Source organism: Pseudomonas aylmerensis (assembly GCF_001702265.1).
Classification (GTDB): domain Bacteria; phylum Pseudomonadota; class Gammaproteobacteria; order Pseudomonadales; family Pseudomonadaceae; genus Aquipseudomonas; species Aquipseudomonas aylmerensis.
In genome coordinates, this window is record NZ_MAUE01000017.1 from 115,344 (window position 1) to 170,155 (window position 54,812).

The window sequence follows — 54,812 nt, forward strand, 5'->3', positions numbered from 1 at the left end:
AGAAACCCCAGTACATCGAGCACGCCGAGCATCGCCTGAACATCGGTATGGTGTTCCAGAGCTTCAACCTGTTCCCGCATTTGAGCGTGCTCGACAACCTGCTGATGGCGCCCAAATACCACCGCCTGGGCGCGACCTCCGAACTCAAGCAGCAGGCCTACGCGCTGCTGCACAAGGTCGGCATGCTCGATCACGCCTGGAAGTACCCGCACCAGTTGTCCGGTGGCCAGCAGCAGCGCGTGGCCATCGCCCGCGCCTTGATGATGCGCCCGCAGATCATGCTGTTCGACGAGCCCACCTCGGCGCTCGACCCGGAAAAAGTCAACGAAGTGCTGCAGGTCATCGAGGCCTTGGCCGAGGAGGGCATCACCATGATGATCGTCACCCACGAGATGAATTTCGCCTTCAAGGTCTCCGACCGCATCGTGTTCATGGAGAAGGGGCGCGTGGTCTGCGACGACACGCCCGATGCCTTGCGCAGCGGCCATAACCCACGCGTGGAGGCGTTCCTCAAGGACGTCTCGCTGGCGTGATCTCTTTAACGTTCAGGAAACACTAAAATGATCGAGCAAGCACACATCGAACAATTCCAGCGCGACGGCTTCCTGGTGGTAGAAGGCGTGCTGTCGGCGGACGAAGTGGCCGCGCTGCAGCATGACTTCGACCAGTGGGTAGAAGAGAGCCGCAGCCATGACCAGGGCTGGGGCGCCACCGTGGATGGCCGCGCGCGGTTCGACCTGGAGGGCGACCACCGCGCGGATCATCCCTCGCTGCGCCGGGTGAGTTCGCCTACCGAGATTTCCCCGGTGTACGAGCGCGTGGCGTTGCACTCGCGGATGGCAGCGATTTCCGCGCAGCTGGTCGGCGCCAGTGGTGCACGGTTTCACCACAGCAAGATCAACTCGAAACTGCCGCACACCGCGACCCAGGTGAAGTGGCACCAGGACTTTCTGTTCACGCCGCACAGCAATGACGACATCGTCACGGCCTTGCTGATGGTCAGCGAAGTGACCCCGCAGAACGGCCCGTTGAATGTGATCCCCGGCAGCCACAAAGGCCCGCTGTGGTCGCACTGGCAGAACCAGCGTTTCACCGGTTCGGTGGACGACGCGGTGGTTGAAGAGCACTGCCAGCAACCGGTCGCCTGCTACGGCCCGGCCGGTTCCGTGTGCTTTATGCACACGCGGCTGTTGCATGCGTCCAGCCCTAACGAGACCGAACTGCCGCGCACGCTGTTCATCAGTGTCTACGCCGCTGAAGACGCGCTGCCATTCGGCGAAAACCCGTTGCCCAGCGTTCATGCCGGCCTGCTCGTGGCCGGTGCCGAAAGTGGCCTGGTGCGCTCCACCAGCAACCACATGCGCTTGCCGCAGAAGCCTCGCGGCGCGTCGTTCTTCGTGCAACAGGCCGGACAAGATACCGCCACTGCCTAACCACCCCCCAAGACCTTGCAGGTAATGACCATGACAGCGTTTCGTAAAAGTGTTCGCCCCCTTGCCGTGTGCCTGTTGGGTGCTGCGGTTGCGATGACTTCGTTGGCGGCTTCGGCCTTCCAGAAAGACGGCACGATTGTCGCCGGCTCCGACGTCACGTTCTTTCCCTATGAATACATGGACAACAACAAGCCGGCGGGCTTCGATATCGAGTTCATGGACGGCCTGGGCAAGGTCATGGGCCGCAAGGTCGAGACCCTCGACACACGCTTTCCCAACTTGATCACCGGCCTGCAGGCCGGGCGTTTCGATGTGACCAACTCGTCGATGTACATCACGGCGGAGCGGGTCAAGGTCATCGACATGATCCCTTACCTGAAGAGCGGCGAGTCAATCCTGACCCTCAAGGACAGCGCCTTCCAGCCCAAGACCCCGGAAGAGTTCTGCGGCCACAAGATCGGCTCCATGGGCGCCACCTCGTGGCTGGCGCAGATGAACAAGTTGTCGACGGAGTACTGCGTGGCCAAGGGCTTGAAGCCGATCCAGATCAGCGAATACAGCACCGACCCGCAGACCACCCAGGCCCTGCTGGCGCACGCGGTTGAAGCGCAGATCACCGACGCCGCCGTGGCCCGTGGGGTGATCGACAAGTTGGGTAACCGCGTGGTGATTTCGTCCGACACGTTGATCTACCCGGTGCTCAACGGCTTTGGCGTGAAGAAGGGCAATGACACGGTCAAGCAGGCCTTGCTCGACGGCCTGGCAAAATACCGCGCCACACCTGAGTACGCGGCCTTGCTGAAGAAGTACAACTTCGAAGCACCGACCGATGCCGACCTCGCGGCGCTGATGCCCAAGTAACCCAATCACGCGGCCGCCGCTGTGCGGCCGCGTCCTGCGGAGACCGATTCATGGCGTTATCCCACGAAGAACAGACGCGCATCGACCTGGCGGCGACCTTTCGCATCATCGCCCACCTGGGCATGCACGAGGCGGTGGCCAACCATTTCAGCGCTGCCGTGTCGGCCGATGGCAAACAGTTTTTGCTCAACCCGAAGTGGAAGCACTTCTCGCGTATCCGTGCCAGTGACCTGTTGCTGCTGAACGCCGATGACAGCGCCTGCGCCGATCACCCGAACGTGGACGCCACCGCCTGGTCGATCCACGGGCAGATCCACCGGCTGTTGCCACAAACCCGCGCGGTGCTGCATTTGCACCCGGTGTACACCACGGCCGTGGCGTGCCTGGCCACGCCGCACATCCCGCCGATCGACCAGAACACCGCGCGTTATTTCAACCGCGTGGCGGTGGATGAGCTCTACGGCGGCATGGCCGACACCGAGGCCGAAGGCGCACGCCTGGCCGGGCTGCTCGACGGCAAGCGCCGCCTGCTGATGGGCAACCACGGCGTGATGGTGACGGCGACGTCCATCGGCGAGGCCTTCGATGATATCTGGACCCTGGAGCGTGCCTGCCAGATCCTCGTGACGGCCTGGTCCACCGGGCAGCCGCTGCGTGTGCTTTCCGATGACGTGGCGGAGAAAACCGCGCGCGGTTGGGAAGGGATTGTGGATTTCTCGGTCCGGCATTTTGAAGAAATGAAGCAGTTGATGATCGACACCGACCCTTCGGTACTCGATTGAGGAGCACGCCATGACTTTTTCCGTTGTCGCTCGGTGTGCCGAGACCGGCCAGCTGGGTATTGCGATCAGCTCTTCGAGCATTGCCGTGGGCGCCCGTTGCCCCTGGCTGCGTCCAGGCGTTGGCGCGGTGGCGTCGCAGAACATCACGCTGCCGAGCCTGGGGCCGCAACTGCTGGATTTGCTCGAGCAGGGCCTGGCGCCGAGTGAGGCGCTGGCGACCTTGGTGGAACAGGATCACAGCCACTATCGTCAGGTCACCGTGATTGATAGCCAGGGGCGCACCGCGCATTTCAGCGGGGCGCAGACCCTCGGGATTCATCACGCGTTGAGCGGCGAACAGTGCGTAGCGGCGGGCAATATGTTGGCCGACGCCGGGGTGATTGCGGCGATGGTGCGCGCGTTCGAGATGGCCACGGGGCCGCTCGCCGAGCGTTTGCTGGCGGCGATGCAGGCCGGCCAGGCCGAAGGCGGCGAAGCGGGGCCAGTGCATTCGGCGGCGTTGGTGGTGGTCGACGACTTGCTGTGGCCGATCGTCAACCTGCGCGTCGACTGGGCCGATGAGGACCCGATCGGCGCGCTCGATCAACTCTGGCAAGCCTATCGCCCGCAACTGCAGGCCTACATCGACCGTGCCCTCAACCCGCAGATCGCACCGGGCTATGCCGTGCCGGGAGATGAGCGTTGAACACAAGCCGCGACCTGCTGGCGCAACTGGTGCGCTTTGATACCACCAGCCGCGAATCCAACCTGGCGTTGATCGACTTTGTGCGCACCTATCTGCAGGACCACGGCGTGGCTTGCGAGCTGGTCTACAACGCGCACAAGAGCAAGGCCAACCTGCTGGCGACCATCGGTCCGGCCGAGGTGCCTGGCGTGGTGTTGTCCGGGCATACCGACGTGGTGCCGGTGGACGGGCAGCGCTGGACGGTGGCGCCGTTTGAACTGACGGAAAAACACGGCCGGTTGTACGGGCGCGGCACTGCCGATATGAAGGGCTATATCGCTTGCGTACTGGCCTGTGTGCCGGCGCTGGTGAAGGCGCCGTTGCGCATGCCGGTGCATATCGCACTGTCGTACGACGAAGAGGTGGGCTGCCTGGGTGTGCGCGCGTTGATCGAGCGGTTCCATGGGCAGGCGGTCAAGCCGTTGCTGTGCGTGATCGGCGAACCTACCGAGCTCAAGCCGGTGCTCGGCCACAAAGGCAAGCTGGCAGTGCGCTGCGAAGTGCACGGCGTGGCCTGCCATTCGGCGTATGCACCGTCGGGTGTGAATGCCATCGAATATGCCGCGCAACTGATCAGCGAGCTGGTGCGACTCGGTGAAACGCTCAAGGCGCCGACGTTGCTCGACGAGCGTTTTGATCCGCCGTTTTCCACGGTGCAGACCGGCGTGATCGGCGGCGGCAAGGCGCTGAATATCGTCCCGCAAAACTGCACGTTCGACTTTGAAGTGCGCTCGCTGCCGGTCCAGGATCCCCGGCAGGTGGCGCAGCAACTGCGTGATTACGCCGAGCACACCTTGCTGCCGGCGATGCAGGCAGTGAGCGCGCACTGCGCGATTGAGTTCAGTGAATTGTCCAGCTACCCAGGGTTGGCCACCTCGCCGCAAAGCCAGGCAGCGGAGTGGGTCGCGCAGTTTTGCGGCTCCCGGGATTACGGCACCGTGGCCTTCGGGACTGAAGGCGGGCTGTTTGACCAAGCCGGCATCCCGACAGTGGTATGCGGCCCCGGCAGCATGGAGCAGGGGCATAAGCCGGATGAATTCATCAGCCTGGAACAGCTGAATGCCTGCGACCGAATGCTGGAACGGGTGCTCGCGTTCGTGAGCCGATAAACCCCTCTCAAGCCATGTGCTCATCAAACTGTGGGAGCAGGCAAGCCCGCTCCCACAGAGGCCTCAGGGCATGGCTCAGGCCCCCAGGCATATGGAGCTCCCACAGAGGCCTCAAGGTATAGCTCAGGCCCCCGGGCATATGGAGATCAAATGTGGGAGCTGGCTTGCCTGCGAAGGCGGTGTGTCAGTCGACGAATTAGTTAACTGACCCACCGCCTTCGCGAGCAAGCCCGCTCCCACAGGGGGATCCTGGTATGACTCGGGATCCCGGGTGTATGGAGCTCAAATGTGGGAGCTGGCTTGCCTGCGAAAACGGTGGGTCAGTCGACGAATTGGTTAACTGACCCACCGCCTTCGCGAGCAAGCCCGCTCCCACAGGGGGATCCTGGTATGACTCGAGATCCCGGGTGTATGGAGATCAAATGTGGGAGCTGGCTTGCCTGCGAAGGCGGTGTGTCAGTCGACGGATTGGTTAACTGACCCACCGCCTTCGCGGGCAAGCCCGCTCCCACAGGGGGATCCTGGTATGACTCGGGATCCCGGGTGTATGGAGATCAAATGTGGGAGCTGGCTTGCCTGCGAAGGCGGTGTGTCAGTCGACGAATTGGTTAACTGACCCACCGCCTTCGCGAGCAAGCCCGCTCCCACAGAGGCCTCAAGGTATAGCTCAGGCCCCCGGGCATATGGAGATCAAATGTGGGAGCTGGCTGGTGATTTCATCCAGCCTTGGCCACGCCCACTCGCCACTGCGCCGGGGGCAGGGTTCCGTTTACCAGGTAATTTCCCACGATCCGTGATTTGTAGACGCGCGGGTTGTGGTTGGCCAATGTGCGCGCGTTGCGCCATAGCCGGTCCAGTGCCTTGTTGCTGGCGGTGGCGCTGGCGCCCAGGGCGTCGAATAGCGCGGTGGTCGCTGCGAGTGTGGCATCCACCACAGGGTTGACGGCCAGGCACACTTCCAGCTCGGCGAGTGCCACCTGTGGGTCGTCGTCATGCACGGGCTGGTCGTGGGCAATCACATACTGCGCGGTGTGCTCCAGGCGCTGCGCCGCCTGTTGGGCGATGGCCTGGGCGGCGTAGGCCTGGCTGGCGACTTCGCCGATCACTTGCAGCAATTGCACATCCTGGCCGGCGACATCGGCATTGCCCGTGGTGAAAGTGCGGGCGCGTTGGCTGAGTTCTTCGGCGCCACTCAAGGCCGCGCGGCGGGCGATGCCGGCGAGGGTGCTGAGGTGATAAAGCTGGAAAAACGACTGCCCATGGCCAAAGCGCTGTTGCGTGGGACGCGCCTCATTGTCCAGCACCGGCGCGCTGTCGAAGATGCAGGTGCCGCTGGCGGTGAGGCGTTGGCCGAAGCCGTTCCAGTCATCGACGACCTGCACGCCGGCAGCCTTGAGGTCGACAACCACGCTGTAGGTCGTGCCGTCTTCGCCGGTTGCAATCGTGTTGATCAAGTCACTGTAGAGCGCGCCCGTGGTGTAGAACTTGCGACCGCTGATGCGCAAGGTGCCGCTTGCGTCGCGGTGCAGACGGGTTTCGAAATCGCCACGGGTCTGGTTGCCGACTTCGGTGCTGCCGGGAGAGAGCAGCGCGCCCTCGCCGAGACGGTCGAGCCACTTGGCGCGCCAGGCGGGGTCTTTGGCGCTGAGTACATCTTCGCAAAAACCAAAATGCCCCCGCAGGGCCTGGGTGATGTTGGAGTCGGCGGCAGACAGTTCGGTGAGCACGGCGAGCAGCTCAACCAGGGTCGCGCCGTGACCGCCATGGCTTGGCGGCAGGCGCCAGCGCGGCAGGCCCAGGGCGGTGAGTTGCTGGATCACACCGGACAGGCTGGCACGCGTCTGATCGTGCTCGGCCGCCTGCGCGAGGATGTGGGCGAAGAGTGGGCGCAACGGTGCGGCCAATTGTTCGTAGCGGGCAGACGGCGGTGCGCCCCAGATAGGCAAGGCAGAATTGGACATGGGTTGACCTGGCGGTGCCTGCGCGTGGACGCGTCGGGCTGGAAAAAAAGAGTCAGAAGCACGGGGCCAGTGGTCTGGTGACGCCACCCTAACCCAGCGGTGACGAGGTTTTTAATACGAAAAATTGCTATCGAACTGCGGGCTGGTTCTATCGGCGCGACGGGAAACAAGCACTCACAGAATCGCCCGGCCCCATGTACCGGGCGTGAACTAGGATTTTTTCTTCGGGGAGCTCTGCGCAGCTTGAAAAATCACTAGCATCGGCAGGGAGTAGCCAGTAGGCTACATGTGAATCTGTGACCAACATAATCGGCAGGACGCCAGAGTTTGATACATGGCTGGATGGAATGAGGGACGTTTGTGGAAAAGTGGCGGTTCTGACTCGGTTGGATCGCGCCGAAGACAACAATTTTGGCGATTGCGAGCCTGCCGGTAACGGCCTCAGTGAAATGCGTATTTTTGTCGGGCCCGGCTACCGGATCTACTTTGTCCGCACGGGCATCACTGCCTACTTGATGCTGTGGGGCAGTGACAAACCCGACCAGCAAAGAGGCATCAAGCGCGCCAAAGAGATTCTGGATGCCCTGAGAGGTTAACCAAATGAGCAATTCGACATTCAAGCCAGAGGACATGCCGATCCTCGATCTGGATACCTCCGGTACCCAGGTCTATGAAGCTTCGCGCTTCCTCGACAGCCCTGAAATCATCAGTGCTTACCTTGCACAAAGCATGAAGTCGCAAGACCCGCAGATCCTCATGAAGGCGCTTGCCGAGGTCGCCAAGGCACAAGGTGTGAACAAGGTGGCCGCGGCGGCGGGAGTGAATCGCGAGAGTCTGTACAAGACGCTCAAGGGCGGGTCTAAAACGCGCTATGAGACCGTGCAGAAACTGATGCTGGCGTTAGGCGTGGAGCTGACGGTGCAGCCGATCAAGCGAACCCACTCGGCGAAGTGACCACGATCACCGGTGGGAGCTGGCTTGCCTGCGATGGCGATGGGGCAGGCCACCTCAGAGTTGCTATCGCAGGCAAGCCCGCTCCTGCATTGAGCGGGCGTGTGAGTGCCTAGCGCACCAGGCACGGTTGCTTGTTGTTGAAGCTCCAGCCCGGGATCAGGAACTGCATCGCCACGCTGTCATCGCGCGCGCCGAGGCCCATGCCTTTGTAGACTTCATGGGCCTTGGCCACGGCGTCCATGTCGATGTCCACGCCCAGGCCGGGCTTGGCGGGCACCTTCACGTAGCCCCCTTCGATTTTCAATGGCTCGTGGGTCAGGCGCTGGCCGTCCTGCCAGATCCAGTGGGTGTCGATGGCGGTGATGTCGCCCGGTGCGGCGGCGGCCACCTGGGTGAACATCGCCAGGGAAATATCGAAGTGGTTGTTGGAATGCGAGCCCCAGGTCAGGCCCCACTCGTTGCACATCTGCGCGACACGCACCGAGCCCTGCATGGTCCAGAAGTGCGGGTCGGCCAGCGGGATGTCCACCGATTGCAGCTGGATCGCGTGGCCCATTTCGCGCCAGTCGGTGGCGATCATGTTGGTGGCGGTCTTGAGGCCGGTGGCGCGGCGGAATTCGGCCATGACTTCGCGGCCCGAGTAACCGTTTTCGGCACCGCATGGGTCTTCGGCGTAGGCGAGCACGTGGTGCTGGTCGCGGCACAGGCGGATGGCTTCTTTCAATGACCACGCGCCATTCGGGTCGAGGGTGATGCGTGCGTCGGGGAAGCGCTCGGCCAGTGCGGTGACGGCTTCGATTTCTGCGTCACCGCTCAACACGCCGCCCTTGAGCTTGAAATCATTGAAGCCGTACTTGGCTTTGGCGGCTTCGGCCAGGCGGACTACGGCCTCCGCCGTCAGGGCTGTTTCGTGACGCAGGCGGAACCAGTCATCATCGGCCTCCGCCTCGTTGCGATATGCCAGGGTCGTTGCGTTGCGGTCGCCGATATAAAACAGGTAGCCGAGCATTTTCACCGCATCACGTTGCTGCCCTTCGCCGAGCAAGGCGGCCACCGGCACTTCCAGGAATTGACCCAGCAGGTCGAGCAGCGCCGCTTCCATCGCCGTGACCGCGTGGATGGTGATGCGCAGGTCGAACGTCTGCAGGCCGCGACCGCCCGCGTCGCGTGAGGCAAAGGTGCTGCGCATCTGGTTGAGGATGCGCTGGTACTGCCCGATCGGTTGGCCGATCACCAGGCTGCGCGCGTCCTCCAGGGTTTCGCGAATACGTTCGCCTCCGGGCACTTCGCCCACGCCGGTGCGGCCGCTGCTGTCCTTGAGGATGACGATATTGCGCGTGAAGTAAGGCCCGTGGGCGCCGCTCAGGTTGAGCAGCATGCTGTCGTGGCCGGCCACGGGGATGACTTGGAAGTGGGTGACTACTGGGGTATTCATGGCACGTTCCTGGATAAGGTCAGAGAGGTTTGCTGATGGCTGCGCCCACGTGCACAGCGCCGGGCGAGGCCAGTACGGCGGACGGTGAGGTCTTGGCAAAGAACACCAGGATTGCGGCGAGCACTGATGTGCCTGCCAGGCCATAGAGGCCGCCCTGGATCGAGCCTGTGGTCTGTTCGAGGAAGCCGAAGGTGGTCGGTGCGACGAAGCCCCCAAGGTTGCCGATGGAGTTGATCAGCGCGATCACGGCTGCAGCGATGCGCACATCCAGATAACCCTGGGGGATCGGCCAGAACAGCGAAGACGCCGACTTGAAACCGATGGCCGCAAAGCAGATCGCCACGAAGGCGAAGATCGGCCCGCCGGTGGTGGACATGAACATGCCGGCAGCGGCAATCAACAGCGCGGCCGCGACCCAGGCCTGCTGGAACTTGAACTTGCTCGACAGCGAAGCGAACGCGTACATGGCGATGATCGAGATCAGCCACGGGATCGAGTTGAAGAAGCCGACCTGCACATCGCTCAAGTCGCCCATCTTCTTGATGATGCTCGGCAGCCAGAACGTCGCGGCGTAGATGGTCAGCTGGATGCAGAAGTACAACGCGCAGAACAGCAGGATCTGGCGATCCTTGAGCAGCTTGCCGAGCGTCGGCTTGACCGTGGTCAGGGCTTCACGCTCGCGCTGTTCCTGATCGATGGCGCCGACCAGTGCGTCCTGTTCTTCGCGGGTCATCCATTTGGCGTCGTGGGGGTTGGAGTCGAGCCAGAACCACACGAAGAACCCCAGCGCCACGGAGGCCAGGCCTTCGATGGCGAACATCCATTGCCAGCCGTGGAAGCCGAACCCTTCGATCTGCAGCAGCGCGCCGGAGAGCGGGCCCGAGATCAGCGAGGCCACCGCCGAGCCGCTGAGGAAAATCGCGATGGCTTTACCGCGCTCCACACCCGGCAGCCAGCGCGTGAAGTAGTAGATCACCCCAGGAAAGAACCCGGCCTCGGCCACGCCCAGCAAAAAGCGCAGGATGTAGAACTGGGTTTCGTTCTGGATGAACGCCATCAGCGTGGCGACGATGCCCCAGGTGAACATGATGCGGGTCAGCCAGATGCGCGCGCCGACCTTCTGCAGCAGCATGTTGGAGGGCACTTCGAAGAGCGCGTAGCCGATGAAGAACAACCCGGCACCCAGGCCGTAGGCCGCAGCGCCGATGCCGAGGTCGTGCTCCATGTGCGTGCGCACGAAACCGATGTTGACCCGGTCGATGTAGTTGAGGATGAACATGATCACGAACAGTGGGAGCACGTGGCCCTTCACTTTGCTCACGGCGCGCGCGAGGACCGAATCACTTTCTGGAGCGGCAGATGCATGGCTTGAATTGTTCACAATTCAAAACTCCCCCTGATTTATTTTTATGCGGGTTTGGGTGTCTTGTTGATAGACATCATACAAGTGATTTTCCGAAGGCCGCAATGCGGTCGTGGGTGAATTTGTTCTTATAAGGCCGATGCTCGACCAGTTATTTTGGTTATGTGCCAGCATTTTCTAGGTTTTTAGAGGCCGCCGGTACCCAGGAATGATGTGGGTATCTGGTGCTGGTGGTAATGCGCAGATTAGCGGTTAAGGTTGGTTGTCATACAAGCTGGGCCAAAACAAATCAACTCCGCCGTGTCGCCGGGCGGGATGTTAAGCTCGCACCAGCCCAACCCCGTGGACCCGCAACGATGCCGATTGATAGTGGAATGCCCGTCCGTAGACGCTCCAACAACCTCGCCCAAGGCGTGGTCGACGCGCTGACCCAGCGCATCCTGCTCGGGCAGTTGAAGCCCGGTGAAAAGCTGCCGTCGGAATCCACCATCGTCCTTGAGCATGGCGTGAGCCGCACCGTGGTGCGTGAGGCCATTTCCAAGCTGCAGGCGTCGGGGCTCGTCGAGACCCGTCATGGCATCGGCACCTTTGTGCTGGCGCAACACGCCCGACAAGGCCTGCGCCTGCACGTGGACACGGTTGCCAGTGTGCGCAACATGCTCGAGTTGCGCCTGGGCCTGGAGGTGCAGGCGGTTGCGCTGGCCGCGTTACGCAGGACCGACGAACACCTGGCGCACATGCGCACTGCACTCGACGATTACCAGGCGTCGCTGGCCAACAACGACAGCTGCGTCGAAGAGGACAAGCGTTTTCACCAGTTGATCGCCGAGGCCACCGGCAATACCTTCTTCACCGAAATCATGCTGCACCTGGGCAATGCGATGATTCCGCGCACTCAGCTCAAGGGCGATGAGCGTGGCGGTGCGGACTTTGCCCAGCTGGGGCAGTTGGCGAACCTGGAGCATGAGGCGATCTTCAACGCGATCAAGCGCCAAGACCCGGACGCTGCCCGCGCCGCAATGGTGCTGCACCTGACCAACAGTCGGGATCGGTTTTCGGGTGAGTAATTTTGTGTTGATAAGGAACGGCTGTTGAACCCACATACATTGTCCATGCGCCTTGAGCGCGTGGCGGCGAACGTGCCCGCTGGCGCGCGCCTGGCCGATATCGGCTCGGACCACGCTTACCTGCCAGTCGCGTTGATGCGCCGCGAGTTGATCACCGCGGCGGTAGCGGGGGAGGTGGCGACCACGCCGTTCCATGCGGCTGTGCGCACTGTGCGTGAGAATGGCCTGGAGCAGCACATTACCGTGCGCCTGGCCGATGGACTGGCGGCGATAACGCCGGCGGACCAGATCACCGCGATCAGCCTCTGCGGCATGGGCGGCGAGACGATTCGCGACATCCTGGAAAGTGGCAAGGCACACCTGAGCGGCCGTGAGCGCCTGGTCCTGCAGCCCAATGGCGGCGAGCAGCCGTTGCGTCACTGGTTGATGGACAACGGTTACGCGATCCTCACTGAAGAGCTGCTGCGCGAAAACCGCTTCTACTACGAAATCATTGTGGCCGAGCGTGCCCCGCCGGTGAGTTATACCGCTGAGCAGCTGTATTTCGGCCCACTGCAGATGCAGGCGCGCAGCCCGGAGTTCCTGGCCAAGTGGCAGCGCATGCTGCGCCAGAAGCAGAAGACCCTGGCCAGTTTCGAGCAGGCGCGGCAGGCAGTGCCGCAGGAGAAGGTGCAGGAGGTTGCGCGGCAGGTGCGGTGGATCAGTTCGCTGCTGGCTTGATGCGTTTTGGTCGGCGCCGGGCCTGCTGTCGGTGGTGTTCTTGAGCAGGCTGGCGCCAGGCCGGGCTCCTACGCTGGCGGGGGGTATGGTTCAATGGCGGCCATCATTCACTTATCCTGGACATCCGCCATGGCAGACGCCACTGACCAAGCCTTCTATGACCGTGCAGACGCGCATATCGAATTGTCGAACGAGCAACTCAAGACCTGTGAAAACCTCGGCGAGGTCAGCGCCTCGATGATGTTCGGCACCACCCGTTTCAATGCCTGGGCGAGTGCGCGCAACTTCAAGTCCGGTGCGGAAATGGCCGAGGCGCGCGAGGCGATGTTGAAGTATTTCTGCGATCAGTACCGGATGATGCTTGAAGATAACCTCGACGATCACATCAATAATTTCAGCCAGTACATGCTGGTTAAATAGCTCACTGTTACAGGTGTGCCCAGACCTTGAGTGCTTTTGCCCCATTTTCGCGCACACCTCACCTGCCTTCGTGCGTCACACCGTCTATTTCGGGGCACGCTCCCTGCGGCCCGTATCTTGCTAGTGCCTTCCCAATCAATGACATGGCATTTTGCCGTTAGTCATTTCAAGGCTTCGCCCACCGCGGTACGCGTGGGTTGTTTTTGGGGAGTAGTCGGACATGCACAGCCTCTTGTCACCCGGTATCCGCCTGCTCGGGCGTTTCGGCTTTGCGCGCAAATTCCAGATCCTGTTTTTCCTGTTCATGCTGCCCCTGGCGGGCAGCCTGTGGATGATTGGGGCGGACTATCGCGACAAGTTAACCGTGATCTCCAGCGAGCAATCCGGCGTTCGGCAACTGCTGGCCCTCGATGCGCTGGATGCCCAACTGACCGCCCAGCGCAACCTGGCGGCCCGCTGGAAGGCTGCGGACATCCTGCACGCCCCCACCCCCGCGGCGAAGGCGGCGATGGACAAGGTCGATGCGAATTTCCCGCTGATCCTGCAAAGCCTGCAGGCCCTGGGCGAGTCGCTGAAAAGCCAGAACGCCAGCGCCGACACCCTCGCGCGCTTCGAGGCGCTGCAAGCCACAGTCAAGGGCATGGACTCGCAATCGCTGCGCACCGTGGGCTGGTGGCCGGACGGATATGACCGCTTTACGTCGGCCCTGACCGCGATGCAAACCCTGCGCGAGCAGATCACCCTGGACGCCGGCCTGATCCTCGACCCATGGCTGGAAACCTATTTGCTCATGCAGATTTCCACCCAGCACAGCCCCGACCTGATCGAGCGTATCGGCCGCATGGCCAGTGTCGGCCAGTCGTCCATCGCCTCGGGGCAGTTCACCCTGCAAAGCCGTTTGCAGATGCGCGATCTGCGCGGTCGTATCGGCGATGCGCGCGACCAGTTGGTCAAGGCCGCGGCGTCGCTCAAAGCCAAGCAATACGCCGGCCTTGAACCCTGGACAGCGCAATACGACAACAGCCTGCAACAGCTCGACAACGAGCTCAAAGTCCTCGACGACGGCGTGTTCGGCGGCACCATCAAACTCGACACCGCAGCCTTTGAGCGCAGTGTCGACGCGATGCTCGACGGCCTGGGCGCGCTGCGCAACCAGTCGCTGATGTCGCTGGACGCGCGCCTCGGTTACTACCGCGACCGCTCGCTGCAAAAATTCGTTCCGGTGGCCGCGACCTTCAGCCTGCTGGCATTGGCGGCGCTGTACCTGTTCATCTGCCTGCAGGCTTCGATCCGCCGCAGTGCCAGCGGCATCACCACGCTGGCCGAATCCCTGCGCGACGGCAACCTGTGCGTGGAAGTGGCGGTGGAAGGGCGCGACGAACTCGCCGCCATCAGCACCGCGCTCAACGTCGCGGTGGTGCAGTTGCGCACCAGCCTGCTGGGGGTCAACCATGAAACCCAGCAGCTCGGTTCGGCGGTGCTCACCCTCAATACGCAGTCGGGCAGCACCCTCACCGAGGTCGAGGACCAGCAACAGCAGATCAGCCAGATCGCCGCAGCGGCCACCCAGTTGGCCGCCACCTCGATGGGCGTCGCCAAGAGTTGCGAACAGGCCTCGGGCAGTGCCCAGCAGACGCGGCGTATCGCCGAAGACAGCAGCCGCGACAGCCAGCGCACCACGGCCAGTATCCAGCAGCTCAACCAGCGCCTCACCGACACCGCCGATGCGCTGGAGCAAGTCAGCCAGCAGGGCCAGCAGATTCAATCGGTGGTCGACACCATTCGAGGCATCGCCGAGCAGACCAACCTGCTGGCGCTCAATGCGGCGATCGAGGCCGCGCGCGCCGGCGAGCAGGGCCGCGGTTTTGCCGTGGTGGCTGATGAAGTGCGCAGCCTTTCGCAACGCACCCAGGCCTCGACCGCGCAGATCGCCGGCACGGTGGACAGTCTGCGCGCCACGGTCAGCCAGGCGGTCAACCTGATGGGCGCCGCGTGCGAACAGGCGCTGACCGATGCCGAGTCGGTCACCGGGCTGGGCACGCGCCTGGGCGAAATCGCTGGCGCAGTGCAGAACGTCACCGACACCCTGGCGCAGATCGCCACGGCGGTGGAGGAGCAAGCGGCGACGGCGGATGAAGTCAGCGGCAATATCCAGCAGGTCGACCAGGCGGCAGGCCGCTTGCTGGACGGTGCGCGCGCGGTCAATCGCGCGGCGGACACCCTGAGCAAGGGCAGCCAAGCCTTGAGCGACAACACCGCACGGTTTCGCCTGGCCTGAGCCGGTGTGGGAGCGGGCTTGCCCGCGAATGCGCCGGGTCAGCCACCGCCTCCGTCACTGACCCGCCGCGTTCGCGAGTAACCCCGCCCGCACGGCACAGCAGCGGAGTTTTCCGGCCCCGGTTATGTTCGCCACCTGAACCTTCGGTGGATACAAGGCTCACTTGTTAGGTCGCCCTGTTCCCTTGCCGAAAGGAATCCGCATGCCTGCAACCTCGCCAACGCTGCCTCCGTGCGGCCCTGTCGAACGCGAACTCAGCCTGCGCGCCGTGATCACCGGGAGCGTGCTCGGTATCCTGCTGACGCCTTCCAATGTGTACGCCGGGTTGAAGATCGGTTGGTCGTTCAACATGTCGATCATTGCCCTGCTGGTCGGTTATGCCATCTGGCAGGGCCTGGCCCGGCGCACCGCCGAGCCACTGCCGTGGACGCTGCACGAGAGCAATATCAACCAGACCGTCGCCTCGGCGGCGGCGTCGATCATCTCCGGCGGGCTGGTCGCGCCGATCCCGGCCTACACGCTGCTGACCGGTAACCAGCTGGACGCGCTGCCGATGATCGCCTGGGTGTTCTCGGTGAGCTTCCTGGGGATCTGGATCGCCTGGTACCTGCGGCCCTCGTTGCTGAATGACAAGGCGCTGAAGTTCCCCGAAGGCATGGCCACCCTCGAAACCCTCTTGCACATCTACAACCACGGGCGCGAGGCCGCGACACGCTTGAAGGTGCTGCTCGGCGCCGCGCTGTTGTCGGGGCTGGTGAAGTGGGTGGACACGTTTTGGTGGGCGATCCCGCGCTGGGCGCCGAGCGCATCGCTGGAACGCCTGACCTTCACCGCCGACCCGTCGTTACTGCTGGTGGGGTTTGGCGGCATCATCGGTATTCGCGTGGGCCTGACCCTGTTGCTGGGGGCCTTGCTCGCGTGGGGCGGCCTCGGCCCTTGGCTTTTGGCGCAGCACCTGGTGACGTTGCCGGCCGACAGCAGTGGCCCGCAGTTCGCGGCGTTGGTGGAGTGGTTGCTGTGGCCGGGCGTGAGCCTGATGGTGTGTTCCACCTTGGCGTCATTGGCGATTCGCTTGTGGGCGTTGCGCGCCGCCACCCAGGCGGCGGGCGGGCGCACCTGGAGCGTGCCCCGGCCAGGGCCGGCTGCGGGGTTCGTGTTGTCGATCGTATTGGTCGTGTGCCTGCAGGCGGTGTTGTTCGGCATCAACCTGTGGATGGCGTTGTTGACGATTCCCTTGGCGATCTGCCTGGCCGCCGTGGCCGCGCGGGTGGTGGGCGCCACCGGTATTCCACCGATCGGCGCCATCGGGCAGCTGTCTCAATTGAGCTTTGGCATCGTCGCGCCCGGCCAGGTGCCGATCAACCTGATGAGCGCCAACACCGCCGGCGGCTCGGCCGGGCAATGCACGGATCTGATGAACGACTTCAAGGTGGGCAAGGCGATTGGCGCCACGCCGCACAAGCAGGTGATCGCGCAGATCCTGGGGATTTTCATCGGCAGCATCGTCGGGGTGTTCGCCTACCTGGCACTGATTCCGGACCCGCACGCCATGCTGCTGACCGAAGAATGGCCGGCGCCGGCGGTCGCCACCTGGAAAGCCGTGGCGCAAACCCTGACCCATGGCCTGGAGTCACTGTCCACCAGCATCCGCTGGGCGATTGCCATCGCGGGCCTGGTTGGCGTACTGCTGGGCATTCTCGACAGCACACTGTCTACCCAGCGGGCGCGCTACCTGCCCAGCGCTGCTGCCCTGGGCCTGGCCTTTGTGTTGCCGGCGTCGGTGTCACTGATGATGGCGCTCGGCGCCATCCTCACCTGGCTGGTGAGCCGCCGTTGGGCGAGCCTCAGCGAACGCTTCGCCATTACCGCCGCCGCCGGGTTGATTGCGGGGGAGAGCATCACCGGTGTCGGCGCGTCGTTGTGGGCCATGGTGAATGGCTGATCACGCCTGTCTAGCGCTGTTGCAGGGCGATTTTCAGCCCCAGGCCCATGAACAGCGTGCCGATGATTTTGCCTTCCCAGCGCCGCAGCCGGGCCAGGCCTTTGATCATGCGGCTCAAGGGGCGAATCGAGAGTGAAATCAGGCTGGTGTAGACCGCGCTGAGTCCCGAGAAAATCAGGCCGAGCACCACGAACTGGAGCAGGGACGAGCCAGATTGCGGGTGGACGAACTGCGGCAGGAAGGCCAGGAAGAAAATCGCGGTTTTCGGGTTCAGCACCTCGGCGCCCACCGCCTGGAAAAACGCCTGGGTCGGCGTCACCTGCGGCAGGTCTGCGCGTGCGTAGGTGCTGGTCTTGGCCATGAACGCGCGCACGCCCAGGTAGACCAGATAACAGGCACCCGCCCACTTCACCAGATTGAACGCGGTGGCGGAGGTCATTAGGATCGCCGATAAACCCAGGGCCGCGCCGAGCGTGTGGATCAAGTCGCCCGTGGCCACCCCCAGCCCGGTCGCGATACCGGCCTGGCGTCCACCCTGGACGGTACGGGTGATCACCAGCAACACGGCAGGACCGGGGATCAGGAACAGGCCGATGACCACGGCTATGTAGGTGATGAGCGCGGTGAGTTCAAACATGGCGAGCTGTCCAGTTGAAGGCAAGGCCCTCAGTTATCCTCAGGTTTGGCATGAATGCAATACTGTTTGATTCAGGGCACTCCACGGCGACGGCGTAGTCTTGTTCTAGACACCCCTCACTCTCGTCCTGCGGAGCTTGCCATGATCACGGTCCACCACCTCAACAACTCGCGTTCACAGCGCATCCTGTGGCTGCTCGAAGAACTGGGCCTGCCTTACGAGATCAAGCGCTACCAGCGCGACCCGAAAACCAACCTGGCGCCGCCGGAACTCAAGGCCATCAACCCGCTGGGCAAATCCCCGGTGATCGAGGACGGCGCGCTGGTCCTGATCGAATCCGCCGCGATCATCGACTACCTGATCCGCCGCCACGGCGCAGGCCGCCTGCAGCCCGATCCTGCCACGGCCACCTACGACAAGTACGTGCAATGGCTGCACTTCGCCGAAGGCTCGGCGATGCTGCCGTTGATGCTCAACCTCTACGTCGGCCGCCTGGGTGAGGCGGGGGCGCCGTTGCACCCACGGATCGAGTCGGAGCTGGCCAACTACCTGGGCTATTTGAACGATGTGCTGGCGGATTCGCCTTACCTTGTCGGCGACGAGTTGAGCGGCGCGGATATCCAGATGAGCTTCATCGGTGAAATCGCCAAGGCCCAGGGCAAGCTCCAGGCCTACCCGAACCTGGCGGCGTGGGTGCAGCGCTTCCAGGCCCGACCTGCGTACCGCAAGGCTGTGGAGCAGGGCGGCGAGTACGCGTTTGCCAAATAAACTAAGCGCAGGCGAGGCCTATCCGCCTCGCCCCCAGCGTTTTACTGCGGCGCTAATGCCTGGCCTGCAAACCGCTTCAGCGAAAACGCCGACAGGTCCAGGTCGCTCGAACCGCGGATACACCACTGCGCAAATGCCTCGCCCAGTGCAGCCGAGTGCTTGAAGCCGTGCCCCGAGCACGGCGACACCACCAGGGTGTGTTGCAGTGTGGGGTGCTGGTCGATGATGAAATGGTGATCCGGCGTCACCGTGTAGGCACACACCGCCGACTTGACGACTTTGGACGTGACCCCGGCAATACGGCCTCGTACCTGCTGCGCATACATTGCCTGCTCCTCAGCGGCCGAGACCGTGCGGTCGAGTGTTTCGGGGGTGGACGCGGTGTGGTACTGCGCCGTGGCAATCTTCAACGTGCCCTCGCCGGGCAATGCCGGGAAACCGTAGTTGGTATTGCCCTCGCCCTGGCCGTGCGTAAGGATGTAGGTCGGTGATTTCCCCACCAGGTCGGCCCCCGGCTCAAGCTCGAACCAGAACAGCTGCTGCCGATACACCTTGAGCAGTTGATCAAACGGCGCGCCAAGCAGGCCGCCGGCCCAGTTGCCCGCACTCACCACCAGCTTGTCGGCCTGCAGCGTGCGCTGGTCGGTGGTCACGGTGACGCCGTGCTCATCCGCGCGGATAGCGGTCACGGTCTCGCCCTTGTACAACGTAGCGCCGTGCTGTTCAGCCAGCCGGAGCTGCACCTCGATGCAACGCTCTGGCCGCACAAAGCCGCCGCCCGGTTCGTAATAGCCGATGGCGCTGTCCGCCACGTGGGCGAATTGCGCAAAGCGCTGGCGAATCTGCGCCGCGTCCAATACTTCATGTTCGATGCCGTAGGTGTTCGCCAGGCCAATGGTGCGCAAGGTGAAGTCCGATTCATCGCTGGGGTCGAAATCATCGCGGGAGGTCAGTACCAGCAACCCGGATTGTTCGAACAATGCCTCCCCCGACGCGGCCTCAAGCTCACGCCAGATACGGTGCGAGTTGCGCACGATGGGCACGTACTGCGCGCCTTCACCCACCGACAGCCGCGTGATGCGGGTGTCGCCATGGCTGGAGCCGAAGGTATGGGGCGGATGATGACGGTCGATGCCGGCGACCTTTACCCCGGCCTTGGCCAATTGGTACACGGTGGCGGCACCCATGGCGCCCAGGCCGATGACCAGCGATTCATAACGTTCCACTGTCGATACTCGCTAGAGAGGGAGGGCGCTTAGTTGAGGGCAACGGCGGCTAAAACACAATGGGGGCGGGGTGTTTCAGGCCGGTCAATGTGCGCTTGGGCGAAACCGCGGAATGTTTTTGCGAGGTGCCGAGCTTTGCGTTGCCGGTGAAGGGCTCACCGGCAACCGATAACGCTGCCGGTCAGCGCACCACGTCCAACGCGGTAATTTCATTCACATAGTGAAATTCACTCGACGTCGATTCCAGCGTCAATGCGACGCCCAGGTCCTCGATGAAGGCGCGCGAGGTTTTGTAGTCGCCCTGGTCGCACGCAAGCCGGATGGCGTCCCCTGTCAGCGTGGCAAACACCTGGTGCGCCGGGAAACGCTCGCCGACCTTGCAGGTCAACGTCGTGTCGTGCGGTTTGTCGGTGGGCTTGGCCGGCACATTGACCATGCTCAGGTGAGCGGTCAGCGTCTGGCCCGGCGTCCAGCTGGTCGGCAGCTTCAGCTCGGCTGTGCGGGTTTGCAGGACCCGCCCGTCACCCACGCCGTTCATCTTCGATTTCAGCTGGATCAGGTCGGCCTGCATCAGGCGTTCGACGTTGAAGACCGGCCCGTAGACCTCGTTCTTCACCAGCAGGCCGCCCTCGGCCTTGAGCGTCACCGACGTCGGCGAGTCCTCGCTGCCGTCGCCCTTCTTGGACAGGTAGGTGTAGCTCAGCGTCTTGAACTTGGGTTGCAGCAACGGCGAATCGAGGCGTTGCAGCACGGCAGCCGGCACCTCGACATCGCCGAGGCTGGTTTCAACCTGAGTACGCGGGTAGTCGACCGGCGCGATGTCCGGTCGCAACATCGCCAGCAGCGCCGCGTTGACGCCGCCCTGCACCGAACAGCTGATCCGCGACTGTGTGCCTTGCTTGCCTTCCGGTTCGATGATCAGCACGCGCTCGACATTGCGCGTGCCCGGCGCCTTGCCTGGCTGGGGCTTGATCGAGCGCCAGCTGTTGCCGACCTTGAGCTCGCTGCGCGTGTATTCGTGTTCGCCTTTGAACAGGAAATTCGGTTGGTCCAGCAACGGCGCCAGGCGCTGAGCCACCTCATCGATATTGCCCTGCGCAATGAAGCCCCAGTAATAGTAGAGCCCCAGCGGGCCGAGGTCGGCGACCTCGTCGTTATAGGCCAGCAGTTTCAACCCGGCGATCGGCGGCGCGCTGACCGGCACGGCGTTGGCGTTGCGGTTGGTGCGATCTTTCACCGCGATCCAGGTGTAGTTCTTTTCCTGCTTGAGCGGCGCATAGGCCTGCCAGGCATCGCGATGGGTGTTCAAGCTGCTGAAGAAACTCGCGTCGCAACGGGCGAAGGCCTTGAGCGTGTCGGTCAGGGCGGCGTCATCGGCGTGGGCGAAGGACGGTGCCAGCAGGGCGCAGGCGAGGACGAGGGCGGACGCAGGCAACTTCATCGGGCGGGATTTCCGTATCGAGGCGGGGAGGTGGGCATTATCCAGAAATTGAGCGCCAGCGCAGTCAAAATGTAGGCGTTGTCGAGCGTGTCGCCTTTCAGCCCAGGCGTACACGCCAATCACCGCCGTGCTGCAGGCGGCATTCTTCTTCGCTGTCAACGCGTACGCAGCGGTCCAGGCGCACCGCGCCAGCTTCGGCAGCGGCCAGCGCAATGCCGGTCAGCTCACGCAGGCGCTGGTCAGTGCCGGCGGCGAGGGCCTGGTCTTTGCTGGCGCGGGTGTCGAACACCCAGATCACCCGCAGGCTTTGGGGGAAGGCGGCGTAGTCGACGGTGTGGGTCAGCCACTCGAAGCCGGGGATTTCGGCTTTGGCGGTTTCGCAGGCGTCGGTGAGGGTGGCGACGAGGCGGCGTTCCAGGCGCGTGGCTTCGCGTGGGGTCAAGGGCATGCGGGGCTCCGGGATGTCATGTGTTTTTCACGAGGAGGTCCCAGACTAATGGGCTGGTTGCATTGTGCAAATCCATTTCAAGGAAAGTGCCCCTCATGGACGACGCTGTTACCTATCGACTTGCCACGCTCGATGACGCACTGAGCCTGTGTGAACTGGGGCAAGTGCTCTGCGACGTGCACCATGCTGCGCGGCCCGATATCTATGCGGCGCCCACCGAGGATTTTTCGCGCGATCTTGCCCATTGGTCTGGCCGGTTCGAAAAGGCGGGCCAGGTTGTCTTCATCGCGCATGCGGGCCTTGAGGCCGTGGCATTTATTACCGCCAGCCTCTCAGCCAGCAGTGGGCCGCTGATGCAGCCGCAGACTGTCGCGCGTGTAGGCTCGGTGTGCGTAGCCGAAGCGTATTGGGGCCAAGGTATTGGCCGCCACCTTATGGGCCTGGTTAAACACTGGGCGCTGGACAATGACGCGCAGGATTTGCGCCTATCGGTGTGGTCGTTCAATGAACGTGCCGTGCGCATGTACACCGAGTTGGGGTTTGAGAGGCGTGCGCTGGAGATGGGAATGCGTCTGTAGCGCGGGCCGTCGACTACACCGGCGCCCTTAATGCGCTGATGATGAACGCGTGCAGGCTATTCACCGCCTTGGACCCGCGCGAGGCGCGGCTGCGCAGGATCGAGACTTCCATCGGCGCGATAGTGCCCAGACCATGCTCAGCGCTCAACACCTGCAGCGATGGCTGCACGGTGCACTGGGTGATCGCGGCAATCGCGAGGCCGCCCTCGACGGCGGCCACCTGGCCGGCGAGGCTGGAACTGTTGTAGACCACCTTGTATTGGCGCCCCTGCTGGGCCAGTGAATTCACCGCGTAACGCCGCGCCAGGCTCTCACTTTCGTAGACCGCGATAGGCAGCGGGTCTCGGCGCCACAGTTCGAACTGCGGCGAGCCCACCCACACCATCGGCTCCTTGAACAGAAAGGTGCCACTGTGGGACGAGTCGCGGGACACCAGTGCAAGATCAAGATCGCCGCTGCGTAGACGCGGGATCAGCGTGGTCGACTGTTCACAGGTGAGTTCGATTTCGACCCCTGCGTAGCGCGGCGAAAAACGCTTGAGCACCGGTGTCAGGTAACTGGCAGCGTAGTCCTCTGCAACGCCGAGGCGGATGCGTCCGGTCAATGCCTCACCGTTGAAGGCCGCCTGGGTCTCGGCGTGCAGGGCAAGCATGCGGCGCGCGTAGCCCAGCAGCGTTTGGCCGTCATCGGTGAGTTGCAGGTGCCGCGGGCCACGGTTCAACAGCGGACGTCCCAGCGCGGCCTCGAGTTTCTTCATCTGCATGCTGACGGCGGACTGCGACCGGTTAACCTCCTGGGCAGCGCCAGAGAGCGACCCCGCGTCCACCACGGCGACGAAACATTTGAGCCAATCAATCTGCAGATCGCTGGACGGCATTGCACTTACCTGTATTCGTTAATCGAATGGCTGCGACGTGAATAATGCGCTTTTCAGGGTGATTGTTCACTCGCAAGATAGGCGCTTGCCCCTTATCTGCAGGATCTGATCATGCCATTCGACACGTGGCTGCTGTACCTGGTGACCTGCTGCGGCATTGCCGTGGTGCCAGGACCCAATGCGTTACTGGTGCTGACCCATGGCGCCCTTCACGGCAGCCGCAGGACGTTGTTCACCATCAGCGGCGGCGTGCTCGGCTTTGCCCTGGTGCTGACGCTGTGCGCGCTCGGCCTGGGCGCACTGATCAAGGCCTCGGCCACCTGGTTCACGGCCTTGAAGGTGGTCGGCGGGCTGTATCTGATCTGGCTGGGGTTTGGCCTGTGGCGGTCGCCGCCGGTGAGCCTCGAGACCACTGCGACACCAAGCCTGCGCCGCTGGCCGTTGTTTCGTCAGGGGCTGGTTTCGGCCCTCTCGAACCCCAAGGCATTGCTGCTGTTCACCGCGTTTATCCCGCCATTCCTCGACCCGCACCGCAGCATCATCGCGCAGACAGCCGCCATCGCGCTGACCTACGCCGTCGTGGAGTTCGCGGTGGAATACCTGGTCGCCAGCGCCGCGCACCGAGTGCGCCCTTGGCTGGCCCGAACCGGGCGCCGCTTCAATAAAGTCTGCGGCGGTTTTTTTGTGCTGTTCGGGCTGGCTTTGCCGGCGCATAGCTGAAGGTCGTTGGCCTTAGAAGTTGTCGCCCCATTTGCACAACTTGCTGTCGCCCAGCGGTTCGAAGCTGAACGAGCGTGTGCCCACCTGCATTCTCTTGAGGATCACCGCGCAGCTACCAAGCCCGGCCGCCTGCAGTTCGTAGTCCGCGCCAGCAACAGGCACAAAAGTGAACATGTTGTAGCAACGATTGCCGATGTAATGAAACGCGATGGGCTGCCCGGCGGGCACCAGCAGCTCACTCTCCACGGTGGAGGCTAACTGCACGGCGGTGGGTTGCATGCCAAGCTTTTCACCGTTGCGATCAGCATAGCCGTCGCGCTGCGCCACCATCACCCCCGCGCCAGGCAGGCGAAAGTTGATGCAGTCCGACTTGGGCACGGCGCGGACCATGCCGTCGCTGATCACTCGCACGCGGGCAGTGTCGCCACTGGTGGGCGACGAGTAGGGAGTGGAGAAGGAGCGGACATCCGTCAGCGCTCCACACCCGCTGAGCAATGCCAGCAGGCTGATTCCGACAAGCGAGTTAAGCGCGCGCGGCGATGTGTACATGAGGCGCTCCCTGCGGATTGACGGTCAAGAACGCCCTTTTTTCAGCGCAAAAGGGCCAGCGCGAAAGTGGCTGCACACACAGCAGCCATTGTGTACCAGGCCCGGTCGGCTTATTGCCCGGCCTGGCTGACAGGGGTCACGTTGCGGGTGTGATAATCGCCCGACGCGTCCTGGATGCAGTAATTGGGGGAAATCGGCTTTTCCTCGCCGGCTTTCAACTCAACCACCTCATTGCGGCACGTTGTCTTGAATGTTTGCGACTGGAATGCCTGCCGGATTTCATAGTCGGCGCCTGCGCGTGGCACAAAACTCACGGGCGCTGAAGAGCAACTGGACCCGGACGTGACGAACGCCACAAACGCGATCAGCGGCTGCCCGGCCGGGACCACATGTTCATCGAAGTACCTGCGCGTCTCATCGATCTTCGCGCTGACCGGGGAGGGAGGCATGCCGATGACATTGTTCTGGTAGTCGGAAGGCCACATGCCGAAGATATCGCTGCTCTGACCGCTGGGCACGATACGCGAAGGATTCCATCCTTGCGGCCGCTCGCGGGCGGCCAGCGCTTTTACGTAAGTGTCGTTGAAATACTGCTCGCAGCTTTGGCCGGAGACAAAACCTGCGTAGGCCCCTTGCCCGCTGATCAGGCGGATGCGCGCCGTACTGGCGGGGTCGTACTTGGCCATCTCGGCCGGGTCCTGGACATCGGTTTTCTTGAAGGTGCAGCCCCCGACAGCCAACGGCACGATGAGCAACAGCCCCAGGCGTGCGATGACAGTGCCCAAGCCGGTATGAATTGATGAGCGCTTGCTGGCGTCCTGCTTCATTATTTTCTCCCTGTTAGTGGCGCAACCTTGGTGATGACGGGGTTTGGGCAGGCGTTTGCCTTCAAAGTTCGCGGGCTCGTATTGGATTGGGCAAAGAAAGCGAGGCGGCTGCCTTTTCTCTGGGCCGATGTGTCGCGCGTACAGTCCGCCCTGTTATTCTGATTCAGCAATCCGGGGTGTAGATAAGATGCCATACGGCATTAAGCGACAGGAATGTCGGCTAATTGATAGTTAGGGAAAACTGAGTATGCGTCGCTTAATAGCCCATGGGTTTGTGTTTGTCAGCATTGCGATACTCTGTTCCGGCTGCACATCTTATTCGTCCCAGCCGACAATCAACGCACCCGCTGCACCCGAAACAAAAGAAATCATCCCCAGCTTCAGTTACGCAATAAACTCCCCCTGGAAAGCCAGTCGCTTCGGCAAGGACGCCTACGCAGCGACACTCAAGGTTATTCCTGATGCACAGGATACGAGCTCCAGCCTTGCCGCTCCGACCCTGCCGGCATTGGAAATAAAGATCTCGGAGTTTTCATCTGGCGGCGCGTGCGGACAAGAGTACTTGACGGGCCTGAGCCTGGGCTTGATCCCCAGTTGGTGTACGCGGACAAACCTTTTCAAGTTTGATTTTATATTGAATAAGGATCAGCGCTTTTGCAGGCAGAAAACCTACTCGATCAACTCCACGTCGTTTTCACATCTCACCATGATTCCGTTTGCACTCTTCAATACGGACAATCAGCCATTGACGCTCTATCAGGCGGCGCTTAAAGATTTCCTTCGGACAGGTCAATGTGCGACGCCTTGAGCGGCTGCGGCTGCGAGAGGGGCTCATACCAAGCGTTGGGGCGTTCGAAATCAGGTGATCGGCAGCTTCTGGCCGATGCGCCCGGCTAGCCACCAGGGGCATTGATGAAGTCAGGTCAGGCATATCCCGGCGGAAGGCGGGTTGCCACTTGCTCCCAGCATCTTCTGATTTCTTTGATAATGCTGCTGTCACCCTGTTTTTTCGTAGAGACCTCACACACCGACAAATGCTCTAACAGCCACTCATCTGTCCAGCCCGCCCATTCACCTGCAATGGATTTGAGGTTTGCTTCAAGTGCCGGGAAAACTTCACCCCATAGGATGCTGTGAATTTCCTGGGGCGAATAGCCTGTTTCCACGACTACGCGAGCGACGTAGTCAAACGTCGAGTCGGTGATCTCAGTATCGAGGAAAAATTCTGAAAGTGCCTGCCAGATCTTCAGGCGGTTTGTGTCGACAGTTTCCATGCAATATCCCGAAGCTGGATGGCGCCCGGAGGCCAGTGGGTAGGGTAGTCGAAAAAGCGGTCAGTCAGATATTGGGTGTCAGGACGGGCTGCTTTAGACACAAAGCGGCTTGTCGTGAAGGGTAGCAATCGGCCAGAAGCGGACCTTCATTTTAGACGCATTCATTAGCCTATAGCGGCCTGTAGTAGAATGCGGATTTGAACAAAAGAAGCTTCATCATGGATGTTCACGCACTTGAAGAAAGCAGTGTCTTATCGATCACAATGGACCAAGCCCATCGCTATTTCGAGATGGTTGTCAGACTGGATGACGGGTCCAGAAACAAGCTGATGGCGTGGAACGCGGACGGCACTCAGCTAGCTATCAGGCTTGGCGCTCTTAAACTTCAAAACATCAGCGAACTCGGAGAGCTTGAAGGGATAAATATCGTTGATAATGTTCTATCCCTTGAAGGCGATTTTGGAGATATAACGATCACAGCCACCTCGATTTTGATTGAAAAGCTGATGTAACTACCGTGCGGGAGGCTACTTCGAGCTGAATGCTAACCGTCACGGATGTCTGATTGTGGCCGATAACTGACTTTCTGATTGGAAAGGCCGAGCTGGAAGGGCTGATAGGCAGCTAGTACGCTTGAGTATCTCTAATGATAGGAACCTGACATGGGACATGATTCCTCGTTGCAGATCGAACGCGCCGCTTATGAGGAGTTCGTTCGGCTGTGGAGTCAAGGAAGCTTCGAGCATCAGCGACTGGGCCAAGCGTTTTACAACCACTTCAATCTACACAAACTCACCGATCAGGCCGGATTACACGGTCTATATGAGACCGACGGTGATAAAGCCTCACGCTTGATCTTGAGGCTTTTCCACCTTCACTGAGTGGCAGCTATCGACCCTAAGCTGCCCTTCGCGAAAGGCGGCAATCGGCCAGAAACAGACGTCCATAAACGACTGTTTCCGACCCATAGCAACCCTTCGGGGAGGGCAAAAACCGGCCCTGCAGGAGAGATCTATTAATTTCCGACGCGAACGTCCAAGCCTTTACGGTAATGCTTTGTTTTAATTATCCGTTTCTTGACCGCCATAATTACTATTGCGTGAGAACAATGTTGTCTGCGGCCATTGGATGCCGCAATGACGCAATGCGACCTCCAGCGGTTGCTCCACTATATATGCTCCAAATATTCTATGGAGACCTCTCCACCGATGTAAGGGCCGTCACCACTACAATCCATTACCGGCTCGTCAAAATTAACCCAGGCGCTGGTGATAACTCTTTCTTTGCCAGCAATAGTTCGCTGAGAACTAGTGAATGCCACCTCGCCATCCAAAGCTTCTTTTACAAATTCTGGTGGTAACGAAATCACTCCAACTCCACCATTCGGCCACCACGGGTGCGGCTTAATTTTTACTCTATCACCATCTTTAAACTTCATATATTTTTGACCATGTTGCCGACTTTGATTTTGCATTTACCATTCGGTTAATGGGCGGGCGTTAATCCGTCCCAGTGAGCATATCCAAAGATTTTAGCGCATTTTTATGTCTTGCTGTTTTTCGCTGATCTTGCTGGTCAAAAATAGTGCGCATGAATAGTTAAGTCGAATGCACATGAGCACGAGCCCGTGCAATTCCCGGCCGGTGATACGAAAATGGCGGAGAGAAAATCCTGAATCGCCCCTGATTTTGTAGAGTATTGAATGACTGCTTCTGGCCGACTGCTGCCCTCGCGTAAGGCGGCAATCGGCCAGGAGCACTCGTTCACGTTAGGCTGCTTTCGACTCTTTACGGCCATTCATCTCCCCTTTTGATGAGGTAGAGCCACAAAACCTGCCATTCCGAGATTTCAGGCGAAGTCGGCGAAGCGCTCGCTTTTCTTCGCCTGACGAGCCTTCAGATACTCTCACGACCTGCCATCAGTGCTTAGATCAGCAAGGGGACCGACGGCTTTGCGCTCCCCAATTGGTAACAGCGTGGATAGTCGATCGGGAAGCACTTCAGCCAAAGGAAAACGTGATCCACATCCGCAAACTGAGCGTCAAAGAGGAATTCCGCGTCGTGCCTTGTCCTTAATCCAGGCGGCAACCTTGTCGACATATGCCCAGACATCGCCGTCATCGGGATGAATATAGTTTGAAGCTTTCGGGTCACTGCCCAGCGCCTCGAAGATGTTGCGCAGCCACCTTTTGCTTCTGGGAACATCCGCTCCCGGCAGCCAGTGCTCAACTTCGCCATGCCTCAGGACGAACAGGCCATACTGATCAAGGCGGTCAAAAAGGTTCTCGGCCTTTTCCTTCGCAGCTCCATTGAGAAGGGAAATTCCGCCATCCGACTTGGGTTTCTTGCCGTCTGAGATAAGGTCTGACCAGACGCCTGCGCGCTCCAATTTTATAGAATCGTGAGGCTTCGGGTAATTTGTGGCTTCCAAGAGGACTGGGAAGTTGGTTTCGGGGTTGAGTGCGTCGATGTCGAGAATGACCGCGACGGGTATCCCGAGTCCCCTAAGGGGTCCGACGATCTTGTTCACTGAATCCTTTCCGTTGGCGTTGAGGAAAAGGGTGTTCGGCGCGCCTCGTCCTGATTCCGCCGCAAGAAGCCGCTCGTTGATCTCTTGGTAGAAGGCTCGGTCCGCGTCCGCTTCGGTGACCACGACGCCTTCGTAAAATACCCCCGACAGAGCGTTTGCGGACCGCAAAAGTGGCTCCTGCATCATGACGCGGATGTCTTCGTTCGAAAGCATTCGAGCAGTAGCACTGCCTTGCTGATAGGTCAGGCGGACGACATTGACCTTTACTCCAGACTGGATCGCGCCCATCAGGAACTGGCTGCTATGGGTCGATACAAAAATTTGCTTGTCGCCTTGGCCCGTTGTTTGGGCGATTTCGCGGCCAAGTTTGTAGGCTAGCGTGGGGTGTAGAAAGGCTTCGGGCTCGTCGATGATCATGATCTTCGGGTCGCCAGCGCGTAGTTCCAGCAGCATGCCCGTAAAGGCCTTCATTCCATCGCTCCACTGATCGATGGTGCGAGCATTCCTCATCCATTCCAGCGTAGCGTCCTCTACGCTGCGCTCATTTGGTGGCGGCGTATTGCCATATCGCAATTGGATTGATGCCCCCTCGGAAATGTCCATGCCTAGATAAAGGCCGAAGGCATCGAAAAGAACATCTCGTAGCGCCTTTCGGCGAGCATCGTCCGTTATAAGCCTAGCAAAGGTGTTTTTCGGGTCCTTCAGATCGCCTCTGTTCTGTCCCGTGGTCAGGCCAATCCTGCTTGGTCCATCGAGAGATAGCAAGTGTCGGGCCGCGTACGTTCGAGCAAATTCATTTATGTTCTCATCAGGATTCTGCAAAGCGCTGCGGAAATGTGGGACGTACATTTGCGTCCGCCAGGCTCCAAATTTGAGGAACACGTGATCAGCGTGATCTATTTCTCCCTGATTGCGCTTGTGGTCCGTCCAGGCCTGAAGGAGCGCGTCGATCTCTTCAGTAGTGTGTTTGCGGAATTTGAGCCCACTGAGAATTGCACGATGTGTATTTCCGCTGCTGCAGAATTCTGCAATTTCGCGCAGAACCATACTCTTCCCCGAGTTGTTTGGTCCGACGAAGATGGTAACGGCAGGCTCGTCCAACACCAGTGGGTCTGCCCCTTGGGCAGAGCCAAAGTAAAACCTTGCTTCCTCAATGAGCACCAATCTCTCCTTTAAAATCATGATTGTTAGACATAGGAAGCTGACCACCCGTACCGACACCCTTGCTTGTCTCGCATTTGGCCGCTAGGTGCTGTGTGTCTGCCGCGGTAGTTCGTCCAAATAGGAGACTGTTAGCTCCACAACCCTTCATGGATATCGCAATTGCGTAAGAAACCGGCAGCTTTCGAAAATTTCGCAGACCCACTTAAAGGCAAACATGAAAGCGTATACTAGCGCCAGTGCTTCAGACCGAATAGTCCGCCTCTGACCGATAGCTGCCAGCCATGTTTGCTGGCATTCGTGGAGAACCCGCAATTACCTTAACGACTTAAGAGGTTTAGGGCAAAATTAGGGCATAATGTAGGCCGCTTCAGGCCCCTTTGTGCTGGAGGCTAGCGGGGGATACGTTGTATTTTTGGGCCTAGAACGGCCTGATGGTGTACGCGAAGGGGTTCGAATCCCTATCCTGTATTTGGTTCCAATGACCGTATTCGACCCAATTCGGCCGGTCAATGTCAGCAGATGCCGATCAGGAGCGGTCGGTTACGTCAAACAGCTTTCGACTCCAAACTTCCCCTTGCCCAGGAGATGTTAGCTAGCGTCCGTAAATTTCCCTGTATCCATTCAGTTGGTTTAATGCTTCTTTGAAACTGCCGGGTGCTTGTGTTCCTCGCGCCAGAAACAATGTGGTTGGAAGTCCAAATATCACTATCTCTTTTTCCGGGTTGCCTTGGCGGGCCAAAGTTTCTTGCTTTTGGGCTTCTGACAACCAAGCCTCTTCGTGTCGCTGCGTTATAATTTTTGTCAATTCATTAATGTGCGCGTAAACAAGCTCGCAATATTCGATTACTACGCGCTCCGAAGGAATCAGTCCTTTGTGGATGACTGCATTCCTAAACTCTTTCCATGTTTTAGTGGCTCTCTGGGATGTGTCGGGCAGAGTTGGTTTAATATTGTCGATCACTTTTGGACATTCTTTCGACCATAAAAGCATGGATAAAACGAAGGCGCCGAACTGACGCTCCGACGCCGAATCTATCAGACGCCAGGCTGCGTGTAGTTGTTCTTCGGGGATTTGCATTCCAGAACTAATGACGCGTATGCATAGTTCGTAAAATCGTTCAAGCGCTGCGGCAATAGTGGCGATAGCTTCCCGAGGGTAGCCATCTACTAAAGCCATGGCGCCGATTTCGAAGAGGACCTCGTGCTTATGCTGAGTCAACGCTATGGATGTTTTGTGGCCGCGAGTGCAGATGATTTCGTGAATGTTGCTTTCACCAAGCTCTAGAAAAGAGAAGATCGGCTCCTTTATTCCATTCAGTGTGAAGCACTTAAAACAAGGTATCTTTATTTTCAACTTTTTGCTCCTATTGTTACTCGCGTGCGGTTTCTTGCTTAGTATAAGTAGGTGGCTCAAGCAGGATAATGTTTCAAGTATTGTGTTTGATAACGATCCCTGTCCATGGATAAATCCTCCTGCAGATCGCATGGCGCTGCGAAAATGCGACATCAGGTGGGGAGAAAAAGCGACATGGCCTACAGGAATATTATGGAGTCGTTAGCTAAGTGTCCACGGTCTACTTTTGGCCGAATGCTGCCTGTCAGAGGATTGGTTTGCCCATCGTTAGGATTATTGGCGGGACCGTGAATCCGGGAGGAGGAGCTGGCGAGTGTGGGGCAAAAATGGGACAAACCGTACGCCAATCCAAGCCATTCAATGCCAATCATGCGTTTGTGCATGCAGTAGTGATATGCGTTTAGCCTCAATAAACACGTGGGGTTGGGGCTTAACGACCGGAATACTGCAGCACAATCGGCGTATGCATCATCAAAAGTCTTGGGTTCGTAGCTTCGCTATGCCTTGCTTGATATGACCTGCGTTTTCGCCGATAGCGAACAACGCGCCATGTACATTTTCGCCGACCTCAGGTGATCCTCGCGTTTCGCTTTGAAGCGTGAGTTCCATTAGTGCTGCTTCAAGCGCAAGCTGGTTTTCGTACATTCTTTCAAGCACATTCGCGATGTGAATATTCACCTGCCATGGTCGCGGCCTCATTTAAAATCCTAAGCATAGCAGCGGCATGGAGGATTGCGCTTAGTCAAAAATGCTGCCGGTGTACAGCGAGCTTGTAATGCAGTTGATGCCGAAATTGACAGCCTGGGCCTTTCAGTAGCTCTTGCTGGAGCCATGGAGCTGGACCGCGTCGGAGACGGCATACGACTTTCGGCCTATGAAATGGCATATTGCTGGCATAAGTTCGTAGAACTGATAATGTTCACTTGGCGCTGCGTAAAAAATGTCTTTTGCCAAAAACTCAAGAATTAGAGGTTGTCGTGAATTCATATATGGAACCTGTTTATTTGAATGAAAAGATGGTATTGAATTGTGCTGCCTATCTTTTCAAAGGTGTCGCTATGGAGTCGGAGGCGCAGGAAGGGAAAAAGACCTCAGGCAAACTGAATATAAGTCTTGGGTTTAAATTTCTAAATGAGTTGATATCTCCTGTCTCCGGAGGTGGAGAACTCGCCAAGGAGTCCACTTCAACTACAAAGACAGCCCGGCGTTATACGATGGGGGGGTTGCATATGACTCTCATCGATGAGTTAAACGAGCGAGAACTGATAAATCATGATTTTAAGGTAAGTGAGTCTTCAAGTTCTTCCAGTTTTGTTCAGCTTGACGTTGTTCTTAAGCCTGTTGATTTTTATTCCATACTAGAGGCGTTGAAAATTTCCGCGCCATTAATTTGTCAGGTGCTCCAAAATTTTGGTGAGAAAATAAATCAAAAGGTTTTTGGGAATAAGAAGCTTAAGGATGATATTAAAAAATATGAGGAATTGATTGCAAATGTTCTCGCCGAACTCGAGGGGGATTATCTTAAATCTGGTCAGCTTGAGATGTTAATGTCTTGTCCTACTACGGGTAAGCAAATTGGTGTTTTGGATGTAGACCTGGCCGATGCAGATGCGCTGTCTATAAAGGCCAAATTAACAGATGGACGGTTCCGTGTTATCGGTAGAGTGTCAAGACAGATTGGAGAGGGAGAAGCTATAAGTTTGGTGCAGCGAACGGTACTGTCTTCAATATTGAGTATTGTTGAAAAAGTTGTTACGGCGACAGATGGTATTCACGATTATCAAGCGGGAATGAATGTAGCCAGGGGTTTAGCGCAGCAGGTATGCCAGCTAAATTTATCTGGTCCCGCTGTTCGCGTGATGGCCATGTCCGTATGTATATGATGGATATTTATTGTCTTGTCGATGTCCTTAATTATCTCGCTCGGCATCGGATGAGAGGCTACTAACAGCCCAGCGGTTTTACAAACTCTGGGCCGAAACCATTCACGATGTATTTGGTAAGCCTTAGGCATTCCTTTGGTTTGCGTTCATTCGGCAGGAAGCCGGGGGGAGTGCATAACAGTTCCCAAACTCAACAATCACCTCCTATAGAATGCGGCCTGTAGCTTGATCTGTTGCCATGAGTAACGGAACGCCAACGGTCCGCAAACCTGCGCACCGCGTACTTTTGAATAGCGGTCTTGAAAACCGGCGAATGCGGCCATGTTCGTAGGATGGCCACGTCTTTTTCAGGCGGACCGATCTGTCCTTGAGCATGCATCGTAGGGGTGGTGGGGAATCAACGAGGTGCATAAAAGTAGTTCCGCAACCCAACGCGGCCAGCTCGGCCTGTATGCGTTACAGCCACTGAAAAATAGTGCTGCTGCGGAATTTATTTCGATTCAATCTATTGATTTGTAACGAAAATATTGTGGATTGCAAATCCGCCTACGCCGGTTCGATTCCGACCTTGGCCTCCACTCTTAGAAACCCTGTAGATTAACGTCTACGGGGTTTTTTATTGCCTCCGTTTTGGTCATCGCTTCCGCAATTTTTGGGATCGCTGCCGCATCCCTAGCTTTTTTCGGGAGATTTAAGACGCCGCTATTGGTATGCCTCTTCCTGATTGGACGTGGAGTTGTACTCTAAGACTAAGGAGTTTGAGCGTCCACTAACGGCCAGAAGCGGACATCCGCAAGCGACCTCTGTCGGCCAAAAGCGGTCGATGTATGCCCTGCTAGCGAGTTGCCCTGATGGCTAACCTCTATCCCAAAAGAGCTTTATATTTCTCTAGAACTGAACTATAGGAAAGAACAGCGTCGTCTACATCATACAAAATACACGGCCAATCTTTGGCAAAGCTCAAAAAAACCTTTAAGTACATTAATTTCGCATGTTCAGTATGATCAAGATTAACCTCAATCATCACCTGCGGCACGGCCCCCAAGACATCCTCCCATTCTTGAAGGTCTTCAGCATCGTAAAACTCGTCAATAACATCCTTTGAAAGCAAAGCTAACCAAATATCTGAATCACCCTCACTGATGCTACCCCGAAAAGGCTTGCCGGAACTTACATGCCCACCATCGGCCAATATGACTTCTTTAAAGTCTCCGACGGCCAATTGCTCTGATGAAAATATTATTGCCGATAAGGACATGATTCCTCTCCCCAAAAAAATAAATCAATCCCACTTTCTCTTCTTCTTGCTAACAATGCCCGATTCATCTCAACCCCTGACTGGTTTATCCGACTGTCTGCTTCTGGCCGACAACGGTCTGTCATGAATGGTTGCTCCCGGCCAAGAGCTGCCTTTCAGGAAGGCCAGCTAACGAGCTGTTACTCGGAAAATAACCCCGTCTCCTTTCCTACAGCGATGGCTCCATCATTCCCCGTCACATTGGATCTTTCTTTATCAAAGTGCCGCTCTAGACTGGCTCCTACCCCTTGGCCAATCGGAAACAAACCCATGTCCGCCCCCGACTTCGACTGCCAACCCGATCTGTGCGGAAGTACCCTGAGGCTTAGACCTCTGGCGGGCAGTGATTTTGAAGGCATGTTTCAGGCCGCGGCTGATCCAGATATCTGGGGCGGTCATCCCGCCAGGGATCGCTATAAACGCGAGGTGTTCGAGGCGTACTTCGCCTCTCTACTCGCCACGAAGAAGGCGCTCGCCGTCATTGATATTGCCTCGGGGGATATCGTTGGCACATCAAGCTACTACACGCCGCCGGATCTACCCAACAGCATTGCCATCGGTTTTACATTTCTGGTGCGTGCGAAGTGGGGTGGCAATTCCAACCGCGAGCTTAAGCAGTTGATGCTGGAGCATGCATTCATGGCTTACGACATTGTTTATTTCCACATAGCGACTACGAACATTCGTTCGCAAACGGCCACGATGAAGTTGGGTGCGGTGCACTTGTATGATGCCGAACTGAAAATATCCGCCGCGCCTGCCTTGGCGAAGTGTTACGGACTAACGCGCGCTCAATGGAGGACGTCGCGGGGGTGAGAAGGGGCGGTCACTCATCTATGGGTGTTCCAACCCAAAACCTGCGACTCGATGCCTCCGGCGACTGTCCTCGCCCCCTAGCCCCCCACGGCCGATGCCGACGTGTGGGAGAAACCCGGCGCCAGTCACCAGGATGCGGTTGCTTCCATGTTGGCGTGTGGTGAAAACAATGGCTCCGGCGTGGATCCCAAGGCAAGCTTCCAAGAAATGGCCCAGCGACTTGTATGCGTGAAGCGTGCGGGCTATACCCGGCGTGACGGTTTCGACATCTGTGCATTGCACCCCAAGGAGCCGTTGAAGGCCTGTGAGTCGGTGCAATGAAGCCTATTGAAAACCCCGTAGGCTGAATCGCCCCCTGTATCTAGAGGTGCATCCAGCTGACTGCTTTCACCCAGGGTGTGTGAACACATTGCCGATGAATCAAATAGCGTAGACAAACAACCTCAGGTCTTTCACATTCCATCTAAAGCGGCTCAGGAAAAAGACATGCCTTCACGTTTGGCCTCCAGCTACCCAGATCTTCAACATGCACTGGACGCGATCATTCCAAGCAAAAAAATGGACGTGGCTACTCGTATTGTCCTCTGGGCGGCGAGTGACGCCGGGCTAGATCCAGCCGAAATCATGGTCACGCTATCAAAGCTGGATCCAGTGCTGTTCGACAACCTTTGTTCTGAGATGGAGTTGCAGTATTTCAAGCTCTTCGAGCTCGGAGATGAGATGCATCGAGTGTTTTTCTGTAAGGCTCGAGCCTACAGCGCGAGCGCTTGGTTGGCTCGTGAGGCACCCGGCGAAGCCATTTACGAGTCGATCTATGCCACCGATAGCCCCGTTGTTATTGCTGAATTTTTGTAAAAAAAGAACCTCTCAATCCTGCCCAATGGCGTCGTCTACATCGATTTAACCGATACCACATCCACGTACTTGTACTTCTTCCTGGCAGCCTTCACCGCCTCCTGCTCAGCAAGCAATGAGCTCAACGTATCGGCCTCGTGAATCAACTCGATCATTTTTCCCTCAAACTCGTTTCCAACACGCAACGTGACCCTCAGCCTGGGCGTAAATGCTTTCGCCACCTTCTTTTTGGCAGCTGGAGCGACCACGGGTTTCGCGGGCACAACGTCTTCCACAGGCGCCTTTACTAGAGGAGCAGACACCTGCTCTTCGGGCTGAGGCGTACCGAATAGAGCACGACGCATTTCTTCTTCAGTTAATTCAGTGTTCATAGAACATCTCAAAGGGGGCGGTAATCAGCTCGATGTATTCTACTAGGATGGCTGCTCCAGCGTGTGCTCTGGAAGCCTGTGTGACTACCGTGAGTTCGGGCTACGTGCTCGCAACATTCCAGCGTGGTAACGGGTGTGCAGCCTATATTGCACCCGCACGGACGGGTAGCTTTTAAGCTTGTCACAGCGCTGAGGGGGAGTTGTGCGCATCTTTTCCCGTCGGAGGTTCCCTGACAAGCTGCTCCTCCACCTATAGTCAGGTACGATCCTGACGACTCATCAACAACTGAGATCGTGTCATGCAAGATGGCTGCTGGCCCTTTCATCTCTTCGGTGCCAATTTCGCCACTGAGGCCGAGGCGCAGAAGTTTGTGTTTGAACATTGGGAGCCAGAGCCGCCTGAAGGCGCGAGCGAAGCCGAGTACGATGTGTGGGAAGAACGCAATCCAACCTGGCGACTGGCGGAGGATCTTGGGTTCTACATGGATTCAGACTTCGTTGAGCTTGCCGGCACTCCGGAAGACGTTATAGCGCAAATCCGCAGTCAGTCCGAAAGAGCGCTGATCGTCTCCAAGGCAGGAGAATTCACGCATTTTATCATTGTGGGTTCGAATGCCATCTGGGGCGACCGTCGTTCGACCTCTTCCCAAGTAGAACCGCTGGTGCGCTCGCCGCAGAGCACTGGAACCATTTCATATCTCGGTATGTTCAACTCGATTTGACTGCCAGGAAGGTCGCGTCCGTGGTCGGACAGTTACTGCGGTATACGACAGAGTGTTTTCGGCCCGAAGCCGGTTCACAAAGGGCAGAAATTGGCCGAAATCAGCCCCTTTCTCCCCCATCCGGTCTACCATGCCACCCCGGCAGTGGTTTCACGCGCTACCGCTCTCTTTCCTTAAAGGTACCGCTCATGACCATCGACCAGATCTCCCTGCCTAAAGGCGTAGGCCCCCACGCCACCAAGCTCCTCGACGCCATCACTGGCGCGGCCACCCACGAAGAACTCAACCGCGCCGGCGGCAAGGCCGAGGGTTTTGTGTTGGGGTTGGAGTCCGCCAAGGCCATCAAGAGCCAGATCGCCGAGTCGTTGTATGTGGCTTACGATGACGCTGCCAGTCACCGCGCCAGCGAGTTGAAGGGCTGACTTTCAGGGACACTGCGCGCGCACGTCCGCTAGACTGGGCGCCTTATATTTCAGGATGAAATGCTCATGCTTAAAGTTGTCGTCGCATCCCTGCTGTTGAGCGCGTCCGTCTGTGTTTCGGCGGGGACGAGCGTTGATGTCTCGAAGATTTACGGCAATATCCAATTTGTCGATAGTTATCCCGACTATAAGGTCAAGGTGGTGAACAGCTACCCCGACCTCAAGGTGCAACAGGTCGATCACTATCCTGACTCCGCCGGCAAATGGAAAACGGTCGATCACTACCCCGACTACAAGATCCAGATCGTCGATCACTACCCCGATTTCACTATTCAGTACGTGGATCACTACCCTGGCGTTAACTGAAGGCGGCGCTGCCGGCCGCTCAGTTACGAAAAGCCAACGGTGAAGGGTTGTTGATCACCTAGGAGTCTCCATGACATTGACCGTCGAAACCCTGCTCGAACTGGCCATGGCCAACCCCATCAATGCCGAAATCATCGCGCGTCTGCCGGCCCTGGGCCTGGATCAGTGTTTTCTGACGGCGGGTTGTCTGTTTCAGGCGGTGTGGAATCATCAGTCGAACCTGCCTGCAGATCAGGGCGTTAAGGACTACGACGTTTTCTATTTCGACACCGACCTGTCCTACGAGGCTGAGGACAAGGTCATTCGTGCGGCCGAGCAGTTGTTCCAGGACCTTGGCGTTCATGTCGAGTTGAAGAACCAGGCGCGGGTGCACCTGTGGTATGTGCAGCGCTTTGGCCGGCCCTATCCGCAATTGCACACGGCCAAGCAGGGGATTGATCGCTACCTCGTGGCGGGCACCTGCATCGGCGTGGAGATTGCGACGGGTGAGGTGTATGCGCCTTACGGGCTGGAGGATGTGGCGCAGGGCGTGCTGCGGATCAATCCGCTGCATGCGGAGCCTGAGTTGTTTGCGCAGAAGGCCAAGAGTTATCAGGCACGCTGGCCATGGCTGAAGATTGTGGCGCCTGGCTAGCGTGAGTGTGGCGGTGATGCTTGTAGGGTGTGGGTCGGTAGGGCGTGGCGATCCCTTCGCAGCCTCGCTGGGGCTCGACAGCTCTCACAGTTGATCGTGGTCACGGCTGAAATCCCATCTTTAGACATACTGGAATGCAGCAGCACAGCAGCCCCCCTGTAGGAGCTGTCGAGCCCCAGCGAGGCTGCGAAAGCGGTATGTCAGGCGATAAAGGTACCCCGCATTGCCAGTGCCCACCTGTAGATCGGCAGTGAACTTTTACCCGTGTGCGACACGTCCAAGCTTGAAATGCTCAGCCAAGGACCGACCATGACTTTCTTCATCTTCCTGCTCGCCTGCGCCGCCGCCGCCAGCACCGGCATTATTTTCAAGCCCGGGGCCTGGTACGACTCCCTGGTCAAACCCGGTTTCACCCCACCCAATTGGTTGTTTCCGGTGGCGTGGACGATCATCTACCTGCTGCTGGCCTGGGCCGGCTATCGCCTGAGCCTGATCCCCGGCAGCCAGGAAGTGCTGGCGTTGTGGGCGGCGCAGATCGCCTTGAATACGCTGTGGACGCCGGTGTTTTTCGGCGCACATCGCATCCTCGCCGGGATGGTGGTGATCGTGTTGCTGTGGATCACCGTGGCGACGATGGTGGTGCTGGCAGTGCGCCTGGACTTGATCACCGGGTTGATCCTGTTCCCTTACCTGGCGTGGCTGTGTGTGGCGGCGGCGCTGAACTTCTCGATCCTGCGGAATAACCGTTGATGGCCTGCAAACCTTGGCCTGCCAGTGAGGCTGAACTGGCCCAGATGCGCCGCTTCAATCAGAAGCTCGCTTGGTTGCCGCGCTTCAAGATCCGTAATCGCGTCACGCCGCGCTTGATCCAGGCACTGCTGCGCGTCAGCCAGACGCTGAAGAAGGCGCCAGATGCAGAGCGCAAGCTTGTAGGATCGGTGCCCGTGCGCATCCTGCGGCCGAGCGGCAAACCCAAGGGCGTGGTGCTGGATATCCACGGCGGCGGTTGGGTCATCGGCAATGCGCAGATGGACGACGACCTCAACCTGGGCATGGTCAACGCGTGCGATGTGGCGGTGGTGTCGGTGGATTATCGGCTGGCGGTCGACACGCCGGTCGAAGGGCTGATGGATGACTGCCTGACGGCCGCTCGTTGGTTGCTTACCGACGATGAGTTTGCCGACCTGCCGGTGATCGTCGTCGGCGAATCGGCCGGGGGGCACTTGGCCGCGGCGACATTGCTGGCGTTGAAAGAATGGCCGCAATTGCTCCAGCGGGTGAGCGGGGCGGTCTTGTATTACGGTGTCTACGACCTGACCGGTACCCCGAGCGTACGCGCGGCGGGGCCGGATACGTTGCTGCTGGACGGGCCGGGCATGGTCGAGGCATTGCGCATGTTGACGCCGGGCTTGAGCGATGACGAGCGTCGGCGGCCACCGCTGTCACCGCTGTATGGCGACTTCGAGGGCTTGCCGCCGGCGTTGATGTTTGTCGGGGAGCTGGACCCGTTGAAGGATGACACGCTGATGCTCGCTGAGCAGTGGCCGGGCGCTGAGGCGCATCTGTTGGCGGAGTCGGCGCATGGGTTTATTCATTTTCCGGTGGCAATGGGCGCGGGCGTGCTTGCCTACAGCCGAGGGTGGATTACCCGGACCATCGAGGTTTCGTCTTAGGCAGGCGGAAAGTCTTCGTAGGATTTTGGAAGGTAGCCCCAAATCCTTAGCACATCAGCTTGCACTTCAAACTCGAAGCCAATTCGCGCGACGACTGTCGATATTTCTTCGGTATGGTCAATGTATGTTTGTGGCAGTAGCACGCCCAAGGAGGGTGCCTGTTCCCACAAGCCGATGTCGAACCATTCGACATACGCAAATGGAAATGGAAGGTGGTAAAACCATTCCACATCCCAATCCGAGCGTGGGCCTTTGATGGATTTGGAGCGATAGGACGGGCGCCAACCAGGGCGTTGGCGGAAGTGACTGATCAGTTCGTTCCACTTGGTATTGTTTGCTGCGCCTGCCAGGTTTCTCGCCGCGACCGTGGCGTGGATAATCTTGCGGCTTTTATCGTTCTGGCGCGCGTCGGCCATTGGCAGTTCAGTCATCTTCAGTCCTTTTTGTTGGTATTCACGACTGTGACCTTACTGGCGCCGAGTTCGGTCAGCCTTCCGTCGAGTGCCTTGAGCAGTCTGATCGAGCCGGCATCGTATTCCTTGAGCTGACGGCTCGCGGTATCCCTGTCGCTGTTTACGGCAAGAATCATCTCCATCAACCCATCAGGTTTTCCGGCTTTGATGTCTTCGTCGATGATGTCCTGGGTCACTGTCATGCTTCGTACGGTGTACTCGGTATCGGCCGCGAGCTTCTGGAGGTTATAGCGCCCGACTGCCGGGTCTTCCTTAGCATTGCCTGTGTGGGTCGGGCCCATGGGGACGTCGTCCAAGTCAATCAGCGTATCGGCCATGTCTTTGCCGAAGTACCGCTCCAGCTTGAAGTGCTGAACAATCATTCTCTGATGCCAGCGGCGCTCGAATGCCCTGTACTCGCGCCAAGGGCCTTGGGAGAACTCTTTCCACCCGGTTTCATGTGTTGCGCTGATCAACTTGTCCAGCGCGTTGTAACCATCATCCAGGATAGCCACGGTTTCTTGCACCGTGTTTTGTGCAGCGTCCAGAAATTGGCTCGCCTGCGCCCGCGCCTCTTGGCGTGATTGCAGGGCGTAGGTACCGGCCAGCGTGAGTAGTGAAGTCAGGACAGCGGTAACAACCGCGGTCACAAGAGAGTTTTCGGCCATCAGGATGCTCCATTTCAGCCTGGTGTTCAGGCGCTAATCGTCTGCTCGTACGAGGCGCTCATCAGTGTGCCGCGCTCACCCCACGCCTCTTGCGCAAGATCCTGGATAATCTCCTCCAGTGTCTCAATGTTTGTCGCAGGGGCGCTGAGGCATGCCAGGCGTCCGGGCGACCAATCGATGACGTCACATTGAGGGTACTTGGCCAACAGCGTCGGCAGGGCTGCCTTCGGCGACTGCGTACCGGTGTACATAAAGTCAAAATACGCCTCGGTGGTGTCTTGCAGCGGGTACACCAACACCCAGGCATTCGGAGGGTTTTGGAACCACAGGGTGACATAGCGGTGGGCCCATTCCGGCCCGTCTTCGGTCATGTGGCGCAGCACGTCGATGATCGACCGGCAGCCGAGGAGGGGGACGGAGGAGGACATGGGCCGTTCCTGTTGTAGAGGTGGCGCGCAGATATACCACGCCACGCCGTCCGGCTAAAACGATCCCCTTTTTCCGACAAGCCGGGTAACCTCTCGCCTCCCACAATCAAGCCAAGGAAAGCACGTGAAGGTTCTTCAAGGATTCATCGGTTTGTCGGCGCTGTACCTGCTGGCCGGTTGCGAGCAAGTCACTGAGAAAGCCGTGCGCTTCGACGTGCCCTACGGCTACTACGAGACCGCCTGGCGCCAGGACGTGACCGAGAAGGGCCAGTTGACCTGCAAGGTGACCACCGACACCCAGGACCGTGGCGAGAAGTGGGTGCCATCGGTGATCCTCGCGGCCGCTGAGGATGCTGCCGAAGACGATACGTTGTTTCTTTCCAGCTACACGCCCGCCGACACTGACCTGCGCTTGTTCCAGGTGCGCACCTTCAACAAGGCGGAGCCGGTGATCGACACGTTTTTCCATCGGGCTCCCGATCAAAACGGGGTGTATACGCTGCGCCTGACCTGGCAAGCCGATGGCGCCATCGGCTACCAGGTCGAAAACGGCAGCACCTGGGAAGAGAAAAAGTTCGTCCAGAAGCCGGGTTTTCGCGTGCGCCATGTGAGCGTGCATGCGTCGGGAATGAAGGGCAATGCAGTGTGTGAGTTGCGCCAGTAAGTGCTGCCGGAGCTGTTGCCAATGCTGATCCATTGAACTTAAAACTTGATCGATGAGTCAGGTTAATCAGCAGCTCTTCTTCCATGACAAGGACTCCTCCCATGCGCGAATACACCCTCAACTACTTGTTCAACGACGAACCCCGCACCCATGTGTTCGAGCTCAAACAGCCCGACCTGCCGGTGCATGAGGCGGCGTTGCACTTGCTGCAGTTGCATTTCGGTGATGCGGAAAACGGCTTGATCCTGCCGACCGCAGATGCAGCGCCGGAGGAAATTCTCGAGCAGGCGCAGGTGGTGGGGATTACGCAGATCGAGGTTGCATGAGCCCAAGGCCGATCATTCGGGCGGTCACGGCGGCGGATATCCCTGAGGTACTGGCGTTCGTGCTGGAGGCCCGTGCCGAGCTTTTCCCCAAGCTCGACGCGACAGGGATGCCAGCGGACCTGGCGCATTTCGAGGCGATCTATGTGCAGGGTGATGGGCAATTTCTGGTTGCCTGCGATCAAGGCCAGATCGTCGCTGCCATTGGTTATCTGCCTTACGACGGTCGTTTCCCGCAGTTGAATTACCAGGGCCAAAAGACCGTGGAGGTGGTGCGCCTGTTTGTGCTGCCGGCGTTTCGCCGCTTTGGTCTGGCGCGCGCGTTGTACCTTGCGTTGGAGGCGCAGGCTAAGGCGGATCGGGTCGCGGTGATGTACCTGCACACCCATCCGTTTTTGCCTGGGGCGATTGATTTTTGGCTTCGGCAGGGGTTCGAAGTGGTGGATGTGGACGTGGACCCGGTGTGGCGCACCACGCATATGCAGCGCACCCTCTAACACCACCACCCAGTGTAGACGCCGGCAAACCGGCTCCGACCGTTGAGTGCTCTGATCAGTTTGGGCGTAGCCGCAGTATCTGCGCGCCATCGAACGGGTCTGTCAGGTAATGCGCTTGCACCCCGAACGTCGCCTGCAGCCGCTGCGGCGTCAGCACGTCCAGCGGCTTGCCCAGCGCCACCAACCGCCCATGATCCAGCACCGCCAAGCGGTCGCAGGTCAGCGCCTGGTTGAGGTCATGCAGGGCAATCAAAGTGGTCACCGGCAAGCCTTGCACCCCCTTTAGAATCCCCAATTGATGCTGGATATCCAGGTGATTGGTCGGCTCATCTAACAACAGGATCTGCGGCCGTTGCGCCAACGCACGGGCGATGTGCACCCGCTGGCGTTCACCGCCAGAGAGGCTGCGCCACGCACGTTGGCCCAGGTGGGTGGCGTCTACATCCTGCAGCGCCTGGTGCACGATAGCGTCGTCTTCGCGGGACCAGGGGCTGAGTGCCGACAGCCACGGCGTGCGGCCCAGGGCCACGGCGTCGAACACGCGAATGGCGTCGTCGGTGTCGGCCTGTTGTTCGACCACTGCGAGTTGCTGCGCAATGGCACGACGGGACAGGTCGCCCAAGCGCACCTCACCCAGTCGTACCTCGCCAGTGGCCGGGGTGCGCAGGCCGGCCAGCAGTTTCAGCAGGGTGGATTTGCCGGAGCCGTTCGGGCCGACGATGCCCAGGGTTTCACCCCGCTGGACCTGCAGGTGAATGTCGCGCAGCAACGTAGCTTCACGCACTTTAAAACCCAGGCCGGTGCAGCTCAGTACGGTCATCGCGCATTCCTCCGGCCGATCAGGATCAGCGCAAACACCGGTGCGCCCACCAGAGCCGTGACCACGCCCACCGGGATGACCTGGCCCTTGATCAAAGTGCGTGACAACACATCGGCTGCAATCAAGAACAACGCGCCGCCCAAGGCGCTGGCGGGCAGCAGGCGCGAGTGCCCGGTGCCGAGCAGCAGGCGCACGGCGTGGGGAATCACCAGGCCGACAAATCCGATGGAGCCGACAATCGACACCATCACCGCCGTGACCAGTGCGGCGCAGGCGACCAGCACAAATTGCACGCGGCGCACCGGGATGCCCAGGGAGGCCGCCGAGTCGCTACCGAAGGTAAACGCATCCAGCGCGCGCCGGTGCCACAGGCACACAGCAAGGCCTGCAACCGCCACCGGCACCGCCAGCCATACCGACGGCCAGCGTACCCCGCTGAGATTGCCGAGCAGCCAGAACATGATGCCGCGCGCCTGTTCGGAGCTGGCCGACTTGGTGATCAGGAACGCCGTCAGCGCGTTGAACAGCTGCGAACCGGCGATGCCCGCGAGGATGATCTGCCCGGTGCCGCTGGCTGAACCACTGGCTCGCGCGAGCAGGATCACCAGCGCAAATGCGGCCATCGCACCGACAAAGGCGCCGGCCGACAGCGAGATCAAACCGCCGCCCACCCCGATCAACGCCACCAGCACCGCGCCCGTCGAGGCGCCGGCGCTGATGCCCAGCAGGTACGGATCGGCCAGCGGGTTGCGCAACAGCGATTGCAGAATTACCCCGCAGGTCGCCAGCCCGGCGCCGCATGCGGCAGCGACCAGCGCGCGCGTGAGGCGGTAGTTCCACACCACGCCTTCGTCGATCGGGTCCAGCACGTAGCCGGCGGCCCAGAGCTTGTTGGCCAGCACCTGCAGCACCACCTTTGGTGCAATGGCGGTTTCGCCGATGGCCACGCCGGCGAGCACGGCGATCAGCAGCAGCGACAGGGCGAGTAGGGTGCGTATCATTTGGGCAAGTCGTAGCCATCGATGGCTGTCGCCAGTTGTTCCAGGCCATCGAACATACGGATGCTGGCCTGCAGCGCCAGGGCGTCGAGGATGATGATGCGGTTGTTTTTCACCGCGTCCATGTTGCGGGTGACCGGGTCACTGCGCAGGAAGGCGAGTTTCTTTTCGTGGTCATCGGCGGGGTAGCGGCGGCGGTCCATGCGCGCGATCACCAAAAAGGTCGGGTTGGCCTTGGCAATGGTTTCCCAGCCAACGGCCGGCCATTCTTCATCGGACTGCACCACATTGTGCAGCCCCAGCGTTTGCAGCATGAACTCGGGAATGCCCTTGTGGCCGGCCACGTAGGGGTCGCTGGCCATCTCCGAGCTGGAGAACCACACCAGCGCGCTGGCCTGCTTGAGGCCTTTTCCCTGCACGGTCGCGACGGATTTGGCCAAGCGCGCCTTGAGTTCGTCGTTCAGTTGTTGGCCGCGATCCTGTACGTCGAAAATCTGCGCCAGTTGGCTGATGCTTTTATAGATTGTCTCGATGCGAAACGGCTCCAGCCGCGTGCCGTCGGCGCCGACCAGGTTGTCCTTGCCTTCGCAGTCGGAGGGCAGCAGGTAGGTGGGGATCTTCAATTCGTGGAATTGCTCGCGGGTCCCGACCACGCCCTGCGGGCCGACCACCCATTCCAGCTCGGCAGCCACCAGTTGCGGGCGCTTGGCGATCACCGACTCGAAACTGGGCTCGTTGTCAGCCAGGCGTTCGATTGTGTCGTTCTGTGCCTTGTACTGCGCCAGGACGCTGTTGAACCACAGCGAGGTGCCGACCACTTTATCGCCCACGCCGAGGGCGTAGAGCATTTCGGTGGCGGCCTGGCCGATGGTCACGCTGCGCGCGGGTGCCTGCTGGAAGGTGAGTGTGCTGCCGCAGTTCTGCACGGTCAGCGGGTACTGGGTGGGCGCGGCGTGGGCCAGGGCACAGAAGCCCAGGCCAGTGATCAGGGCGGTAACGCGTGGCAGCATGGGGCGATCTCCTTGAAACCGTACGTGGAACTGGGGAGGTACGGTCTGGAATTACGCCCTCGAACGCTGCGGGTCAGGCAGGCAAGGATGTCCTTCCCGGACACCCCGCCGGTTAGTGTTGGTGCTTGGGCCGGCAGGTCTCCTGACTGATGCGTCGTCGCCACGCTCCGGCCTTCCCGGACGAGGTCCAGTGGCATCAAGGAGCAGGCTCGGCACCTACAGTTGCGGGGGCAGTTCCGATTTGCGCGGCATACCGCGCTTCGGATTCCCTATTAGTCCCATTTGGGAACCGGCGCGGTATGGTAGTCGATCACGCGGTTGAGCGGGAGTTCTGACGGCGCGCGGTGAGAAGACTGCGGTAGCTCTTGTGGGATGTGTCTCCTATGATGCGCGGCCATGGACAGCCTTCACACAAGGAATACACAGTGAGATCATTCGTCGCCCTCGCCCTCATCGCCATGCTCGCCGGTTGCGCCACCCCGGGTAAAAGCGAAAAGCAGATTTTTGACGAAGCCGCCACCGCGCATGTCATGTCGCTGCCTTCCGGGGAAAACAGGGTGCGCTTGCACAGTGTAAAAATCCCCAGCCACGGCTTGATCGCCGACAACCTGGCCCTTGCCATGGCCGGTGGCGCCAATGCGATGTATCTGAAAGAAGAATTGCTGAAGGCCAAAAGCCTGGGCGACACCGGCTTTCTGATTATCGGCGCCAGCACTGTCGTTGACGTGGCCGTGATCGGCAACGCCTGTGAAGGGCTGGATTTGAAAGGTATGCAGATTTACTACTCGGGCACCGATGCGCAGAAGGATAAAGTGCGAACCGCGGTTGAAAAGACCCAGGCGCAGTTTTATTACATTAATGCGCAGTGAGAGTCTGGCAGTAGAGGCAGCCTTTTGGCAGTGAGTGGGCCAGTGCTCGCAAACGCTCTTGTACGGGTATGCGGACGTATCTTGCTCAGCAGGTTAAGCAGGCCAAACAGTCTAAGCAGCCAAGCAGCCAAGCAGCCCAAGCAGGCCAAGCAGGTTGAGCAGGGTGAGCAGGTTATTGTGGTGAGCAGGCTTGCCCTGCGTTGGGCTGCGAAGCAGCCCTAAAACCTCACACCACGGTGTGCCTGAAACGATGCGGTGGGAATACTGGGGGGCGCTTCGCACCCCAACGCAGGGCAAGCCTGCTCACCACAACAACCCATTGAGATGGCCGTGATCGGCAACGCCTGTGAAGGTGTGTATCTGAAAGGCATGCAGCTTCACTACTCAGGTACCAATGCGTAGGCCCAGCATGCTAATTGTGGTGAGCAGGCTCACCACAACAACCCACTGACGTGGCCGTGATCGGCAACGCTTGTGAAGGGTTGGATTTGAAAGCTATGCAGATTCACTACTCAGGCACCAATGCGCAGGCCCAGCAGGCTAATTGTGGTGAGCAGGCTTGCCCTGCGTTGGGCTGCGAAGCAGCCCTAAAACCTCACACCACGGTGTGCCTGAAACGATGCGGTGGGATTACTTGGGGGCGCTTCGCACCCCAACGCAGGGCAAGCCTGCTCACCACAACAACCCACTGACGTGGCCGTGATCAGCGACGCTTGTGAAGGGTTGGATTTGAAAGACATGCAGATTTACTACTCAGGCACCGATGCGCAGGCCCAGCAGGCTAATTGTGGTGAGCAGGCTCACCACAACAACCCATTAAGATGGCCGTGATCGGCAACGCCTGTGAGGGGTTGGACTTGAAAGGTATGCAGATTCACTACTCAGGCACCAATGCGTAGGCCCAGTAGGCTAATTGTGGTGAGCAGGCTTGCCCTGCGTTGGGCTGCGAAGCAGCCCTAAAACCTCACACCACGGATTTCCTGAAACGATGCGGTGGGATTCATGGGGGCGCTTCGCACCCCAACGCAGGGCAAGCCTGCTCACCACAACAACCCGTTGAGATGGCCGTGATCGGCAACGCCTGTGAAAGGTTGGACTTGAAAGGCATACAGATTTATTACTTAGGCACCGATGCGTAGGCCCAGCAGGCTAATTGTGGTGAGCAGGCTTGCCCTGCGTTGGGCTGCGAAGCAGCCCTAAAACCTCACACCGCGGTTTGTCTGAAACGATGCGGTGGGATTTATGGGGGCGCTTCGCACCCCAACGCAGGGCAAGCCTGCTCACCACGACCAGGCGGCTCACCACGACCAGGCGGCTCGCCACGAAAGCCGGCAGTCGTGCTGATCCGGCTTACTTGCGATCCAGCCAAACCGTCTGCGCATTGCAGAATTCCCGCACGCCGAAGTGCGACAACTCGCGCCCGAAGCCGCTCTTTTTCACGCCACCAAACGCCACCCGAGGGTCGGACACGCTGAACGCGTTGACGAAGATCCCGCCGGTTTCCAGCTGGTTGGCGATCTCCCGCGCCTTGGCTGCGTCAGTGGTAAAGATGCTCGCGGTCAGGCCGAACTCGCTGTCGTTGGCCAGTGCCACGGCGTGGTCGGCGTCGCGGGCGGTGATGATCGAGGCCACCGGGCCGAACAGTTCCTGCTTGAACGAAGTCATCTGGTCGGTCACACCCGCCAGCACGGTCGGCGCGTAGTAGTTGCCGGCACCCGGTACTTTGTCACCGCCCAGCAGCAAGGTTGCGCCTTCTTCCAGGGTGGCCTGGACCTGGCCGTGCAACTCGTCACGCAGGTCGAAGCGTGCCATCGGGCCGACATAGGTGTGGGGCGAGGTCGGATCGCCCATCACCAACGCACGGCTGGCTTCGAGGAATTTCGCCGTGAACGCTTCCACCACGCCTGCTTCGATGATCAGGCGCTTGGCGGCGGCGCAGACTTGGCCGCTGTTCTGGAAGCGACCGATCACGGCAGCCTGCACGGCGGCATCGAGGTCGGCGTCGTTGAGCACGATGAACGGGTCGGAGCCGCCCAGTTCCAACACGCATTTTTTCAATGCAGCACCCGCCTGGGAACCGATGGCGATGCCGGCACGCACGCTGCCGGTGAGGGTCACGGCGGCGATGCGGGGGTCGGCGATGGCCTTGGACACGCCATCCTGGGTCACGTTGAGCACTTCGAAAAGGCCTTCAGCGAAGCCGGCTTTGTCGAACGCAGCTTTCATCAGGTAAGCGCTGCCCATCACGTTCGGCGCGTGTTTAAGTACATAGGTGTTGCCAGCGAGCATGGTTGGCACGGCACCGCGCAGCACTTGCCAGACCGGGAAGTTCCACGGCATCACGGCGAGGATCGGGCCCAGCGGGCGGTATTCGATCTGGGCGCTGCCGTTGTCGACCAGGGTCGGCTCCGGGGCCAGCATGGCCGGGCCGTTGGCGGCGTACCATTCGGCGAGTTGCGCGCATTTTTCGATTTCGGCCCGCGCCTGGGCGATGGGTTTGCCCATTTCCAGGGTGATCATCTGCGCCATGTCTTCGGCTTGCTCGCGCAGGGCGCCAGCCAGGGCCAGCAGCAGCTCGGCACGCTGGCTCACCGGCTGGCGGCGCCAGGTGCGGAAGGCACCGGTGGCGCGGTCGAGAGCGGCGTCCAGTTGCGCTGCAGTTTCGTAAGGGTAGCTGCCGACAGTCTCGCCATTGGCGGGGTTGATCGACAGGGCGTGGGTCTGGTGAGAAATAGCGTTCATGGCACCGTCCGGCTGAATGAGGGGAATGAGTCCAGCCTACGGGGCTGCATCTTTTCTGGAAACTGAATAATATTAAGCAATACGTTCACGATTGGAGAATGGTTTGGACCTGGTGCAGCTGGAAATCTTCAAGGCCGTTGCCGAGCAGGGCAGCATCAGTGCCGCCGCGCAGGTGATTCATCGGGTGCCGTCGAACCTGACCACGCGCATCAAGCAACTGGAGCAGGACCTGGGCGTGGAATTGTTTATCCGCGAGAAGAGCCGCCTGCGCCTGTCACCGGCCGGCTGGAATTTCCTCGGCTACGCGCGGCGTATTCTCGATCTGGTCCAGGAGGCGCGCGCCACGGTGGCGGGGGAGGAGCCCCAGGGCGCGTTTGCCCTGGGCTCGCTGGAAAGTACTGCGGCAGTGCGCATTCCGGCATTGCTGGCGGCGTATAACCAGAAGCACGCCAAGGTCGAGCTGGACCTGAGCACTGGGCCGTCGGGCACGATGATCGAGGGCGTACTCTCGGGGCGCCTGGCGGCGGCGTTTGTCGATGGGCCGGTGCTGCACGCGACCCTGGAAGGCGTGGCGGTGTTCGAGGAGGAGATGGTGGTGATCGCGCCATTGCACCACGCGCCGATCACGCGCGGCCAGGATGTGAACGGGGAGAGCATCTACACCTTTCGCTCGAATTGTTCGTACCGGCACCACTTCGAGCGCTGGTTTTCACAGGATGGCGCGGTGCCGGGGCGGATCTTCGAGATGGAGTCGTACCACGGCATGCTTGCCTGCGTCAGCGCCGGTGCCGGGCTGGCGCTGATGCCGCGCAGCATGCTGGAGAGCATGCCGGGGTTTGCGGCGGTGAGTGTGTGGCCGCTTGCAGACTCGTTCCGCATCCTGAATACCTGGCTGATCTGGCGCCGAGGCACGGTGTCGCAGAGCCTGAACAGCTTCGTGAAGCTGCTGGAAGAGCGCGTAACCCCTTTGTAGGAGCTGGCAAGCCAGCCCCTACAAGGCGTATCAGCCGCCAAATTGCAGGGTGCCCATGGCCAGCTTGGCCATGATGGCTGTCGCGCCGAGCTGCACCAGCCACAGCGCCAACCCGCCGAGGAATACCCCCAGGGCCACTTGCAGCACCAGGCTTTTCTGGCGCTTGGCTTGCGGGGCGCGCGGGGTGTAGTCATGCAGTTCGTCGCGGTCGGCGCGCAGGTCCAGGTCGTCGTTTCTCATAAGGCTCTCACAGCAAAGGGGCAGTCAGGGTTCAGTCTAGGGGCTGAGTGTTGCGGCCAGTGAATTTTTTGCAAGCTCGCTCGCCACAGCCAATAAAAAAGGGGAAGCCCGTGAATGGCTTCCCCCTCGTCACAGCCGTTTCAGTTTTACAGCACCTGAACAATCGCCTTCGTCACGGCACCAATGTTCGACTGGTTCAACGCTGCCACGCAGATACGCCCGGTATCCAGCGCGTAGATGCCAAACTCGGTGCGCAAGCGGGTGACTTGCTCAACGGTCAGGCCGGAGTAGGAGAACATCCCGCGCTGGCGACCGACGAAGCTGAAGTCGTGGCCCGGAGCTGCCTTGGCCAGTTCGGCGACCATCTGCTCACGCATGCCACGGATGCGCAGGCGCATTTCAGCCAGTTCGGCCTCCCACTGGGCGCGCAACTCAGGGTTGTTCAGCACCGCAGCCACAATTGCCGCGCCGTGGGTCGGCGGGTTGGAGTAGTTGGTGCGGATCACACGCTTGACCTGGGACAGGATGCGCGCGCTTTCTTCCTTGGATTCGCTGACGATCGACAGCGCGCCCACACGTTCGCCGTACAGCGAGAACGACTTGGAGAACGAGCTGGACACAAAGAAGGTCAGGCCCGATTCAGCGAACAGGCGCACCGCAGCGGCGTCTTCGTGGATGCCGTCGCCAAAGCCCTGGTAGGCCATGTCGAGGAACGGCACGAGGTTCTTGGCCTTGACCACGTCCAGCACGTTTTGCCAGTCGGCCGGGCTCAGGTCGACGCCGGTCGGGTTGTGGCAGCACGCGTGCAGCACCACGATGGACTGTGGCGGCAGGGCGTTGAGGTCTTCGAGCAGGCCGGCACGGTTCACGTCGTGGGTGGCGGCGTCGTAGTAGCGGTAGGTCTGTACCGGGAAGCCGGCTTTTTCGAACAGCGCCTGGTGGTTTTCCCAGCTTGGGTCGCTGATGGCAACGACAGCGTTGGGCAGCAGTTGCTTGAGGAAGTCCGCGCCGATCTTCAGGGCGCCGGTGCCGCCAACCGCTTGGGCGGTGATGACGCGGCCGGCGCTCAGCAGCGGCGACTCAGCGCCGAACAGCAGTTTCTGCACGGCCTGGTCGTAGGCCACGATGCCGTCGATCGGCAAGTAGCCACGGGCGGCATGTTGCGCCACGCGAATGGCTTCCGCTTCGGCAACGGCACGCAAGAGTGGAATTTTCCCCTCCTCGTTGCAGTAAACGCCCACGCCAAGGTTGACCTTGGTGGTTCGTGTATCGGCGTTGAATGCTTCGTTGAGGCCCAGGATTGGATCGCGTGGTGCCATTTCGACAGCGGAGAACAGGCTCATTTTTGCGGCAGCTCTTTGGGGGAAAGGAGGGACGTGTCGCGCTCCAGCCGAATGCACTAGAGCGGTGCACAAACGGGGAGCTAGTATAGAGGCCATCACCGCCAAGGGCGACAGCCGAAACGGCTTTTCGGCCAAGTTTTTCGGTTTATTTGCCCACCGTTAGTCGTATTGCAACATTGCTCCCGGACGGCAGGTCAGATGATTGCCTTGAAACCCGCCACATTCGCCACCACTTCTACGGCTATCATGGTTTTTTCCTACGGCCCGCTCTGAATCTTCGCGGGTTGTGGTCTTATTCGTCCCCGACGGGTTTACAGTCTGGGGTGACTCCAAGAGGTACGTTATGTCGGATTTCCAACTAGTCACCCGCTTTGAACCTGCTGGCGACCAGCCCGAGGCCATTCGCCAGATGGTCGAAGGCATCGAGGCCGGCCTGGCGCACCAGACCTTGCTCGGGGTGACCGGTTCAGGCAAGACCTTCAGCATTGCCAACGTGATCGCGCAGATCAACCGTCCCACCTTGGTGCTGGCGCCGAACAAGACCCTGGCCGCGCAGTTGTACGGCGAGTTCAAGGCGTTCTTCCCGAACAACGCGGTGGAGTACTTCGTTTCCTACTACGACTACTACCAGCCCGAAGCCTATGTGCCGTCCTCCGATACCTTTATCGAGAAGGACGCCTCGATCAACGACCACATCGAGCAGATGCGGCTGTCGGCAACCAAGGCGCTGCTGGAGCGCAAGGACGCGATCATCGTCACCACGGTGTCGTGCATCTATGGCCTGGGCAGCCCGGAAACCTATCTGAAGATGGTGCTGCACGTCGATCGCGGCGACAAACTCGACCAGCGCGCCTTGCTGCGCCGCCTGGCGGACCTTCAATACACCCGCAACGACATGGACTTTGCCCGCGCCACCTTCCGCGTGCGCGGCGATGTGATTGACATCTACCCGGCCGAATCCGACCTGGAAGCGATCCGCATCGAGCTGTTCGATGATGAAGTCGAGAGCCTGTCGGCCTTTGACCCGTTGACCGGCGAAGTCATCCGCAAGCTGCCGCGGTTTACCTTCTATCCGAAAAGCCACTACGTGACGCCACGCGAAACCCTGCTGGGCGCCATCGAAGGCATCAAGACCGAGCTGGCCGAGCGCCTCGAATACCTGCGCTCCAACAACAAGCTGGTGGAAGCCCAGCGCCTGGAGCAGCGCACCCGGTTCGACCTGGAGATGATCCTGGAGCTGGGCTACTGCAACGGCATCGAAAACTACTCGCGCTACCTCTCGGGCCGCGAATCCGGTGCGCCGCCGCCGACGCTGTACGACTACCTGCCGGCCGACGCGCTGCTGGTGATCGACGAATCCCACGTGAGCGTGCCGCAGGTCGGCGCCATGTATAAGGGTGACCGTTCGCGTAAAGAGACCTTGGTGGAATACGGTTTCCGCCTGCCGTCGGCGCTGGACAACCGGCCGATGCGTTTTGACGAATGGGAAAGCATCAGCCCGCAGACCATCTTCGTGTCGGCGACGCCGGGCAACTACGAGGCCGAGCATGCGGGCCGCGTGATCGAGCAACTGGTGCGCCCGACCGGCCTGGTCGACCCGGAAATCGAAATCCGCCCGGCGCTGACCCAGGTCGACGACCTGCTTTCGGAAATCACCAAGCGCGTGGCCCTCGAAGAGCGCGTATTGGTCACTACGCTGACCAAGCGCATGTCCGAAGACTTGACCGACTACCTGGCCGACCACGGCGTGCGCGTGCGTTACCTGCACTCGGACATCGACACCGTGGAGCGCGTGGAAATCATCCGCGACCTGCGCCTGGGCACCTTTGATGTGCTGGTGGGCATCAACCTGCTGCGTGAAGGCCTGGACATGCCGGAAGTGTCGCTGGTGGCGATCCTCGATGCCGACAAGGAGGGCTTCCTGCGTTCCGAGCGTTCGCTGATCCAGACCATCGGCCGAGCGGCGCGTAACCTCAACGGCCGGGCGATTCTCTACGCGGACCGCATCACCGGGTCCATGGAGCGCGCGATTGGCGAGACCCAGCGGCGTCGCGACAAGCAGATTGCGTTCAACCTGGAAAATGGCATTACCCCCAAGGGCGTGTTCAAGGACGTCGCCGACATCATGGAAGGCGCCACGGTGCCCGGCTCGCGCAGCAAGAAGCGCAAGGGCATGGCCAAGGCTGCCGAAGAAAGCGCCAAGTACGAAAACGAACTGCGCTCGCCGAGTGAGATCACCAAGCGGATCCGGCAGCTGGAAGAGAAGATGTACCAGCTCGCGCGGGACCTGGAGTTCGAGGCTGCG

The 54,812-nt window shown here is 59.7% G+C and carries 58 protein-coding genes, 1 pseudogene and 1 riboswitch (2 of these 60 cut by a window edge); of the genes and pseudogenes, 33 read left to right on the forward strand and 26 right to left on the reverse strand.

The window, feature by feature from the left end:
- The 6 genes in view from BBG20_RS13880 to argE are tightly spaced (at most 50 nt apart) and all read left to right on the forward strand, a layout consistent with a single transcriptional unit that may run on beyond the window.
- Nucleotides 1-533, forward strand: the end of a protein-coding gene (locus BBG20_RS13880) for an amino acid ABC transporter permease/ATP-binding protein (RefSeq protein WP_065904401.1). The gene continues 985 nt to the left of window position 1, outside the view; 533 of the gene's 1,518 nt are visible here — the last part of the coding sequence; its start codon lies beyond the left edge, outside the window; the stop codon is at nucleotides 531-533.
- Between the two features lie 27 nt (nucleotides 534-560).
- Nucleotides 561-1,433, forward strand: coding sequence for a phytanoyl-CoA dioxygenase family protein (locus BBG20_RS13885; RefSeq protein WP_065904402.1), 873 nt, complete (start codon nucleotides 561-563; stop codon nucleotides 1,431-1,433).
- A 30-nt stretch (nucleotides 1,434-1,463) separates the two neighbouring features.
- Complete coding sequence (locus BBG20_RS13890) at nucleotides 1,464-2,294, forward strand: ABC transporter substrate-binding protein (RefSeq protein WP_065904498.1); 831 nt, start codon at nucleotides 1,464-1,466, stop codon at nucleotides 2,292-2,294.
- Nucleotides 2,295-2,344: 50 nt separating this feature from the next.
- Nucleotides 2,345-3,076 carry a class II aldolase and adducin N-terminal domain-containing protein gene (locus BBG20_RS13895; RefSeq protein ID WP_065904404.1) on the forward strand — a complete coding sequence of 244 codons (732 nt, stop codon included), beginning with the start codon at nucleotides 2,345-2,347 and terminating at the stop codon, nucleotides 3,074-3,076.
- A 10-nt stretch (nucleotides 3,077-3,086) separates the two neighbouring features.
- Nucleotides 3,087-3,761, forward strand: a complete 675-nt coding sequence (locus tag BBG20_RS13900; RefSeq protein WP_065904406.1) for a DUF1028 domain-containing protein — start codon at nucleotides 3,087-3,089, stop codon at nucleotides 3,759-3,761.
- Complete coding sequence (gene argE / locus BBG20_RS13905) at nucleotides 3,758-4,909, forward strand: acetylornithine deacetylase (RefSeq protein ID WP_065904408.1); 1,152 nt, start codon at nucleotides 3,758-3,760, stop codon at nucleotides 4,907-4,909. Before BBG20_RS13900 ends, argE begins: the two co-directional genes overlap by 4 nt.
- A gap of 716 nt (nucleotides 4,910-5,625) precedes the next feature.
- Here argE and BBG20_RS13910 read toward each other — a convergent pair.
- The gene (locus BBG20_RS13910) at nucleotides 5,626-6,870 is read right to left on the reverse strand and encodes an acyl-CoA dehydrogenase family protein (RefSeq protein ID WP_065904411.1); all 1,245 of its coding nucleotides are present in this window, start codon (nucleotides 6,868-6,870) and stop codon (nucleotides 5,626-5,628) included.
- Between the two features lie 296 nt (nucleotides 6,871-7,166).
- Here BBG20_RS13910 and BBG20_RS13915 point away from each other — a divergent pair, with 296 nt between their 5' ends.
- Together BBG20_RS13915 and BBG20_RS13920 are read left to right on the forward strand one after the other, a co-directional pair.
- On the forward strand, nucleotides 7,167-7,466 hold the full coding sequence (locus tag BBG20_RS13915; protein ID WP_065904413.1) for a type II toxin-antitoxin system RelE/ParE family toxin: 300 nt from the start codon (nucleotides 7,167-7,169) through the stop codon (nucleotides 7,464-7,466).
- Nucleotides 7,467-7,470: 4 nt separating this feature from the next.
- Nucleotides 7,471-7,824 carry an addiction module antidote protein gene (locus BBG20_RS13920; RefSeq protein WP_065904415.1) on the forward strand — a complete coding sequence of 118 codons (354 nt, stop codon included), beginning with the start codon at nucleotides 7,471-7,473 and terminating at the stop codon, nucleotides 7,822-7,824.
- Between the two features lie 109 nt (nucleotides 7,825-7,933).
- On the opposite strand, the gene gudD is transcribed toward BBG20_RS13920, so the two are convergent.
- Nucleotides 7,934-9,259 carry a glucarate dehydratase gene (gene gudD, locus BBG20_RS13925; protein WP_065904417.1) on the reverse strand — a complete coding sequence of 442 codons (1,326 nt, stop codon included), beginning with the start codon at nucleotides 9,257-9,259 and terminating at the stop codon, nucleotides 7,934-7,936.
- 19 nt (nucleotides 9,260-9,278) lie between these two features.
- Nucleotides 9,279-10,640, reverse strand: a complete 1,362-nt coding sequence (locus BBG20_RS13930) for an MFS transporter (RefSeq protein ID WP_065904419.1) — start codon at nucleotides 10,638-10,640, stop codon at nucleotides 9,279-9,281.
- A gap of 338 nt (nucleotides 10,641-10,978) precedes the next feature.
- Between BBG20_RS13930 and BBG20_RS13935 the strand changes: the two genes are divergently transcribed.
- From BBG20_RS13935 to BBG20_RS13955, 5 genes are all read left to right on the forward strand, one after another.
- Entirely contained in the window at nucleotides 10,979-11,689 is a 711-nt protein-coding gene (locus tag BBG20_RS13935) for a FadR/GntR family transcriptional regulator (RefSeq protein ID WP_065904421.1), read from the forward strand.
- Nucleotides 11,690-11,713: 24 nt separating this feature from the next.
- Nucleotides 11,714-12,409, forward strand: a complete 696-nt coding sequence (locus BBG20_RS13940; protein WP_065904423.1) for a tRNA (adenine(22)-N(1))-methyltransferase — start codon at nucleotides 11,714-11,716, stop codon at nucleotides 12,407-12,409.
- 129 nt (nucleotides 12,410-12,538) lie between these two features.
- Nucleotides 12,539-12,829, forward strand: coding sequence for a DUF3144 domain-containing protein (locus tag BBG20_RS13945; protein ID WP_065904424.1), 291 nt, complete (start codon nucleotides 12,539-12,541; stop codon nucleotides 12,827-12,829).
- A 220-nt stretch (nucleotides 12,830-13,049) separates the two neighbouring features.
- Nucleotides 13,050-15,107: a methyl-accepting chemotaxis protein gene (locus BBG20_RS13950; RefSeq protein ID WP_065904425.1), complete on the forward strand. Its 2,058-nt coding sequence runs from the start codon at nucleotides 13,050-13,052 to the stop codon at nucleotides 15,105-15,107.
- A 202-nt stretch (nucleotides 15,108-15,309) separates the two neighbouring features.
- Nucleotides 15,310-17,049, forward strand: coding sequence for an OPT family oligopeptide transporter (locus BBG20_RS13955; RefSeq protein ID WP_065904426.1), 1,740 nt, complete (start codon nucleotides 15,310-15,312; stop codon nucleotides 17,047-17,049).
- Between the two features lie 10 nt (nucleotides 17,050-17,059).
- On the opposite strand, the gene BBG20_RS13960 is transcribed toward BBG20_RS13955, so the two are convergent.
- Nucleotides 17,060-17,686: a LysE family translocator gene (locus BBG20_RS13960; protein WP_065904428.1), complete on the reverse strand. Its 627-nt coding sequence runs from the start codon at nucleotides 17,684-17,686 to the stop codon at nucleotides 17,060-17,062.
- Between the two features lie 141 nt (nucleotides 17,687-17,827).
- Between BBG20_RS13960 and BBG20_RS13965 the strand changes: the two genes are divergently transcribed.
- Nucleotides 17,828-18,454, forward strand: a complete 627-nt coding sequence (locus BBG20_RS13965) for a glutathione S-transferase family protein (RefSeq protein ID WP_065904430.1) — start codon at nucleotides 17,828-17,830, stop codon at nucleotides 18,452-18,454.
- A gap of 41 nt (nucleotides 18,455-18,495) precedes the next feature.
- On the opposite strand, the gene solA is transcribed toward BBG20_RS13965, so the two are convergent.
- The 3 genes from solA to BBG20_RS13980 all read right to left on the reverse strand — a co-directional run bounded on the left by solA (nucleotide 18,496) and on the right by BBG20_RS13980 (nucleotide 21,569).
- Complete coding sequence (gene solA, locus BBG20_RS13970) at nucleotides 18,496-19,680, reverse strand: N-methyl-L-tryptophan oxidase (protein ID WP_083221397.1); 1,185 nt, start codon at nucleotides 19,678-19,680, stop codon at nucleotides 18,496-18,498.
- Nucleotides 19,681-19,861: 181 nt separating this feature from the next.
- On the reverse strand, nucleotides 19,862-21,121 hold the full coding sequence (locus BBG20_RS13975; protein WP_065904432.1) for a hypothetical protein: 1,260 nt from the start codon (nucleotides 21,119-21,121) through the stop codon (nucleotides 19,862-19,864).
- A gap of 97 nt (nucleotides 21,122-21,218) precedes the next feature.
- A complete protein-coding gene (locus BBG20_RS13980) occupies nucleotides 21,219-21,569 on the reverse strand; it encodes a hypothetical protein (protein ID WP_065904434.1) in 351 nt (116 codons plus the stop codon).
- Between the two features lie 95 nt (nucleotides 21,570-21,664).
- Here BBG20_RS13980 and BBG20_RS13985 point away from each other — a divergent pair, with 95 nt between their 5' ends.
- Nucleotides 21,665-22,147, forward strand: coding sequence for a GNAT family N-acetyltransferase (locus BBG20_RS13985; protein WP_065904436.1), 483 nt, complete (start codon nucleotides 21,665-21,667; stop codon nucleotides 22,145-22,147).
- 13 nt (nucleotides 22,148-22,160) lie between these two features.
- Here the strand turns inward: BBG20_RS13985 and BBG20_RS13990 are convergent, their stop codons facing one another.
- Complete coding sequence (locus tag BBG20_RS13990) at nucleotides 22,161-23,024, reverse strand: LysR family transcriptional regulator (protein WP_065904438.1); 864 nt, start codon at nucleotides 23,022-23,024, stop codon at nucleotides 22,161-22,163.
- Between the two features lie 111 nt (nucleotides 23,025-23,135).
- Between BBG20_RS13990 and BBG20_RS13995 the strand changes: the two genes are divergently transcribed.
- A complete protein-coding gene (locus BBG20_RS13995; protein WP_065904440.1) occupies nucleotides 23,136-23,744 on the forward strand; it encodes a LysE family translocator in 609 nt (202 codons plus the stop codon).
- A 12-nt stretch (nucleotides 23,745-23,756) separates the two neighbouring features.
- Here BBG20_RS13995 and BBG20_RS14000 read toward each other — a convergent pair whose 3' ends face one another.
- Nucleotides 23,757-24,293 carry a hypothetical protein gene (locus tag BBG20_RS14000; protein WP_065904442.1) on the reverse strand — a complete coding sequence of 179 codons (537 nt, stop codon included), beginning with the start codon at nucleotides 24,291-24,293 and terminating at the stop codon, nucleotides 23,757-23,759.
- 110 nt (nucleotides 24,294-24,403) lie between these two features.
- Nucleotides 24,404-25,120: a hypothetical protein gene (locus BBG20_RS32930; RefSeq protein WP_065904444.1), complete on the reverse strand. Its 717-nt coding sequence runs from the start codon at nucleotides 25,118-25,120 to the stop codon at nucleotides 24,404-24,406.
- Nucleotides 25,121-25,367: 247 nt separating this feature from the next.
- Between BBG20_RS32930 and BBG20_RS14010 the strand changes: the two genes are divergently transcribed.
- Complete coding sequence (locus BBG20_RS14010; protein WP_065904446.1) at nucleotides 25,368-25,928, forward strand: hypothetical protein; 561 nt, start codon at nucleotides 25,368-25,370, stop codon at nucleotides 25,926-25,928.
- A 115-nt stretch (nucleotides 25,929-26,043) separates the two neighbouring features.
- Here the strand turns inward: BBG20_RS14010 and BBG20_RS14015 are convergent, their stop codons facing one another.
- Nucleotides 26,044-26,394 carry a DUF7079 family protein gene (locus tag BBG20_RS14015; protein WP_065904448.1) on the reverse strand — a complete coding sequence of 117 codons (351 nt, stop codon included), beginning with the start codon at nucleotides 26,392-26,394 and terminating at the stop codon, nucleotides 26,044-26,046.
- A 218-nt stretch (nucleotides 26,395-26,612) separates the two neighbouring features.
- On the opposite strand from BBG20_RS14015, the gene BBG20_RS14020 reads away from it, so the two are divergent.
- Entirely contained in the window at nucleotides 26,613-26,906 is a 294-nt protein-coding gene (locus BBG20_RS14020) for a hypothetical protein (protein ID WP_065904450.1), read from the forward strand.
- Nucleotides 26,907-27,562: 656 nt separating this feature from the next.
- Here BBG20_RS14020 and BBG20_RS32530 read toward each other — a convergent pair.
- The 4 genes and pseudogenes from BBG20_RS32530 to BBG20_RS14040 form a co-directional block, all read right to left on the reverse strand.
- Entirely contained in the window at nucleotides 27,563-27,868 is a 306-nt protein-coding gene (locus BBG20_RS32530; protein ID WP_141697284.1) for a hypothetical protein, read from the reverse strand.
- A 566-nt stretch (nucleotides 27,869-28,434) separates the two neighbouring features.
- On the reverse strand, nucleotides 28,435-30,084 hold the full coding sequence (locus tag BBG20_RS14030) for an ATP-dependent nuclease (protein WP_158267380.1): 1,650 nt from the start codon (nucleotides 30,082-30,084) through the stop codon (nucleotides 28,435-28,437).
- Nucleotides 30,085-30,679: 595 nt separating this feature from the next.
- Nucleotides 30,680-31,441, reverse strand: coding sequence for a hypothetical protein (locus tag BBG20_RS14035; RefSeq protein WP_065904456.1), 762 nt, complete (start codon nucleotides 31,439-31,441; stop codon nucleotides 30,680-30,682).
- Between the two features lie 471 nt (nucleotides 31,442-31,912).
- Nucleotides 31,913-32,126: pseudogene (locus BBG20_RS14040) on the reverse strand (hypothetical protein).
- Nucleotides 32,127-32,364: 238 nt separating this feature from the next.
- Between BBG20_RS14040 and BBG20_RS14045 the strand changes: the two are divergent.
- The gene (locus tag BBG20_RS14045) at nucleotides 32,365-33,324 is read left to right on the forward strand and encodes a DUF6414 family protein (RefSeq protein ID WP_141697286.1); all 960 of its coding nucleotides are present in this window, start codon (nucleotides 32,365-32,367) and stop codon (nucleotides 33,322-33,324) included.
- An 862-nt stretch (nucleotides 33,325-34,186) separates the two neighbouring features.
- On the opposite strand, the gene BBG20_RS14050 is transcribed toward BBG20_RS14045, so the two are convergent.
- On the reverse strand, nucleotides 34,187-34,582 hold the full coding sequence (locus tag BBG20_RS14050; protein WP_065904462.1) for a hypothetical protein: 396 nt from the start codon (nucleotides 34,580-34,582) through the stop codon (nucleotides 34,187-34,189).
- Nucleotides 34,583-34,891: 309 nt separating this feature from the next.
- Between BBG20_RS14050 and BBG20_RS14055 the strand changes: the two genes are divergently transcribed.
- Nucleotides 34,892-35,437, forward strand: coding sequence for a GNAT family N-acetyltransferase (locus BBG20_RS14055; RefSeq protein WP_065904464.1), 546 nt, complete (start codon nucleotides 34,892-34,894; stop codon nucleotides 35,435-35,437).
- A 486-nt stretch (nucleotides 35,438-35,923) separates the two neighbouring features.
- Nucleotides 35,924-36,292, forward strand: a complete 369-nt coding sequence (locus tag BBG20_RS14060; RefSeq protein ID WP_065904466.1) for a hypothetical protein — start codon at nucleotides 35,924-35,926, stop codon at nucleotides 36,290-36,292.
- Nucleotides 36,293-36,327: 35 nt separating this feature from the next.
- On the opposite strand, the gene BBG20_RS14065 is transcribed toward BBG20_RS14060, so the two are convergent.
- On the reverse strand, nucleotides 36,328-36,663 hold the full coding sequence (locus BBG20_RS14065; protein ID WP_065904467.1) for a hypothetical protein: 336 nt from the start codon (nucleotides 36,661-36,663) through the stop codon (nucleotides 36,328-36,330).
- Between the two features lie 299 nt (nucleotides 36,664-36,962).
- On the opposite strand from BBG20_RS14065, the gene BBG20_RS14070 reads away from it, so the two are divergent.
- The 6 genes from BBG20_RS14070 to BBG20_RS14095 all read left to right on the forward strand — a co-directional run bounded on the left by BBG20_RS14070 (nucleotide 36,963) and on the right by BBG20_RS14095 (nucleotide 40,480).
- A complete protein-coding gene (locus tag BBG20_RS14070; RefSeq protein ID WP_065904469.1) occupies nucleotides 36,963-37,385 on the forward strand; it encodes a hypothetical protein in 423 nt (140 codons plus the stop codon).
- A 188-nt stretch (nucleotides 37,386-37,573) separates the two neighbouring features.
- Nucleotides 37,574-37,807, forward strand: coding sequence for a hypothetical protein (locus BBG20_RS14075; protein WP_065904473.1), 234 nt, complete (start codon nucleotides 37,574-37,576; stop codon nucleotides 37,805-37,807).
- 66 nt (nucleotides 37,808-37,873) lie between these two features.
- The gene (locus BBG20_RS14080) at nucleotides 37,874-38,173 is read left to right on the forward strand and encodes a hypothetical protein (protein ID WP_065904505.1); all 300 of its coding nucleotides are present in this window, start codon (nucleotides 37,874-37,876) and stop codon (nucleotides 38,171-38,173) included.
- A gap of 70 nt (nucleotides 38,174-38,243) precedes the next feature.
- Nucleotides 38,244-38,807 carry a nucleotidyltransferase family protein gene (locus tag BBG20_RS14085; protein WP_065904474.1) on the forward strand — a complete coding sequence of 188 codons (564 nt, stop codon included), beginning with the start codon at nucleotides 38,244-38,246 and terminating at the stop codon, nucleotides 38,805-38,807.
- A 309-nt stretch (nucleotides 38,808-39,116) separates the two neighbouring features.
- Nucleotides 39,117-39,557 (forward strand): tryptophan-rich sensory protein TspO, encoded by a 441-nt coding sequence (tspO, locus tag BBG20_RS14090; protein ID WP_065904475.1) that lies wholly within the window; start codon nucleotides 39,117-39,119, stop codon nucleotides 39,555-39,557.
- The gene (locus BBG20_RS14095; RefSeq protein WP_065904476.1) at nucleotides 39,557-40,480 is read left to right on the forward strand and encodes an alpha/beta hydrolase fold domain-containing protein; all 924 of its coding nucleotides are present in this window, start codon (nucleotides 39,557-39,559) and stop codon (nucleotides 40,478-40,480) included. The genes tspO and BBG20_RS14095 overlap by 1 nt, the downstream gene beginning before the upstream one ends.
- Here BBG20_RS14095 and BBG20_RS14100 read toward each other — a convergent pair.
- The 3 genes from BBG20_RS14100 to BBG20_RS14110 are packed head-to-tail and all read right to left on the reverse strand — an operon-like array spanning nucleotide 40,477 to nucleotide 42,028.
- A complete protein-coding gene (locus tag BBG20_RS14100) occupies nucleotides 40,477-40,911 on the reverse strand; it encodes a DUF6678 family protein (protein WP_065904477.1) in 435 nt (144 codons plus the stop codon). The genes BBG20_RS14095 and BBG20_RS14100 overlap by 4 nt on opposite strands.
- 2 nt (nucleotides 40,912-40,913) lie before the next feature.
- Nucleotides 40,914-41,600, reverse strand: a complete 687-nt coding sequence (locus BBG20_RS14105; protein ID WP_065904478.1) for a hypothetical protein — start codon at nucleotides 41,598-41,600, stop codon at nucleotides 40,914-40,916.
- A 26-nt stretch (nucleotides 41,601-41,626) separates the two neighbouring features.
- The gene (locus BBG20_RS14110) at nucleotides 41,627-42,028 is read right to left on the reverse strand and encodes a hypothetical protein (protein WP_065904481.1); all 402 of its coding nucleotides are present in this window, start codon (nucleotides 42,026-42,028) and stop codon (nucleotides 41,627-41,629) included.
- 124 nt (nucleotides 42,029-42,152) lie between these two features.
- Here BBG20_RS14110 and BBG20_RS14115 point away from each other — a divergent pair, with 124 nt between their 5' ends.
- The 3 genes from BBG20_RS14115 (at nucleotide 42,153) to BBG20_RS14125 (ending at nucleotide 43,512) form a co-directional block, all read left to right on the forward strand.
- Nucleotides 42,153-42,692 (forward strand): hypothetical protein, encoded by a 540-nt coding sequence (locus BBG20_RS14115; RefSeq protein WP_226939940.1) that lies wholly within the window; start codon nucleotides 42,153-42,155, stop codon nucleotides 42,690-42,692.
- A 101-nt stretch (nucleotides 42,693-42,793) separates the two neighbouring features.
- The gene (locus tag BBG20_RS14120) at nucleotides 42,794-43,018 is read left to right on the forward strand and encodes a hypothetical protein (RefSeq protein WP_065904482.1); all 225 of its coding nucleotides are present in this window, start codon (nucleotides 42,794-42,796) and stop codon (nucleotides 43,016-43,018) included.
- On the forward strand, nucleotides 43,015-43,512 hold the full coding sequence (locus BBG20_RS14125; protein WP_065904483.1) for a GNAT family N-acetyltransferase: 498 nt from the start codon (nucleotides 43,015-43,017) through the stop codon (nucleotides 43,510-43,512). The genes BBG20_RS14120 and BBG20_RS14125 overlap by 4 nt, the downstream gene beginning before the upstream one ends.
- A 55-nt stretch (nucleotides 43,513-43,567) precedes the next feature.
- Here the strand turns inward: BBG20_RS14125 and BBG20_RS14130 are convergent, their stop codons facing one another.
- From BBG20_RS14130 to BBG20_RS14140, 3 genes are read right to left on the reverse strand one after another with little or no spacing between them, the layout of a single operon-like run.
- Nucleotides 43,568-44,332 (reverse strand): ABC transporter ATP-binding protein, encoded by a 765-nt coding sequence (locus tag BBG20_RS14130; RefSeq protein ID WP_065904487.1) that lies wholly within the window; start codon nucleotides 44,330-44,332, stop codon nucleotides 43,568-43,570.
- On the reverse strand, nucleotides 44,329-45,333 hold the full coding sequence (locus BBG20_RS14135) for a FecCD family ABC transporter permease (RefSeq protein WP_065904489.1): 1,005 nt from the start codon (nucleotides 45,331-45,333) through the stop codon (nucleotides 44,329-44,331). Before BBG20_RS14135 ends, BBG20_RS14130 begins: the two co-directional genes overlap by 4 nt.
- Nucleotides 45,330-46,340, reverse strand: coding sequence for an ABC transporter substrate-binding protein (locus BBG20_RS14140; RefSeq protein WP_065904491.1), 1,011 nt, complete (start codon nucleotides 46,338-46,340; stop codon nucleotides 45,330-45,332). Before BBG20_RS14140 ends, BBG20_RS14135 begins: the two co-directional genes overlap by 4 nt.
- 115 nt (nucleotides 46,341-46,455) lie before the next feature.
- Nucleotides 46,456-46,649: riboswitch (cobalamin riboswitch) on the reverse strand.
- A gap of 74 nt (nucleotides 46,650-46,723) precedes the next feature.
- Here BBG20_RS14140 and BBG20_RS14145 point away from each other — a divergent pair.
- The gene (locus BBG20_RS14145; protein WP_177343945.1) at nucleotides 46,724-47,209 is read left to right on the forward strand and encodes a hypothetical protein; all 486 of its coding nucleotides are present in this window, start codon (nucleotides 46,724-46,726) and stop codon (nucleotides 47,207-47,209) included.
- A 1,350-nt stretch (nucleotides 47,210-48,559) separates the two neighbouring features.
- Here the strand turns inward: BBG20_RS14145 and BBG20_RS14150 are convergent.
- The gene (locus BBG20_RS14150; RefSeq protein ID WP_065904493.1) at nucleotides 48,560-49,951 is read right to left on the reverse strand and encodes an aldehyde dehydrogenase family protein; all 1,392 of its coding nucleotides are present in this window, start codon (nucleotides 49,949-49,951) and stop codon (nucleotides 48,560-48,562) included.
- Between the two features lie 103 nt (nucleotides 49,952-50,054).
- On the opposite strand from BBG20_RS14150, the gene ptrR reads away from it, so the two are divergent.
- Complete coding sequence (gene ptrR / locus BBG20_RS14155; RefSeq protein ID WP_065904494.1) at nucleotides 50,055-50,924, forward strand: putrescine utilization regulator PtrR; 870 nt, start codon at nucleotides 50,055-50,057, stop codon at nucleotides 50,922-50,924.
- A gap of 30 nt (nucleotides 50,925-50,954) precedes the next feature.
- On the opposite strand, the gene BBG20_RS14160 is transcribed toward ptrR, so the two are convergent.
- Nucleotides 50,955-51,164: a hypothetical protein gene (locus BBG20_RS14160; protein ID WP_017138724.1), complete on the reverse strand. Its 210-nt coding sequence runs from the start codon at nucleotides 51,162-51,164 to the stop codon at nucleotides 50,955-50,957.
- 146 nt (nucleotides 51,165-51,310) lie between these two features.
- Nucleotides 51,311-52,507 (reverse strand): amino acid aminotransferase, encoded by a 1,197-nt coding sequence (locus BBG20_RS14165; protein ID WP_034116881.1) that lies wholly within the window; start codon nucleotides 52,505-52,507, stop codon nucleotides 51,311-51,313.
- A 343-nt stretch (nucleotides 52,508-52,850) separates the two neighbouring features.
- Between BBG20_RS14165 and uvrB the strand changes: the two genes are divergently transcribed.
- A protein-coding gene (gene uvrB, locus BBG20_RS14170; RefSeq protein ID WP_065904495.1) for an excinuclease ABC subunit UvrB crosses the window boundary here: on the forward strand, nucleotides 52,851-54,812 show its 5' portion. Its footprint extends 54 nt past the window's final position; only the first 1,962 of its 2,016 coding nucleotides appear in the window; it begins with the start codon at nucleotides 52,851-52,853; its stop codon lies off the right edge, out of view.

Coding starts and splice junctions, on each gene's coding strand:
- BBG20_RS14080 (WP_065904505.1), top strand. CDS start 37,874: ATGCTTAAAGTTGTCGTCGCATCCCTGCTGTTGAGCGCGTCCGTCTGT.
- BBG20_RS14125 (WP_065904483.1), top strand. CDS start 43,015: ATGAGCCCAAGGCCGATCATTCGGGCGGTCACGGCGGCGGATATCCCT.
- BBG20_RS13980 (WP_065904434.1), bottom strand. CDS start 21,569: ATGCCCTTGACCCCACGCGAAGCCACGCGCCTGGAACGCCGCCTCGTC.
- gudD (WP_065904417.1), bottom strand. CDS start 9,259: ATGAATACCCCAGTAGTCACCCACTTCCAAGTCATCCCCGTGGCCGGC.
- BBG20_RS14065 (WP_065904467.1), bottom strand. CDS start 36,663: ATGAACACTGAATTAACTGAAGAAGAAATGCGTCGTGCTCTATTCGGT.
- BBG20_RS13935 (WP_065904421.1), top strand. CDS start 10,979: ATGCCGATTGATAGTGGAATGCCCGTCCGTAGACGCTCCAACAACCTC.
- BBG20_RS14050 (WP_065904462.1), bottom strand. CDS start 34,582: ATGTCCTTATCGGCAATAATATTTTCATCAGAGCAATTGGCCGTCGGA.
- BBG20_RS13890 (WP_065904498.1), top strand. CDS start 1,464: ATGACAGCGTTTCGTAAAAGTGTTCGCCCCCTTGCCGTGTGCCTGTTG.
- BBG20_RS13900 (WP_065904406.1), top strand. CDS start 3,087: ATGACTTTTTCCGTTGTCGCTCGGTGTGCCGAGACCGGCCAGCTGGGT.
- BBG20_RS13920 (WP_065904415.1), top strand. CDS start 7,471: ATGAGCAATTCGACATTCAAGCCAGAGGACATGCCGATCCTCGATCTG.
- BBG20_RS32930 (WP_065904444.1), bottom strand. CDS start 25,120: ATGAAGCAGGACGCCAGCAAGCGCTCATCAATTCATACCGGCTTGGGC.
- BBG20_RS14010 (WP_065904446.1), top strand. CDS start 25,368: ATGCGTCGCTTAATAGCCCATGGGTTTGTGTTTGTCAGCATTGCGATA.
- BBG20_RS14070 (WP_065904469.1), top strand. CDS start 36,963: ATGCAAGATGGCTGCTGGCCCTTTCATCTCTTCGGTGCCAATTTCGCC.
- BBG20_RS13955 (WP_065904426.1), top strand. CDS start 15,310: ATGCCTGCAACCTCGCCAACGCTGCCTCCGTGCGGCCCTGTCGAACGC.
- BBG20_RS13965 (WP_065904430.1), top strand. CDS start 17,828: ATGATCACGGTCCACCACCTCAACAACTCGCGTTCACAGCGCATCCTG.
- BBG20_RS14015 (WP_065904448.1), bottom strand. CDS start 26,394: ATGGAAACTGTCGACACAAACCGCCTGAAGATCTGGCAGGCACTTTCA.
- BBG20_RS13960 (WP_065904428.1), bottom strand. CDS start 17,686: ATGTTTGAACTCACCGCGCTCATCACCTACATAGCCGTGGTCATCGGC.
- BBG20_RS14060 (WP_065904466.1), top strand. CDS start 35,924: ATGCCTTCACGTTTGGCCTCCAGCTACCCAGATCTTCAACATGCACTG.
- BBG20_RS14130 (WP_065904487.1), bottom strand. CDS start 44,332: ATGACCGTACTGAGCTGCACCGGCCTGGGTTTTAAAGTGCGTGAAGCT.
- BBG20_RS13975 (WP_065904432.1), bottom strand. CDS start 21,121: ATGAAGTTGCCTGCGTCCGCCCTCGTCCTCGCCTGCGCCCTGCTGGCA.
- BBG20_RS13995 (WP_065904440.1), top strand. CDS start 23,136: ATGCCATTCGACACGTGGCTGCTGTACCTGGTGACCTGCTGCGGCATT.
- BBG20_RS32530 (WP_141697284.1), bottom strand. CDS start 27,868: ATGCAAAATCAAAGTCGGCAACATGGTCAAAAATATATGAAGTTTAAA.
- BBG20_RS13885 (WP_065904402.1), top strand. CDS start 561: ATGATCGAGCAAGCACACATCGAACAATTCCAGCGCGACGGCTTCCTG.
- BBG20_RS13990 (WP_065904438.1), bottom strand. CDS start 23,024: ATGCCGTCCAGCGATCTGCAGATTGATTGGCTCAAATGTTTCGTCGCC.
- BBG20_RS14150 (WP_065904493.1), bottom strand. CDS start 49,951: ATGAACGCTATTTCTCACCAGACCCACGCCCTGTCGATCAACCCCGCC.
- BBG20_RS14000 (WP_065904442.1), bottom strand. CDS start 24,293: ATGTACACATCGCCGCGCGCGCTTAACTCGCTTGTCGGAATCAGCCTG.
- BBG20_RS14110 (WP_065904481.1), bottom strand. CDS start 42,028: ATGTCCTCCTCCGTCCCCCTCCTCGGCTGCCGGTCGATCATCGACGTG.
- BBG20_RS14085 (WP_065904474.1), top strand. CDS start 38,244: ATGACATTGACCGTCGAAACCCTGCTCGAACTGGCCATGGCCAACCCC.
- BBG20_RS13950 (WP_065904425.1), top strand. CDS start 13,050: ATGCACAGCCTCTTGTCACCCGGTATCCGCCTGCTCGGGCGTTTCGGC.
- BBG20_RS13910 (WP_065904411.1), bottom strand. CDS start 6,870: ATGTCCAATTCTGCCTTGCCTATCTGGGGCGCACCGCCGTCTGCCCGC.
- BBG20_RS14105 (WP_065904478.1), bottom strand. CDS start 41,600: ATGGCCGAAAACTCTCTTGTGACCGCGGTTGTTACCGCTGTCCTGACT.
- BBG20_RS13945 (WP_065904424.1), top strand. CDS start 12,539: ATGGCAGACGCCACTGACCAAGCCTTCTATGACCGTGCAGACGCGCAT.
- BBG20_RS14140 (WP_065904491.1), bottom strand. CDS start 46,340: ATGCTGCCACGCGTTACCGCCCTGATCACTGGCCTGGGCTTCTGTGCC.
- BBG20_RS14075 (WP_065904473.1), top strand. CDS start 37,574: ATGACCATCGACCAGATCTCCCTGCCTAAAGGCGTAGGCCCCCACGCC.
- BBG20_RS13985 (WP_065904436.1), top strand. CDS start 21,665: ATGGACGACGCTGTTACCTATCGACTTGCCACGCTCGATGACGCACTG.
- BBG20_RS14145 (WP_177343945.1), top strand. CDS start 46,724: ATGATGCGCGGCCATGGACAGCCTTCACACAAGGAATACACAGTGAGA.
- BBG20_RS14160 (WP_017138724.1), bottom strand. CDS start 51,164: ATGAGAAACGACGACCTGGACCTGCGCGCCGACCGCGACGAACTGCAT.
- BBG20_RS14135 (WP_065904489.1), bottom strand. CDS start 45,333: ATGATACGCACCCTACTCGCCCTGTCGCTGCTGCTGATCGCCGTGCTC.
- BBG20_RS14095 (WP_065904476.1), top strand. CDS start 39,557: ATGGCCTGCAAACCTTGGCCTGCCAGTGAGGCTGAACTGGCCCAGATG.
- BBG20_RS14055 (WP_065904464.1), top strand. CDS start 34,892: ATGTCCGCCCCCGACTTCGACTGCCAACCCGATCTGTGCGGAAGTACC.
- BBG20_RS14165 (WP_034116881.1), bottom strand. CDS start 52,507: ATGAGCCTGTTCTCCGCTGTCGAAATGGCACCACGCGATCCAATCCTG.
- BBG20_RS13895 (WP_065904404.1), top strand. CDS start 2,345: ATGGCGTTATCCCACGAAGAACAGACGCGCATCGACCTGGCGGCGACC.
- BBG20_RS14100 (WP_065904477.1), bottom strand. CDS start 40,911: ATGACTGAACTGCCAATGGCCGACGCGCGCCAGAACGATAAAAGCCGC.
- tspO (WP_065904475.1), top strand. CDS start 39,117: ATGACTTTCTTCATCTTCCTGCTCGCCTGCGCCGCCGCCGCCAGCACC.
- BBG20_RS14020 (WP_065904450.1), top strand. CDS start 26,613: ATGGATGTTCACGCACTTGAAGAAAGCAGTGTCTTATCGATCACAATG.
- BBG20_RS14120 (WP_065904482.1), top strand. CDS start 42,794: ATGCGCGAATACACCCTCAACTACTTGTTCAACGACGAACCCCGCACC.